Origin of the sequence: Kitasatospora sp. NPDC059973, assembly GCF_042737525.1 — a bacterium.
Taxonomy (GTDB): domain Bacteria; phylum Actinomycetota; class Actinomycetes; order Streptomycetales; family Streptomycetaceae; genus Kitasatospora.
Genome location: NZ_JBHWUI010000005.1, coordinates 57,672 through 106,872 on the forward strand (window position 1 = coordinate 57,672; position 49,201 = coordinate 106,872).

Below are 49,201 nucleotides of genomic sequence, written 5' to 3' on the forward strand. Positions count from 1 at the left end.
GGAGTTCGCGGAGGGCTGCCGGCAGCAGGCCGGCGACCGGCTCGGCCACCTCGGCACCGTCGAGGCGGCCCGCGACATGGACGTCCTGCGGGCGCTGCTCGGCGACGAACGGCTCAACTACGTGGGCAAGTCCTACGGCACCTTCCTCGGCGCCACCTACGCCGGTCTCTTCCCCGGCCGGACCGGCCGGATCGTGCTGGACGGCGCGATGGACCCGTCGCTCGACTCGATCAGCGGCAACCGCACCCAGGCCGGCGGCTTCGAAACCGCCTGGGCGGCCTTCGCCAAGGACTGCGTCAAGCGCGAGGACTGCCCGCTCGGCCGCACCGAGCAGCAGGCGGGCGAGCAGCTCAGCGCCCTGTTCGCGGCCATCGACGCCAAGCCGCTGACCACCGTCGACGGCGCCCGCCGGCTCACCGAGTCCCAGGCGACGACCGGCGTCATCCAGGCCATGTACGCCGACTTCCTCTGGCCCAAGCTGCGCACCTCGCTCGCCGACGCCAAGGCCGGTGACGGCACCGGCCTGCTCAAGCTGTCGGACTCGTACTACGAACGCGGTCCGGACGGCTCGTACCCCAACCTCATGTTCGCCAACATGGCGGTGAACTGCCTGGACCTGCCCGCGCCGTTCACCGGCCCGGCCGACGTCCAGCGGGCCGTGCCGGACTTCGAGCGGACCTCGCCCCGGTTCGGCCGCGACATGGCCTGGATGGCGCTGACCTGCAGCTACTGGCCGGTCCGGGCCACCGGCGCCGCGCACACCGTCCGGGCCGCCGGCGCCGCTCCGATCGTGGTCATCGGCACCACCCGCGATCCGGCCACCCCGTACGCCTGGGCGCGGTCCCTCGCCGGGCAGCTGGAGTCCGGGCGGCTGCTGACCTTCGACGGCGACGGCCACACCGCGTACGGACGGCACGACGAGTGCGTCGACGGGGCGGTCAACGGGTACCTGCTGGGCGGTCCGGCGCCGGAGCAGGGCAAGCGCTGCGGCGCGTAGAGGGGGAGGGGCTCGGCGGGTAATTTCGGCTTCAACCGCCGACCGGTGCGACGTTACGATGAGCGCCCCGCAGCCCCTGCCACCCCCACCGGAGCCCACCGTGCTCGGAGTCAACGACCTGGCGACGTACATCCTCGGCGCCCTCGTGATCATCCTCCTCCCCGGCCCCAACTCCCTGTACGTGCTGTCCGTCGCCGCCCGCAAGGGCGTCCGGACCGGCTACACCGCCGCCGCCGGCGTCTTCGTCGGTGACTTCACCCTGATCAGCCTCACCTCGCTGGGCGCCGCCTCGCTGCTGGAGGCCAACCCCGCGGTCTTCGCCGTGGTGAAGTTCGGCGGCGCCGCCTACCTGCTCTGGATCGGCGTCGGCATGCTCCGCGCCGCCCGCCAGCTCTGGCGCGAGCACCGCGCCGCCGCGGCCGCCCCCGACACCGCCGCGGCCGCCGTCCCGGACTCCACCGAGCGCCCGTTCCGCCGCGCCCTGGTGATCAGCCTGCTGAACCCGAAGGCGATCCTCTTCCTGCTCTCCTTCTTCACCCAGTTCGTGGACCCGTCCTACGGACAGCCGGCCCTCTCCTTCGCCCTGCTCGGCGGCATCCTGCAGACCTTCAGCCTGCTCTACCTCTCCATGCTGATCTTCGCGGGCACCACCCTCGCCACCGCCTTCCGCCGCCGCAAGCGCCTCTCCGCCGGCCTCACCAGCGGCGTCGCCGTCCTCTTCGCCGGCTTCGCCGCCAAACTGGCCGTCTCCTCCGCCTGATCCACCGCCGCGGAACCCCGTTACGGATCACCCGCGAACCTGTGTAGACTGGCCCGCGTTGCCACCACGTGCGGCAACGGTGCCGCCTTAGCTCAGTTGGCCAGAGCAACGCACTCGTAATGCGTAGGTCATGGGTTCGAATCCCATAGGCGGCTCACTCAGGCCCAGGTCAGATACTCTCTGACCTGGGCTTTTTCATGTCCCCCGTCAATTCAGTGGTCTAGTCCATAGCGCGTACATGCCATGAAATTGCCCGAAACTTGCCCGGAGCCTCCGAGCGCTGTCGAGGCCGGTTCAGCGGGGCCTCGGCCGCCGCGCTTCGCGGCATCCATCGCACCCCGCTGCTCGGTGACGGAGCGTGAAATTTTCCACCGATGCAGCCTCCTGAAACGACAGCGCCCGCCAGGAAGAATCTCCTGGCGGGCGCTGTCGGTGGAGGGTCAGGCGACGACGATGCCGGGCCGAGGGTAGACCGCCTTGCGGCGGGGGACGAGCTTCACGACGGCCTCGGCCGCCTCGCGCGCGATTTCGTCCAGGACGGTCTGGTAGATGTCGCGGGTGATGGCCGTGTCGCTGTGGCCGAGCATCTCGGAGACGACCTTGGGGTCGATACCCGCCAGCAGGGCGAGCGTGGCGGCCAGGTGCCGGAGGTCGTGGAGTCGGACGGGCGGCAGGCCGGCCTCCTCCACCAGGCGGCCGAAGAGGTCGCTGACCTTGCCCGGGTGGAGCCAGGTGCCGTCCTCCTCCACGAACATGCGGCCCGTGTCGGCCCACCCGGGGCCGAAGCGGAACCGCTCCGCCTTCTGCCGCTTCTCGTGGTGGACCAGGACGCTGGTGGTGTCCAGGTCCAGAGCGACGATGCGAACACCGCTGGCGGTCTTCGGCTCGCCCTCCAGGACGCTCCAGCCCAGCTGCACGAGCTGGGTCTCCACCGACAGGGACCGGTTGTCCCTGTCGAAGTCAACCCAGCGGGCGCCAACGCCCTCGCCGCGGCGCGGGCCGCGGAAGCAGAACAGGTGCCACAGCGCGTAGAGCCGGTGGTCGGAGACGTGATCGAGGAAGACGCCGGCCTGGTCGGGGGTCCAGACCATGACCGGGGACGGCTTCTTGCCGGTCCGCTTCCACTCGGCGATGCGGGCGGCCGTCCACACCAGGGCCTTGGGCTTCGGCGCGGTCGTCAGCTCGACGTGGTGCGCCGGGTTGAAGACGATCAACTGCCGGGCGATGGCGGCGTTCAGCGCACCCCGCAGGGTCGCCTTGATGTGGTGCTGCGAGGACAGCCCCGTCACCCGCCGGAAGGGCGGCATCGCGGCGATGGCCTCGCGGGCGGTCCGGCGCGCCGCCCGGCCCTCGATCAGCTTGAGGTCCGCGACGGCCTGGTGCCGCTGAGCGTTCTGCTCCACGATCTCCACATTGGTCGCGTCGATCCCCTCGAACATCTCATCGAGGTGCTCAATGCTCAGCTGGTCGAGCCGCCGCTCACCAATGCGCGGCTTGAGGTGGCAGCGGACGTCCACCTCGTAGCGCGTCCACCCCGTAGGCCGGAGCTTCTTCTTGCCCTTGAGCCAGAAGTCCAGCCAATCGCCCACCGTGATGCGGCTGGTCAGCTTGAACCCCGCCCGCAGCAGCCGGGCGGTGTTCTCGGGGGCCGGGAGCGGCGAGCGCTCCTTCTGGCAGAGCATGATCAGATCACTGACGCGGGCCAGCGCATCGGGATCGTCCTCGTCCGCGAGGGCGAGGAGAGCCCGGACCCGGTCCAGCTCCTTCTGCGCCTCCTTCGACGTGTCGAAGCCGGTGCGGCGGAACTGGCGGCGCTTGCCGTCGGCGTCCGGGGCGACCTCCTGACGCACGGACCACTTGCCGTGCGTGGGGGCCCGGAGCTTGGGGCAGGGGTTTGACGCGGCGTAGAGGGCGCCGGTCTTCGAGTCCCGGCAGTAGCACGTGCGGGTTATGGAGCCCTTCAGTTGGGCACCTCCTCTTCCTGGGCGACAAATGCGAGGTGCTCCGGCAGCGGTGCCGGGTGCAGGCCAAGATCACGCATTCGTTGGCGGGTATCCAGCAGGCGTCGACAGTCCTCGCGGGCGATCCGCTCCATCTCGGCTGCCTGTCGGGTCAGCTGGTCGTATCTGTCCGAGCCGACCGAGGACCTGCCTGCCTGCGCCCGCCAGTCTCGGGCAGCGCGCGTGGAGATCGTCGCCGTCTGCACGTCCACCTCGTGCTCCCGGAACATCACCAGCGTGGAGCGCGGGCTACCCTCCGGCTCGTTGTCGGTGACGCCCTCGCCGGTGATCAGCTGAACGGCCGCCCAGCTGGAAAGGCGCAGGTTCGGCAACAGGTCGATGCTGGCCTCCGTCCCGAGCGGCACCAGAAGGGAGGCGACAGGCAGGTTCAGCGCGGCGGCGAGCGCGAGGACCTCCTCGACCTTCAGGCTGCCGCGCCCGGCCTTCTCGATCTTGTTGATCGCGGTGGGCGGGATCGGCACGCCGAAGTCGGCGCAGCGCCTGGCGACCTCGGGGGCGGACAGCCCCTGGCGGATGCGCTCCCCGCGGATGGCTTCGCCCACGCGGAGGGTGAGAGCGGTCGGTACCGGCTTCGTTGTCATGGGAAGCAGCATAGCTTGGCTTTTCGCTGCTCCGCGAGCAAGTGTGGTAGAAGTTTCTCCGACAGAGAACATCCCGCACGGGGGAGTGCTGCTTTGAACGACATGACAGCGAGGGCGCGGGCCAAGCGCTTCTCCCGCGAGGCCCTGGCGCAGCTTCCCCCCGCGCTGCTCGTGGCGGACGCCAACAGGCTGCTGGACCTCTCCCGCAGCACCGGGTACCGCATGATCCATGAGGGCACCTACCCCTGCGCCGTCCTCAAGGTCGGCGACCAGCACCGCGTCGTCACCGCGGACCTCCTGCGAGTGCTGGAGCTTTCCGACCTGCCGATCCGCAGGCGGATGGCCAGCCTGCCGCCGGCCATCCGACTGCCCGACGCGAACGAGCTGCTCAGCCTGAGCCGCACCACCGGCTACAGGCTCGCCCGAACCGGCCAGTACCCGTGCAGCGTGCTGCGGGTCGGATCCGAGTACCGGGTCCGCAAGTACGAACTGCAACGCATCCTGCAGGTGCGTGACCTGCCTACCGAAGTGGCAGCCTGAGCGCCGGCAGGCGGCTTGCCCGCCAACAGGACGCGAGCGGGCCGGAGTGAAGAAGACAGGACGATGCCTTCCCCGCCCAGCCACGGCTGGCTGAGCCGACACAAGGAACCCGCCACCCAGCAGCGGCTTTTCTCACCAGAGCCCTTGCTGTTCATCCACCGGTCCCGGGCGCAGCGCAGGTGGGACGGCGATGGCCGTTAGGTCAGCCCAGGTATCCAGGCGTTCGGCAAGGGCGAGGAGGAGCAGGGCGGTGGCGTGAGCGTCGTAGGCCGCACGGTGCCGCAGCCCCGTCACTCCGGCCAGCGGCACGGCGATCGAGGCGAGCAACATGTCGAGGGTGTGGCGGTCCAAGTCGGGGCGGAGGGCCCTGGCCAGGCGCAGGGTGCAGATCACCCCGGCCGGTTCCCACCCGGGCAGTAGCCGGGAGAGGAGCCGGTAATCGACAGAGGCGTTGTGCGCGACGATCCACGCACCACTCAGGTCTGCGCGTACCTGGTCTGCGATTGTCTCCCAGGTGGGCGCGCTCGCGAGGACTTGGTTGGTGAGGCCGTTCAGGGCGGCGGCTCTCTGCGTGACCGGGTTGGGTGGTCGCACCAGGCTCTGGCGGATTGCGTCGGCGCGCACGGTGCCGGCGGTGATCGGGACGGCAGCCAACTCGACCAAGTCGGGCGGGCTCGCACCGGAGCCCTCGGTGTCTACCACCAGCACCTTCGGCGGCCAGGTGTGGAAGTCCATGCGCTGTTCCTCGTGGTGGGACGGGGCGGGCGCCCGCCCCGTCGGTGGGTGCTGCTACTCGGCGGTGGTTCGCTGGGCGGGGACGGTCCGGTCCTGCTGCAGGTCGAGTAGCTCCCGGAATAGGCCGCCTGGCTGGTCGGCGAGCTGGTCCCAGGTGCCCATCTGCACGATCCGGCCCTGCTCCATGACAACGACTCGGTCCGCGAGACGGGCGTTGGCCAGGTTGTGGGTGACGAGCAAGGTGATTCGGCCGTCCGCGAGGCCGCGAAGGGCGTGAAGGATCTTGTGCTCGGCGCGCGGGTCGAGGTCGGAGGTCGGCTCGTCGAGGATCAGCAGGCCGGGTCGGCGGCTGGTGCGGTAGAAGGCGCGTGCGACCGCCGCGCGCTGCCAGCCTCCCCCGGACAGCTCGGCACCGCCCATCCAGCCCTGGGCGAGCAGGGTCCGCCAGCCCGAGCGGAGCCGGGACACGATCTCGTCGAAGCCGGTTAGCGCGGCAGCCGCCTCGACATTGGGGTCGGGGGCTCCGTCGTGGTGGCCGAGGTGGATGTTCTCCGAGGCGGGGAGCGGCCAGCGGGCGAACTCCTGCGGGACGCGAGAGACCTGCCGCCACATTCCCTCGGCATCCAGGTCGCTGATCGGCACGCCGTCCCAGGTGATCCGGCCGCCACCCAGTTGCGGCAGGTACAGGCCGGACAGGAGCTTGAGGAAGGTGGACTTGCCGGAGCCGTTTTGGCCGATCACGGCGACGACCTCGCCCTGGGTCAGGGTCAGGTCGATGCCGCGCAGTGCCGGTTCCTGCTGCTCGCCCGGGTAGGAGTAAGTGAGGCTGGCGACCTCGATCACCTTCGGCGGGCCGGGCACCGTGCTGCCCCTGGCGATGCGGTGACCGCCAGCCTCGTCCAGGAAGGTGAAGTAGTCGTCCAGGTACAGGCCCATCCGGTAGAGGCGGGCACCATTGCCGACCATGCCCTGCACGCCGTTGCCCGCGGTGCGCAGCGCGAACGTCGCCGAGCCGGCAGCCGCGAGGCCGATGCGGCCGGTGGACACCAGGTACAGCAGCGCGCCCCAGATCAGCGCCGCCCCGGCGCCGGTGCCGAGTGCGGCGAGCAGCGATACCTTGGCGGCGGCCCGACCGGCGTCGTCGGTGGCCGCGACGATCCGAGCTTCGGTCTGCCGGTACTTGGCCAGCATGAACGGGGTGACCTGGTCGGAGCGGACCTGGTCGGCCCTGCCCTTGTCGATCAGGTACCAGCGGTAGATCCGCAGTGCCTGCCGCTCCTCCCCCGTCATCACCGAGGCGAGGTAGTGGATGCGGGCGGTGCGCACGGCTGCGATGCCGGTGGGCACGGAGCCCAGCAGCAGGAACGGGACGAGCCACAGGTTCAGGGTGGCCAGCACCCCGGCCGCGGCGACCAGCGAGACGGTGGAAGCGATCACGTCCTGCGCCGCCGATAGCAGGTCCGGTGTGGTGGCCGCGCCCCGGTCGGCCGCCTCCCAGCGTTCCCCGTAGGAGGGTTCGTCGTAGGCGGCCAGTTCGGCCGAGCAGCCGGCCTCGATCAACGCCATGTCCGCCTCGCGGTTGATCCGGGGTGCGACCTGACCCGACAGAGTAGCCACGGCGATGGCCAGGACGGCCCGCAGCCCGGCGGACAGCGTGAGGACCGACAGCGATGGCGCGGCGGCCCGCAGGTGGGCGGTGACCGGTCCGGAACGAAGTAGGGCGGCCAGGGTGCCGGTGGTCGCGTAGAGGGCGAGCGCGCCGAAGATCCCGGAGGCGGCCTGGCAGAGCAGGAGCAGCAGGGTGGCTCGCCGGTCCGCGGCCCAGGCAAGGGCCAGGGCGCGACGGACCAGTTGGGGCAGGCGGCGCACCATGGCGCCGGTGGAGATCGACTCGCCGGCCTCCCGACGCTTGTCGCCATAGAAGTGGGTGCGGAACTCCTCCGCGGGCTCCTCGTCCTCGGGCGGGGCTTCGGCTGCTCGGCTGGGGGTCGCGCTGGTCTCGGTCACATTGCTCCCTGGTTCGGCGGGCTGGGCGGTAGGTGTGCGGGCAGGCCGGATCACCGGGCCCGCCGGGCGCGGCTGGGCGCGGTCAGCGGGTCCGACCGTGGGCATGCTCGGGTCGCAGCGGTGCCGTGCGGCAGGCTGCGGAGAGTGGGGCTGCTGGCGCGGACCCTGATCCTGGCAGGGCGCTCTCGGGCCGCCTGGCGTGTCTGAGCCGGACTCACTCAATCCGGGTAACTCGGTGTCGCCTTCGGCGCGTTGGTGGATGTCGATCAAAAAAATCCTGCCGACCGGATTCCCATGGCGGGCCCGATCGGCGTTCTGGGGCACAACTGGTTGTTGTCGGGTGCAGGGGAAGGACGGACCCTGGCTGCAGGCCGCCAACCTCGCTGTGCCGAGGGACCTCTGTGCAGGTGCTGGTCAGACCGGGCGGTCGGTGATGCGGAACAGCGCCGGGGGGTGGCGGCGGCCGTTGACCTGGAGGGCGAGGTGGTAGCTGCCAGGTGCGAGGGCGGCGGTTCCGGTGGGCTTCAGAGCATGGCTCTTGTCCACGCGCAGTGGCAAGCCGGCCCTGAGCACAGCCCGGCCGAGGTGGGCGACCTTCTCCCTGGTCCGGGCGCCGGGGTCGGTGCGGGTCAGGACGTACATGACGTGCACCGGAGTGTCTGTGGGGGCGGTGAGGTCGGCTTCGAAGACGAGGGTGTCGCCGAGCCGGTGCTCCGTGCGGGGCAGGCGGAGGGGGCTGACGCTGACGGCGGCCTGCGGGTCGTAGCCGAGGATCGTGTAAGCGGCTGCCCATCCGTCTTTGAGACGGGCCTTGAGCGCCTCGCGGGTGATGAAGGCGAGTTCGGTGGCCGTGGCGCGCCCTTCCGTGTGCCACCTGGTCAGGGTTTCGAGGACGAGCTCGGGTTGTGTGCGGGCGATATCGCGCAGGTGGTTGGCGACCGACCGGGTCACGAAGCGGCTGCTGTCGGCGTACAGCACGTCGAGCAGCGGCAGGGAGGTGTCGACGGGCAGGCCGGTGCCGACGGACCAGGGCAGGTGGGGGCGCAGGGCCTCGCTGGCCAGGCGCCGCACCCGGTGGTCGGCGGCGGTGGCCCACGTGGCGGCGGCCGCCAGTGTCCGTTCGGGATAGGTGGTGAGGAAGGCGCGGACGGCGTCCTCGGCGGAGAAGTACGGGGTGATCGTGGCGAGCGCGTCGAATGCTTGGTCGAGGTGCTCCGGGTGGAGGTGGTGGGCGGCGACGTAGGCGGAGTGCGGTGCGTAGATGTACAGGCCGAAGTCGGATTCCGCGCCGGCGGCCTCCGGGGTGGCTGGCAGGGAGCGCAGCAGGGTGTTGAGGGCGGCCGGCCCGGTGGCGGGCAGGTGTTGGTGCAGGCCCTCGGCAGTGCGGGCGATGCGGGCCTTGAGTTCCAGGCGGGGCAGGTCGGCTGTGACCTGGGCGGTGAACGAGGCGGCGTCGAAGCCGGGGCAGGCGGCCTGCATCTCGCGCCCGATCCGGGCGATCCGATCCGGGCTCAATGCCCGCTCTTTCATGGGCACTTGGGAACTCATTGGACCACCCTAGTGCCGGGTCGATCCGGACGCGGGCGCCTCGGTCGGGATTCCCCCGTCGGAGGGACCGGGGCGGCGTGTCGGCTGGCGGACGGCGGCGCGCACCAGCAGCCGCGGGTGGCGTGAGCTGTCGCAGGGGGAGGCGGTGTGCAGGACTGCGAGGTTGTCCCAGACGACCAGGTCGCCCTGCTCCCAGCGGTGGGTGTAGAGGTAGCCGGGACTGATGGTGTGGGTGAGGAGGTCGGCCAGCAGCAGCCGGCCTTCGGTCTCGGGCAGCCCATCGACGCGGGGGATGACCATGGAGCCGAGCAGGAGCGCTCGGGTGCCGGTGGCGGGGTGGACGGGGGCGAGCGGGTGAGTGACCTCGGGCAGTTGCGCGAGGGCGCCGGCCTGGGTGGAGGAGCGGCCGTCGGCGGCGTTGGCCTGCTGCGTGGCGAGGTGCTGGACGGAGTGGACGGCGCTCAGAGCGTCGATCCGGGCCCGGAGGTCGGCGGGAAGGTCGGCGTAGGCGCGGGTGGCGTCGGCGAAGCGGGTCTCGCCGCCCTTGCCGGGGGTGATGACCGAGTACAGCAGGGTGGCGGCGGTCAGCTGCGGCTTGAAGGAGTTGTCGGCGTGCCACTCCTCCTCCTGGTCGCCGTCGTAGATGCCGATCGGCGTGCCGTCCTGGTGGATGTTGGAGACGACGGTGAGGCCGGGGAAGCCGGGGACGGTGTAGCGGCGGTCGGTGGCGGTGTCGACGGCGCCGAACAGCGCGGCTGCGGCGAGCAGGTCGGCGTGGTTGAGGTGCTGGCCGGGCAGGACGAGCACGCGGTGGCGGTGCAGCGCGTCGGTGAGCGCGCGCGCCGCGGCGGGGCCGGTCGTGCGGGCGATGTCGGTCTCGACGCGGGCGCCGAAGCCGCCGGTCAGTGGGGTGATCGCGAGGTCCATCGTGCCTCCGGGGCGGGCGCCGGGTGTCAGAACTGGGGGGACTGGAGGAAGGGGGTGATGTTGCGCAGCCCAGCGGAGGCGGCGCACAGGCGCTCGATTCCGATGCCGAGGCCGGCGGTGTCCGCGGGTACGGCTCCGGCCTCGACGGCGTCCAGGGCGAGCTGCTGCTCGTCGTCGTAGAGGCCGACGGCCTTGGCGCGTTGGGTGAAGGCCGTGGGGTCGGTCTCGTCGGTGTAGCCGTGGACGAGCTCTACACCGTCGACGATCAGCTCGAACCGCTCCAGGACGGCGGTGGTGCCGGCAGCCAGGCGGGCGCAGGGCTCGTCGCCGCCGGTCGGGTAGTCGGTCAGGAACACCGCGCGGCCCGCAGTGCCGGCCTCAAGTTCGAGAGTGATGTAGCGGCCGAGGACGTCGCGGAACGGCTCGCCCGGGTCGGCGCCGATCCGGGCGGCCATGCGCTGGTGCAGGTCGCCGATGGGCTCGGTGCGCAGGTCGATGCCGAATTCGTCGCGGACGTGGTCGGCGATCGAGAGGCGGTCGGGGGCGTAGGCGGGCAGGTGCGGGCCGACCAGGCGCCAGGCGAGGCCGATCAGGCCCTCGAAGCCGAGGTGCGCGGCGTACAGGTCGAGCATCGTGAACTCGGCGGCGTGGAGGGCGTCGGGGGCCTCGGGGCGGAAGCAGGGCCCGATCTCGTACACCCTCGGCCGGGTGGTGCTCACGTTGACGCGCAGCGCCGGGCCGATCATCGCGCGCAGGTACCGGCCCTCGTGGAGGCCGGCGGACGCGCGGCGGCCGGGCCCGAGGTCGGCGCGGCGGGCGACGGGGGTGACCACCTCGGTGAAGTCCTCGTCGTGCAGCACGGCCCGTAGGCCGTGCAGCACGTTGGCCTTGGTGCGGATGGGATCGGACAGCGCGGACATGCGTCTTCCCTCTCAACTCGACAATAGGAAAAGGCAGTTGCCGAATCCGGGCGCCGCTTGGGCGGTGCGCCCTTCTCGGAGCGCCTCAAGGTAGCCGCCCGCCGTCGAAGCGCAGAAGACCGCGCGCACCGCCGAGGGGCCCGGTGCTCGGCCGGTGGTCGAGATTCCAGCGGTGCGCGGGAGTGTTTCCCCAGGTCATCGGCAGGGTGGACGCAACGGGTACGCAACGCCCCGGCGCACTTGGCGCAACGTCACGACCCGTTGCCGCTGCCCTTGGTGCGGCCCTAGCGTGATGGCACGGCCACTCGGCGCGACGGCTTCACCAGCGCCCTCGGCGCAGCGCCCGGCCGGCTCCTTCGAGTTGCGCTCATCTGCGGCTCGACCATCCGATTCACCACGCGTGGCTGCGGCGTGTCCGCAGTCCGAGAGGAGAACCCATGGACAACACCCTGAAGCTCGGCATGCGCCCGGGCGACGGCACCGTCAAGCTCGGCATGCGCCCCGGCGCCGCCGTGAAGCTCGGCATGCGCCCGGGCATCAAGCTCGGCATGCGCCCCGGCACCGCCGCCTGACCCCGATCGTCCTGATCAGCTGACGTGCTGCTGCCGGTGGGCGGGGCGCCCCGCCCACCGGCAGCGGTTCACGGAAGGCCAACATTCAGTCCCCAGCGATGTCCGGAGGAGAGCAGATGGGCAGGCCCAGCTGGCGGTCGGTACGCCGGCGCGAGAAGACACCGAGGCGCACCCGGCACTCGACCGGCGCGTCCGGTCCCGTCCGGCAGGCGCTGGGGCCGGAGCTGATCGGCGAGCTGGAGGATCTGTGCGGTGCTCCGAGCGTCGGCCTGCGGGACGTCGCGGTGGACGTCGGCGCGATCGTCGCGGCGGCAATCGTCGGATCCCTGGTGGGGCACGTCGTCGGGCCGCTGCTCGCGGTGCTGTACATCGGGGTGCGCCAGCGGCACATCTCGAACCTGGCGCACGAGTGCGTCCATGCGAAGCTGCTGGTCACCGCGCGCGGCAACCGCCTGGTGGGGTACCTGCTGACCGGGATGCTCGGCGAGGGGCTGCGGCCCTACCGGGCCACCCACGGCGTGCACCACGCGCAGCTCGGCACCGGAGCCGACCCGATGTTCCAGTCCTACCGGGCCGGGCGCCTTCACACCGTCCATGCTCCGATGACCATGACTGCCTTTGTGCTGCGGGTGATCGTCAAGGCCGCGCTGTGGCGGCTGCCATCGTCGGCGCTGCGCACGCTGGCCACCCGCGGCCCGCGGGAGAGCCGGTGGGCGCCGGCCGCCCGCGCGGTGCTGTGGGCCGGAGTCGCCACCGCGTGCTGGACCTTCGGCGTCCTCGGCGACCTGCTGCTGTACTGGCTGGTCCCGCTGGTGTTCGTACGGCCGGTGGTCACCTGGATCACCGACCTCGGCAACCACGCCGGCCTGATCGAGAACCGGGACGACGTGCTGCTGCAGACCCGCGGCTGGTCCTCGCACTGGCTCACCCGGCACCTGCTCGGCGGCCACCTCGACGACATGCACCACCCGGTGCACCACTGGTGCCCCAAGATCCCCTGGCGGCGCCTGCCCGAGGCCACCGCCCTCCTGGCCGAGCGCCTGGAGCGCTTCGACGAGGTGCCGTGGTGCTCCGGCTACTTCGCCCGCCGCCGCTCCACGCCCGAGGTGCCGTGCGTGATCGAGGATGTCATCGCCCGCCTCACCGCCCAGCCCGCACCCCAGCAGGCCATGGCCGCCGAGCGCGCGGCCGCCTGACCGATCCCCTCCAACCTGTCCACGACCGGCCCGCCGCAGTGCCGCCCGGGCGGCACCCCCTGCCCGCCCGGGCCGTGCCGGCACCCGCCGCCGAGGAGGCGGCCACCCCATGACCGAACCCCAGTCCCAGCTCGACCCGCCCACCCAGGGTGCGCACAGCTTCGACGACTTCACCCGGCTGCGCGAGGTCGTCGTCGGCCGCGCCGACCACTACACCGCCCACGACGCCGACAGCAGCTGGCGGCTGTTCTACTACGAGAACGTCGCCCCCCACCTGCCCGACGGAAACCGCCAGTTGACGATCCCGCAGCAGATCGTCGACGAGCTGATCGAGGACGTCACCGGCTTCGCGGACGCCCTGGCCGGCTGCGGGGTGCGCGTGCTGCGACCCTCCGCCCCCGGCAAGGACGTCCAGGTCTCCTCCCCGTGGTGGAGCAGCGGCGCGACGCCGCCGCTGAACGTCCGCGACAACGCGGTCATCCTCGGGACGACGATCGTGGAGACCGCGCCGCACATCCGCGGCAGGGTCTTCGAGAACGACCACCTCAAGCCCCACTTCAACCGCTACTTCGAGCAGGGCTCGAACTGGCTGGCCATGCCGCGGCCCGCGCTCGCCGCCCACTCCCTCGACACCGCCTACTTCGACCGGCACGGCATCGACGTCACCGCGGCGATGGCCGGTGAGGACGCCCTGCCCATCGACGGCCTGGGCCTGGAGATGGTCTTCGACGGCGCGCAGTGCATCCGCCTGGGCCGCGACGTGCTCGTCAACGTCTCCAACCACAACCACGAGCTCGCCTACCGGTGGCTGACCCGCAATTTCCCCGAGCTGCGCCTGCACCGGCTGCCCGGGATCGCCGACAACCACGTCGACTCCATCGTCGTCCCCCTGCGCCCGGGCCTGATGCTGCTGCGCGACCCGAAGTACCTCGGGCTCCTGCCGGAGGCGATGCGCGGCTGGGAGGCGATCTACCCGCCGCCGAGTGCCGTGCCCGAGCAGGACTACGACGAGTTCGGGTTCGTCATCCCTACCGCGTCCCGGTATATCGACATCAACGTGCTGTCGGTCGACGAGAACACGGTGGTCGTCAACTCCCTCTATCCGGAGCTGATCGAGGTGCTGGAGCAGCGCCGCTTCACCGTCGTCCCCGTCCGCCACCGCCACCGGCGCCTGTTCGGCGGCGGTCACCACTGCTTCACCCTCGACACCGTCCGCGACGGCGGTCCCGAGGACTACCTCACGGCCTGACCCGCCGGCCCGCACCGTACATGTCCACCCGGCCGCACCCGCGCGGCCTGAGCCCGAAGGAGTACCCCGGCGATGAGCAGCAGCACCGGAGCGTGGCCCCCGCCCCGCGAATTCTGGACCGACACCCTGCCCGAGAAGACCGGCGGCATGACCCGGCCGCACCTGTTCAAGGGCATCGTTCCCGCCTCGGCGGCGAACGCGGCCGCCGTCCTGGACGGCTTCGCCGCCATCCGCCGCACCCACGTCGCCGGACTGGAGATCACCGCGAACGCCCGGGTGTACGTGGGCGAGGAGCACCGCCCCGACCTGGTCGACAAGGTGCTGGCCGCCGACGGCTGGCCGGAGGACGACTTCACCGCGTGGATGCAGGAGCAGGTCGGCGCCGAGCGGTTCAGCCTGGTCCTCAACACCCTGGAGAGCGTCAGTCCGGCGCTGGCCGCGGGCCTGGGCGAGTTCGTCGGCGCGCTGATCGACGGCTGGGGCGTCCCGGCCGGCGGCGCCGAGATGGTCGCCTTCGTCGGAAACTACTCCGGCACCGCGTTCGGCGTCCACGAGGGCTACGAGAACGCCTTCCTCACCCACTACGGACCCGGCACCAAGGACTTCTACTGCTGGCCGGCCGAGGAGTACCGCAAGCTCACCGGCGGCAGCGACCCGCTCTACGGCGACTACACGTGGCTGCTGGAGCACGGCGAGCACTTCGCCCTGGAGCCCGGCGACGCGCTGTTCCTGCCCGAGCGCGTCTTCCACGTCGGCCGGCAGACCGAGTTCTCCGTCTCCGTCGCCATCCCCCTCTACACCTTCCCCGACGCCGCCATCGCCCGGGGCTGGATCGCGCCCGACATGCTGGAGTCCCTCCTCGCCAGCGCACCTGACACCGACGCCGGCCAGCCGTCCCCGATGCAGCCGCTGGCCGCCGGCCCCGACGAGCTCGCCCGCCGCCTGGGCACGGTGACCGCCGCCGCGTTCACCGCCGCCGCCGAGCGGGCACCGGCCGTCGCCGCCCAGCACGCCCACCAGCGCTGGCACACCGTCCTCAGCAACGGCGGCTGGCAGCAGACCGAGAACGACCTCGCCCGCAACGAGGCCGCCGACGCGTTCGCCGCCGCCGCGCTCGCACCCGGCACGAGCGTCGCCGTCCGCGCCCCCTACCGGCTGATGGTCACCGGCGAGCAGGCGTTCCTGCGCGGCTGCGAGGCGCCGGCCGACCCCGCCGTCCTCACCACCGACCTGGTCGAGCGCCTCAACAACGGCCCCACCATCCTGCCCGACGACCCGCAGGTGATCTCGGCGATCCGCACGCTCGGCGCCACCGGCGGCCTGACCCTCACCACCACGCCCGAGGAGACCCAGTGACCACCACCACCCCCGCGCCCACGCTCGAGGACCTGCGCGGCACCAGCCTCGTCGAGGCGTACCTGCAGGCGAACCCGGAGACCCGCGGCTACATCCACGCCACCATCCAGGGCAACCGCAACAGCGGCGACGACCTGGTCGACAAGCACCTCAAGCCGATGATCGACACGATCTACCGGCAGATCCGCGCCCTGGTCGACCCCGGCACCCTCACCGTGGCGCAGGCCCGCATGTACATCGCCGAGCTGGCGGTCTTCGCCCGGCACAACGCCCAGTTCCTGCGCCTGGCCGCCGCCCAGGTCTACGGCTCCTGCCCGGCCCTGGGGCACGAGTTCGACCGCAACTTCCTGGAGGAGGGCGGTGAGCCCGGCAAGGTCCCCGCCCACTACATCCTCTACACCCGCGCGCTGCTCAGCGACCTCGGCCTGCTCGTCAACGGCCACGTCCCCGCCGCGGAGACCGGCCTGCTGGTCCTCCAGCACCAGGTCCTGGTGAACTCCCACATGACCGGTCTCATCGCCGGCGGCTACTACGCCACCGAGGGCGTCGCCGTCGCCGAGACCGAGATCCTGCGCGACATCACCGACCGGTACGGCGAGCTGACCACCGGCGCCAGCGGCGCGCAGCTGACGAACCTGGACTACTACTACCGGCTCCACCTCGACGAGGGCCACGAGGCAGCGCAGGTCGGCGGCATGAGCGTGGAGGAGGCCCACATCGAGGGCCTGGCCCGCTTCATCCGTCAGAGTGACCTCTTCCACCTCGACCTGCCGCAGGCCCTGGAGGGCTTCCTGCAGATCTTCAACGCGATGGCACACTGGTGGACCCAACTGGCCCACCGTGCAAAGGAACTGAACTAGTGTCCGAAACAGTCGCCGCCGCCATCACCACCGCCGCTGCCGCCACCGGCTCCGGCATCGAGGTCCGCACCGGCAACTGCCTGTGCGGGAAGATCCGCTTCACCGTCACCGGCCCGGTGGACGACCCCCACGTCTGCAACTGCGCGCACTGCGCCAAGCGCTCCGGCTCGCCGTTCCAGTGGTGGGTCGGATTCCCGGCGGACGGGCTGAAGTGGACCGGCGAGGGCGGCGAGCCGACCTGGTACGACACCTACCCCGGCAAGACCACCCGCGGCTTCTGCGACAGGTGCGGCACCCACATCGCCGCCCGCGACTACGGCGACGACACGATGATCGGCATCCTCGCCACCGCCCTCGACCACTACGGCACCGACCCGGCCCTGGTCCCCACCAACCTCAACCGGGTCGCCGAGGCCGCCGACTGGCTCGCCCAGTGCGACCCCCGGCCCGTCGCGGCCGGCTGACCCCCCGGACCCTGCGGGGGCGGGCGCACCTGACAGCACCCGCCCCCGCAGACCCACCGCCACCGGGCCGTGCCGGGACCGCCTCCACCCCGCACACCACCGCGCCCGCACCACAACCCAGGAGGACCCGTGCACCCCGGCATCCATGTCGCCACCGAGTACGGAACCCTCAAGCGCGTGGCCATGCGCCACGCCGGCGACTTCACCCGCCCCCTGGACGGCCCCGACGTCCACCCGGTCCTAGCCCGCCAACAGGCCACCAGCACCTGGGCCACCTACGACCCCGCCACCGTCCGCGCCCAGCAGGACCAACTGATCGGCCTGCTTCGCGACCGCGGCACCGACGTGGTCCTGCTCCCCACCGCGCCGGGCTGCTCCACCCAGCACTACCCCCGCGACATCGCCTTCGCCGTCGACCACGTCCTGTTCCGGGCCCGCCTCAACTCCGAGCACCGCCTGGCCGAGGCCGACGCCCTCACCGACCCCGCCGTCGGCGGGCAGCCGCTCGACCTCACCCGCGGCACGATCGAGGGCGGCGACGTCCTGCTCCCCGACACCGCCCGGGTCCTCGTCGGCCTGAGCGAGGAGACCAGCCCCGACGGCGCGACCGCCCTCCAGGAAGCCCTCGCCCGGCACGGCATCGACCGCGAAGTCGTCCCCGTGCCCTTCGCGGTCAAGGGGATCGTCCACCTCGACGACCACCTCGCCGTCATCGCGCCCGGCACCGCCCTCATCCACCGCGAGGTGTTCACCGCCGACCAGAACCGCTGGTTCGACGCCCACTTCGACCACCTCGTCCCGGTCACCGACGCCGAGGCCCGCGCCGTCCAGGTCAACGTCCTGGCCATCGCCCCCACCACGGTCGTCGTCGCCGCGGGCAGCGACCGCATCGCCGCCGCCCTGACCGCCCTCGGACTCGAGATCCTGACCGTCGACTACTCCGAGGTCACCCGCATCCCCGGCTCCCTGCGCTGCACCACCCTGCCCCTGCTGCGCACCTGACGCCGCTGCCGCGAACCGCCCGACCCCGGCAGCCGGACCGATCCTCCGCGCCCAAGCGGTGGCCCGCCACCGATTCCGCGCGCCGGTCGCCGGAGCGGCGGTGGCGGCAGCCGAGCCCGCGAGGGCAGGCCCCGCACCGTACGACACACCCGCGAAAGGCGGACCATGCACGAGACCCGAGAGCTCAAGGCGCACGGACACACCGTGCGGGTGAACGTGGACCCGGAGCCCGAGAGGGAAGGACGACCCGCTCTGTGGCCGACGGTCGGCGAGTACCCCATCTACGACCGGTTCCTCTACTCGACCATGACCAACGACCACGAGCGCAACCAGCGCTTCCTCGCCGCGCTGGCCAAGCTGGCGCCGGGCCGGCGCGTCCTGGACATCGGCACCGGAGAAGACATCCTCTGGGCGCGAGAGAGCGTGCGGGCCGGAGCCCGGCACGCCCTGGCCGTCGAGGTCATCGAGGACGCGTTCCACACGGCCGCCGGCAACCTGGCGGCCCTCGACGAGCGCGACCTGATCACGCTCCTGCGCGGCGAGTCGACCGCCCTCCAGTTCGCGCCCAAGGCCGATGTCTGCGTGGCGGAGATCATCGGCTCCCTGGCCGGCGCCGAAGGCGCGGCAGCCGTCCTGACCGACGCGCGCAACCGCCACCTGGTGCCCGGGGGCCTGGTGGTGCCGCACCGCGCAGTAACCCTGGCCGCGGCCGTCCGTCTCTCCGACCTGCTCCCCGGCCAGCCCGTCGCGTTCGCCGAGGCATCCCTGCCGTACCTGCAGAGCATCTTCGACTGGCACGGCCGGCCCTTCGACATCCGGCTGCGCATCGAGAACCCGCACACCGACGCCCTGCTCTCCGACGGCCAGCCGGTCGAGGTGCTCGACTTCAACGGCGAACTGCGAACGGAGCAGCGCACGACCACCCGCCTGGCCATCACCCGGGACGGCCACGTGGACGGCGTGCTCACCTGGCTCAACCTCTGGTGCCTGCCGGACGAAGAGCCGCTCGACGCGCTCCACATGGAGACCAACTGGGCCAGCATCTACTTCCCGCTCTTCGACCACCCCGTGCCCGTCGCACCCGGAGACGTCCTGGAACTCACCGTCGAGACGGCCCTCAGCGACGACGGCATCCACCCGGACTACCACCTCGCCGCCACGCTCCACACCACCGGCGGACAGGAGCACCACGGCTCCCTGGCGTCCCCGCACCACGGCGGCCCGTTCAGGGCCCACCCGGTCTACCAGGCCCTGTTCCCCACGACCTGACCGGACATCCGGCACGGGGCGGCCCGAGCCGTCGCGTGCCACGGCACTGCTGCTGGGCCGCCGGCATCGGTGCCACCGCCGTCGAGCACCGGGCCGCCCCGATCCCGATCCCGATCCCCTCGCCGCGGCCCGGCGCGCCCGCAGCAGCGGGCCGCCGAGCCTCCCACGCATGCCCGCACCCACGCCGACCATCGCCCGGAGACCGCCGTTGTCCAGTCCGCTCTCGCTCGTCCTCGTCGCCGTCCCGACCGTGGTGCTGGCCTGCCAGGCCGGCGGCTGGGCCGCCCGCCGGATCGGGCAGCCGCCCGTCATCGGCGAGATGGCCGTCGGCATCCTCCTCGGCCCCTCCCTTCTCGGCTGGCTCGCACCCAGCGTCCAGCACACCCTGCTGCCGCCCACCGTCCTGCCCTACACCTCGGTGCTCGGCAACGTCGCCCTGCTCGCGTTCCTCTTCCTCGTCGGCCTCGAACTCGACTTCCACTCCCTGCGGACCACCCGCCGCGCCGTGGCCTCCGTCGCCGCCGGCAGCATCCTGCTGCCCCTCGGCCTCGGCGCCGGCCTCGCCGTCATGATGTACCCGGCCCTCGCACCGCCCGGCGTGCAGCGGCTGCCGTTCGTCCTGTTCGTCGCCACCGCGCTGTCCATCACCGCGTTCCCCGTCCTTGCCCGGATCCTCACCGACCGGGGCCTGGCCACCACCCGCCTGGGCGCCTTCGCGCTCGCGTGCGCCGCCACCGACGACGCCCTCGCCTGGTGCCTGCTCATCGCCGTCACCGCCCTGGCCACCGCCGGATCCCCGCTGGACGCCCTCACCGCCCTCGCCCTGACCGCCGCCCTCACCGCCGCATTGGCCGCGGCCCGCCCCCTCGTGAAGCAGGCGCTGGAGCGCGCCGCCCGCACCTCGGAGGACCTGGTGACGGTGCTGCTGGCCGCCGGGCTGCTCCTGGCGGCGTGCGCCACCGACCGGATCGGCGTCCACCCCGCCTTCGGGGCGTTCCTGTTCGGCGCGACGGTGCCGCGCGGCCTTCCGGCCGTCGAGCGCAGCGCCGCCCGCCTCCAGGCTGTCTTCGTCCCGGTGCTGCTCCCGCTGTTCTTCGTCGACACCGGCCTGCACACCGACCTCGCCCACCTCCCGGCCGGCCAGTGGGGCTGGGCCGCGCTCGTCCTGGCCGTCGCCGTGACCGGCAAGTGGGTCGGCGCCGCCGGGGCAGCCCGGCTCGCCGGCTGCGACTGGCGGTGGTCGGCGCTGATGGGCACCCTGATGAACTGCCGCGGGATCACCGAGATCGTGGTCCTCGGCATCGGCCTCCAACTCGGCGTCATCACCCCGAACCTGTTCACGATCATGGTCCTCATGGCCGTCGTGACCACCGCCGCCACCGCGCCCCTGCTCGACCGCCTCACCCGAGGCGCCCCTGACCTCACTACCCCGGCCTCCGTCGCCGAGCCGGTCACCGCACAGACCGGCACCCCGGGAGCAACCCGATGACCACCGCCCCCGACACCCGGCCCGCCGCGGGCCACGCCGAGACGGCGATCCGCACCCGGCGCAGCACCATCCGCCTCACCGGGCCCGCCCCGGGCCCGGACGAACTCCTTGACCTGCTGGCGGCCGCAGCCACCGCGCCCGACCACGGGCAGCTGCGCCCGTGGCGCGTGATCGCGATCTGCGGCGACGCCCGCGTCCGGCTCGGCGAAGCCGCCGCCGAGGCCGCGCCCACCGCCGACCTGGCGGAGCGGATCGCCGCCAAGCACCTGCGAGCGCCACTGATGCTCGGCCTCGTCTTCCAGCCCCGCGACCACCCGACCATCCCGCGCTGGGAGCAACTGGCCGCGACGTCCGCGATGGCCACCACCCTGCTGCTGCTCCTGGACGCGCGCGGCTGGGGCGGGGTCTGGTTCGGCGGCCCGTACCCGGACGCGCCGCAGGTCCGCAAGCACCTCGGCATCAGCGGCGACGAGCAGCTGCTCGGCTACCTGTACGTCGGCACCCCCGTCCCCGGGGAGGCGCCCCCGCCCCGCGCAACGGCCGACATCGGCGCCAAGCTCAGCTGGCTCGGCGGCACCACGGCCTGACCGGCTTCCTGGTCACCGAACTGCCCGACCCGGCCGGGCTGTCAGAAGTCGTGGAGCGGGCCGCCCGTAGCGGCGTCGGCCAGGCGCCGCGCCAGGCGCCGGCTCTTGAGGTGCTGCGCCGTCGTCTTCGCTTTCGCCAGCAACTCCTCCCGCTCCGCTCGGTCGCCGCGCAGCCGGGCCAGCTCGGCACCGGTGATCAGCAGCTCCACGCTGTCCCGTGTGCGCTCCGGCGACAGACCCATCGCCACTTTCAGCGCCTGCCCGCCCTCCTCGGCCAGCCCGGCCATCGCCAGCGCCCACGCGGCCTGCCCCTCCAGCTCCGGGCGGTCCAGCCACGCCAGCCACCTCGGGTCCGCCCCGCGCCCGGCCCGGTCGAACGCGGCACGCGCTCGCTCCACCGCCGCCCGGCACTGCGCGCCGTCACCGTTGTAGGCCCAGGCCCTCGCCTCCGTCACCGAGACGTAGGCCCGCACGAGCGCGGGCGCGCCGGTGGCCGCGACCACCGCGCTGCGGGCGTGGGTCAGTACCTCCCGGCCGTCGCCCCGCACCGCCGCCAGCCGCGCCTGGTGGATGCAGCCACGGGCAAGCCGGCCGCGATCCCCGATCGCCTGCGCCAGCCGCATCGCCTGCAAGTCGTAGCGCTGTGCCAGACCCGGCAGTTGGTCGTCGTAGGCCATGCTCGCCAGTGCGAGGACTGCGTCGGCGACGCTGCCGTACAGCAGTCGGCCGCGCCCGGTGTTGAACCGGCCTTCGAGTAGTGGAACGGCGTGGGCGGCGAGGAAGGCGGCGAACACGGAACGGAACTGCCCGCCTCCGTGCCGGGCGTCCGTCCTGCCGTACAGGTCAGTGTGCGCATCCAGTAACTCGATGTCCGCCGCGGTCACCCGCCGCTGCCCGAGCCCGGCGATCTCCGCGTCGGGCAACATCACCAGCGCCTCAACCGCAGAGGGGGCTGCGGCGAACGGCATCCCATGCACTGCCGCGCTCCTGGGCATGGCGTCCATCTGCCATAGGCGTCCCAGCATCTGCACCGCGTGGCTAAGGTCCCCGTACTGGAGCGCCTGCTCAGCAACGTCCGTGTCCTCGGACGGCCATCCCAGACTCTCGGGGCTCACCTGGCGTTTGCACGCCTGAGTTAGCACGTAGCACGCTGCGGCGGCCAGTTCCGGCCCTGGGTGCGCGCCAGCGCACCATCGCGACACGGTGCTCGTGCTCACGGACCGGGGATGGCCGGTGGCCGCGCAGCGCTCGCGGATCCTCTGAGCGAACCCCGACATCGACCACTTGAGCTCGTCCAGCACGATCCGTTCAAGGTCCAGGTTTCTCTTCGAGGCGCCGCGCGTCGACGCCGTCCCGCTCATGCGGCTACCTCCGGGGTCTCCAGTAAGTGGTTCAGGTGCCGGCCGAGGACGAGGTCGAGCAGCCGGCTCTGGACTCGGGGCGCGTTCACTGGGCCTCCAGGTATGCCGGGAGCGGCGCGAGGAGCAGCACGATGTCGCCGGCGGTGGCGAGGTCGGCCAGGACGGCGGGCAGTGCCGGTTCGCACGGGCCGTGGCGCAGGACGGTGACGCTCTCGCGGGTCAGGCCGGCATCGAGGACCGCAGCGATGGTCCGCGCATCGTCGTGCCTGTCGTCGGGGGCGGCCAGCAGGACGACGTGGCTGGCCTCGGCGAGCGCGCGGGCGAGGGCTTCGGCCTGGTCCGGGCGGTAGGCGCTCAGGTCGCCGAGGAGCACGACCTTGCCGTCGGTGAGCTCGTGGGCGGCGTCGAGGTCGTCGGCGATCTCCTCGGGGCACCGGGCCAGGGAGGTCAGCACCGTGATGGCCTGCGGCATCTCGTGCATTGTGCTGGAGGTGAGGAATCCGGGTACGCCGGGGAATGCGGTGAAGCCGGAGGCGACGTCCTGGGGCTGCGCTCCGATCTCCAGGCTAGCGGCGAACGCCGCGGCTGCGGCCAGCGCGCTGTGCCGACCCGGTGTGGCCAGGGTGAACTGGTGGACCTCGCCGCCGGTGCTGACCGCCACGCGGGAGACCCCGATCCACAGGGCCTGCACGACCCGGACTCCGCAAGAGCTGTTGCTGCCCACTGTGACGACTCGCCGGTGCCCGGCCGCAGTCAGCCGCTCGGCGAGCAGCCGCGCGCCGAGGTCCGCGTGCTCGACGACGACGGCCTTTGAACGGAGCGCGAGCGGCATCAACCCGGTGAGGGCCTGGTTCATCTCGGCGCTGTCCGCGCCGGTCCGGGCCACCCCGGTGACCAGGAGCACCGTCGGAGCGCACTGCGCCGCGTCCGCGGACGGTGACGGCAGGACGGCGACCAGCAAGTCCCCGCCGCTGGAGTGCCCCGCCGCCCGGCCGGCGGGCGGCTGCTCCACTACCCACGCCGGGTTGAGGTGGGCAAGGGCGCTGACGGTCAGAGCGGCGGGGAGCGCGGTGCCGTAGGTGCCAGCCACCACGATGCTGCGGGCGGTCGCGTCCACCAACAGCGCCACCGCTTCGCTGCTGGTCAGCGCGGGCAGGTCCAACGAGGTTGCCGATGCTGCCCGCAGCTGGTCGCGGGCTGCCGGGGGACCGATCACGCAGGTGCGGTCGACGGCGGGCTGCTCGGTGGTCCGGACCGCGCTGCGCGGCAGGCCCAGCGCCTCGATGGTGCCGGACGGCGCGGTCAGTCGGCTCCCGGCCTGGGTCAGGTACTGGGCCAGGCCGGACAGCCCCGGCTCGACGGTGTCTAGGTGCGGACGCTCAAGCAGCCCGGGAAGGTGTCCGCGATGGAAGCCGGAAGGTGGTGGGGACATCGTGGTCATGGACGGTCCAAGGTCGAAGGCGGGAGTGGAACGGCAGCGGGGCCGGCGGGAAGTCCGGCGTGCGGGCCCTGGGGCAGGGGGAGGCCCCGAGGCCCGGACGGTCAGTGCCTAACGGGGACGATCTGCCGGTCCACCACCTTCCAGAGCTGGGCCAGTGACCAGCGGGTGACCTGGGGGAGGTGGTCGGAGATGTCGTCGATCCCGGGGCCGGTGAGGATCTTGGCGCCGAGCAGGGCCGGGGCGAGCTCCGCCGAGACGTACGTCCGGTCGATCGGCCCGGCGCCCCCCTGGGGAAGATCGCCGGGCGGGACGACCTGGGCCGCCTTGTTCGGCCCGTGGCCGGTGGTGGCCCGGTCCGCGCCCGGCTGCCGGAGTTCGGTGGCCGCGTACCGGCCCGCGTCGACCAGTCCGTTGTACGTCAGCAGCCGGTCGGCGTTGTCGTCCGGGCGGAAGGCGCCGTCGCCGGTCAGCACGGATCGGTTCTGGGCGTACGCACGGTCGGTGACGCGGTCAAGGGTGATCGGGCAGGCCCACGTCGGCCAGGCGTTCCAGTCGCCCTGCACGATCAGGAGACGCTCGTGCTTGGCCAGCTCGCTGAAGAAGCGTGCCTGGCCCTCCCTCAAGATGGGGTCGCTGTAGCTGGCGTGGCAGCTGGCGGCGAACATCGACCGGAAGCTGGTCTTCTTGGTGTCAGGGTGGATCATCCGCAGCAGCGCGACGCCGGGGTTGTGCCGGATGCCGCTCGGATACTGCGTCCAGCTCGGGTCCGGTGTGAAGAGATCGGGGTCGTAGAAGAGCACGTTCCCCGAGCCGGGGCGGACGTTGGGCGGCGCGGCGACCTGGACCAGGCCGAGCCGCTCGGCGACCTGGTCGCCCTGCTCCGGGCGCAGCTCCTGCAGCGTCAGCAGGGCGGGCCGCCGGGCGTTGGCTTGGGCCCGCTGTTCGAGCAGGTCCAGCGCGGGTCCGAGGTTCAGGCCGTGCTGGATGTTCCAGCCCACATGCTCCAGGACGGCATCGCCGCCGACGGGCGGTTGGAGGGTGGCCGAGCCGGACGTCATCGTAAAGCTCCTTCGGAAGTGGACCAGGGCGGTGCAGGCCGAGGTGCAACGGGACTGGCGTGTGGTCGGACCCGTTACACCTCGGGGGCGAGGGCGAGTTCGTGGGGCTGCTGCTGGCCGGTGAGAGCCGGGGCGCGGACTGTGCAGTTGGCGTGTTGGTCCGAGGCCGGGTTCAGGTGCCAGGCCAGAGAAGAGGGCAGTGCGCTGGGCCGCGCCTCATCGCCGGAGTTGTCGCGCGGGGCGAGCGGCGGCAGTGCGTCCAGGACGATGGGGTCGCGCAGCTCGGCGACCAGCTGCTGGCCGACCATGAACTCGAGATCGGGGTGGTCGAGGTCGAGCTCTTCCCAGCACGGATCGGCACCCGGACGGTGCACGGTGCCGCGGACCGCGACGATCTCGACCTCCGGCACCAGCAGCACCAGGCACCCGACAGCGAGGCGGCGGCAGTGCCGTTGTGCCTGGTGGGCGTGGCGGAGGCAGAGCGCCGGGTTCACGGTCCGGATGGCCTTGCTGGCCGTGGTGCGCGGGTCCGGGCCGGTGGGATCGGCTGGCAGGAGCCAGAGCAGTCCGTCGCGCGTCCGGTGGGCGGGGCCTCCTCCGACCAGGCAGCGGGTCCGGGAGTCCATCAGGTCCAGTTGCCGTGAGGGGTGGTGCACCGTCCACAGCGGCGCGCCCTGCGACGTGCCGGTCCACGACTCCCACCGGACGCCGTCGATCGAGCGGACGTCCGTATCGCGGGGCGGGGTTGGTGCGGGCGGTGCCTCCCCTGTCCAGGCCAGGATCAGCGGGACTGGCTTGCCCTGGAACCGCACCGGGTCAGGACACTGCAGCAGCAGGCCGTCTGCGGGTGCATCCGGGTCGAGCAGGGACGGAGTGCTCACTGGGGCCCCCAGCCCGTCGGCACCGAGGTGACTGGGACACCCTTGCGGGCAGTCGCTCCGTACGAGGAAGCACCGTGCGGGGTGGCCCGTCCGACCTCCGCGTGCGAGAGGAGGTCGAGCTCGGTGATTCCGGTTCTCTGGAGCTGCCAGTCACTCAGCAGCGACGCGAGGCTCGCGCCGGTCCGGGGGTAGTAGGCGATTCCGGCGCTGCGGTAGGTGAGCTCCAGTTCCCGGCCGATCGGGACGTTGGCGCGGTCGAGCGTCTGGTGGCTGACCGTCAGGACGCTGCCTACGCTGACGAGGCCGTGCAGCAGCGCGACGGCCTGGTGCGCCTGCTCGTCGGTGAGTTGCTGCAGCACGTCCGCAAGGATCAGCGCGACCGGCCGGTCCAGGTCCAGGACGGACAGACTCCGCAGCGAGGATGCGAGAGAGTCCGGCACGGTCAGGTCGACGTGCAGGTAGCGGATGGCGGCGGGCGCCGGAGCGGTGAGCAGCGCCCGGGCGTGGGCCATCACGCTCACGTCGGCGTCGGAGTACACGATCCGGGCCGCTGGCTGGTGGGCGAGGACGACGTCGTGGACCGGGGTGGAGGCTGGCATGGGGTAGCCGCATCCCAGGACCAGGTACTGGTCGATTCCCTGCCGGGCGAAGTCGGCGGCGCTCGCGGCGGCGAACGCCCGGCTCGACCGCGCCATGGCAACGGTGAGCGGGTCGACGGCCATGAGTTGCTCGGCCAGAGCCCGGTCCGGCGCGAGGTGGTCGCCGCCGCCCAGCAGGCTGCTCTGCAGTCGGGCCCACCTGGCCCGGTCGTGTCCGAGTCCGGCGCACGGATCATCCTCGTCGGCGGCTGCCTGGTCGCGGCCGGCCAGGCTCCAGGGCAGCGGCGGCCCGTCGTGCGTCGCCACGGGGGTGCCGCTCGGGCGGTACGCGGTGGTCCGGCCGGTGCCGCGGCGCGCCAGGCCGGCCCTCATGCCGTCACCGGGCTGCTCAGGTGCTGCGGGGCGATGCTGCTGCCGTCGGGCAGCAGGGCGCCGGTGTCCTCGAAAAGCACCACGCCGTTACACAACAGGCTCCAGCCCTGGTCGGGATGGGGGGCGACCACGACGGCGGCCTGACAGGCCGGGTCGTCCGCCGCCGGGCAGTCGGGGTTGTGCTGACACATGGAGGGTCTCGATTCTGACGTCGGTCTACGGCTTCGAGCGCCGCTTCGTGGGCGATGCAAGCGGCCGGTGGGGCTGCGACTGTCGCCCGGCCAGGGCCTCGCGCAGGTCGCCGGGGTCGGTGGTGCCGCGCCCGGGCGGGACGGCCCAGTGCACGTCCCGGCCGCTGAGCACGTGCCACTGCGGGACCGCGATGACGGTGCCGTGTCGCAGCAGCCGCGCGGTGCGGGTCGCCGCCCACGCTTCACCGCGGTGCTCCGTCGGCGGCTGCCAGCACCAGCGGCTCGGCGGGCGCGGGGGTGGATGCGGGGGCGGCCCAGGCCCCGCGGGCCGCGAGTTTGCCGGCGAACCGCTCGGACCAATCGGGGTAGCGTCCCGGGTGAAGGAGCCCCTCGGCCAGGCGATGCGCCTGCACGTCCCCGGTCCCGGCCGGCGGTTCGACGCACCAGCTGTCCCGCATCAGCCGCGCCATCGCGCTGCCGGAGTAGAGCGCGTCGGCCGCGTGGATCTCCATCCCCTGGCGCACGGAGTCCAGCAGCAGCGCCACGCCCTCGTGCTTGGAGGCGATCAGCGCGCTGTCGCAGGGCTGCCCGCGGTCCAACATCGAGGCCGCCTGGTAGACCAGCGCGCTCGCCGCCGCCAGCCGGGCCTGCATCTTGCCGATCTTGTGCTGGACGACGGGTAGGTCGCCCAGCGGTCTGCTGTAGCGCACCCGGTTCTGGGCCTCGCTCACCACCCGCTCCACAACCGCGCGGTGCAACCCCAACGCAACCGCCGCCAGGTTCACGCGCCCGTACAGGATGCTGGAGGAGTACGCGACGGCGAGCCCGCCGCCGACCTCGCCGACGACCGCCGAGGCTGGCACCTTGACGTTGTCGAACCTGATGCTGCCGAAGCTGAAGCCGTGCAGGCCCAGTCGCGGCTCGTGCGGTTCCAGCGCCACCCCGGGCCGATCCGCTTCTACCAGGAACGCGGTCAGGCCCCGGGAGCCCGGACCGGTGCGGACCACGACGCCGTGGAGCCCGCCCACGTGGGAGTTGCCGACGAAGCACTTCTTCCCGTTCAGCACGTAGGAGCCGCCGCTGCGCCGGGCGGTGGACCGCATGCCCAGGACGTGGCCGCCGGACCCTGTCTCGGTGACCGCGATCGTGGGCAGCACGCTCCCGTCGGCGATCGTTGGCAGCCAGATCCGCTGCTGCTCCTCGCTGCCGAACAGGGCGATCTTGGCGACGCCGAGCTGAGAAGCCTGGGCGACCGCGCCTGCGGCGGCGCTGACCCGGGACAGCTCCTCCACGATGATCGTCTTGGCTTCGTGGCCTGCGCCCATGCCGCCCCACCGGGGGTCGATGGTGACGCCGATCCAGCCCTGGTTGGCGATCAGCGAGGCGAGTCCACGGTCCACGGCCTGGTCGCGCTCCATCGCCGCGACCCGGGGGGCCACCTCCTGGGTGGCGAAGTCCCGTACCGCGCGGCGCAGTTGCTCGTGAAGTTCGGTGGTCACCTGCGTGCTCCTTCGGTGTGCCGGGGTCAGTAGCTGCGGGCGCGGACGGTGATCAGCTCGGTGACCTCCGCCTGAAAGGTCTTGATCACGGCCAGGGAGTGGCGGCCGGTGGACAGGGGGAGGGCCTGGGTGCCGACAGCACAGACGGTGCCGAGGACGATGCCCGTGTCGGGGTCGGGCAGCGGAGCGCCGACGTACGTCCGGATTCCGACCTGGTCGACCACGGGGTTGCTGGAGAATCGGGCCCACGCCTGCACATCAGGCAGCACGAGCGCGGCATCGCGGTCGAGCAGCGCCGGGCAGTAGCCGTGGTCTACGCGCATCGTGCGGCCGACCGGCGGCATGCCGGGCGCGCTGTAGAGGCCGACGAACGCCTGGACGTTGGTGATCACGTTGACCATGGCGTACGGCTGGTCGAGCGCGGCGGCGATCCGCCCGGCGACGTCGTCCAGGCCCTGCATCTGCAGCAGGTCCAGGGCGTTGATCCGGCGGATGCGCGCGCTCTGCTCCCTGGTTAGTGCCGGCTCGACCGGCAGCTCGGAGAAAGTCACAGCGGCGCTCCTCTGGAGGCAAGGCGGGATCGGGCGGCGTCCAGCGCGGTGGCGATCAGCGTGATCAGGACGTGGGCGGAGGAGGTGGCGTCGCGTGCGTCGAAGAGGACGACGGGCACGGCGTCCGGCAGTTCCATCGCCTGCCGCACTTCCTCGGCGGTGTAGGTGTGGAGGGAGTCGGCGAAGCGGTTCACGCCCACGACGAAGGGGATCTGCCGGCGCTCGAAGTAGTCCAGCGCAGGGAAGGCATCGGCCAGCTTCCTCGTGTCGGCGAGCACCACGGCGCCGGCGGCGCCGAGGACCAGGTCGTCCCAGCTGAACCAGAACCGCTCCTGACCCGGCGTCCCGAACAGGTACAGCTCGAACCGGGCTCCGCCGTCGTCGAAGCAAACCTTGCCGAAGTCCATGCCGACAGTCGTGGTCGTCTTGCCTTCCACGCCCGCCAGGCTGTCGATCTCCGAGCTGGCGTAGGTCAGCGGCACCTCGGTGGTCAGCGGCTCGATCTCGCTGACCGAGCCGACCATGGTGGTCTTGCCCACGCCGAACCCGCCGGTGACCACGATCTTCAGGACCGTGACCGTGGCCTCAGCCGGCCTGGGGGAACTTGCGTCGTAGCCCGGCAAGGGTGGCCTCCAACATCTGTACTCCGGGGCGCGCAGCGTCCAGCGAGGCGACGACCGACAGGCCGCCGGAGTCGATGAGGTCCGAGATGAGCACCTGCGCTACCAGGACCGGCAGCCGCAGCCTGCCCACGACCTCGACCACCGGCAGCGGTGTGGAGCTGCACAGTTCCAGGAGCTGGCGCTCGGCGGGCGCGCAGTGGGCCAGTTGGTCGTCGGGGGCGGGCCCCCGGCCGATGAGGGTCTCCAGGCGCATCCGGTGCCGCGGGGCGGTCCGGCCGCCGGTGAGGGCATACGCGGGGATGACGCCTTCGTCGTCCCGCCGCCACGGCTCGGTGCTGCTGGCGACCATGTCAGCCCGTCACCCGCGCGGGAACGACCAGGTGCGGGGCGATGCTGTTCACGAACTGCCGCGCGGCGTAGGCCACGACCCCGGGGTCGGCGCCGCTGCCCGTCGCCACGCCCAGGACGCAGCCGGTCACGTTGGCGGTCTCGGCGGAGACCTTCCAGGGCGGCAGCCCCTCCCCGGCAGACATGATCATCACCAGGCTGCCGTCGCCCAGCTCGGCGACGCACTGCCGTCCGGGTGCGGCGATCCCACGAAGGTCCCCGAGCCGACTCGTGGTGTGGAAGGCGCTGGTCGTCAGCGCCGCCCAGCGCGCGCGGTCCGCTTCGTCGGTCAACGTGCAGGCCAGCGACAGCCCGTCCAGGCTGGCGAAGACGGCGTCCTCGACGCCGGCGGTCGTGCCGACGAAGTTGACCAGCAGCCAGCCCAGGGTCTCGGGGGTGAACTCGGTCTCGGTCATAGGTTTCTCCATCAACTCTGAGAAGGCTCGGTGGTGGTGGTCAGCAGATCCGCCTGCCGGGTGCCGGCGAGCCAGCTGGCCGCCAGCGCCGTCGAAGCCGAGGGCGGCTGGGTCTCCTGGGCGGCCGGGACGCGTTCCGGCCTCGCCGTCGCCAGCGGCACGCTCGGCCGCACACGCCGCGGCAGGGGCGGTGCCCCGGAACTGGTGCGGCCCGGCGCCGGTTGCACCGCGCTGGCCACGTACGGCTGGACCTGCGGTCCCACCGCGGCAGTGGGCAGATAATCAGCATCAGGCAGTGCCGGCGGCGCCTCCGTGGTCAGGTACCGGCCGGGGACGAAGACCGAGGCCCGCACGCCCGGCGCAGCGGCCTCCAGCGAGATGGTGAGCCCGTGGCTGCGCGCCAGCCGCGCGCTGACCAGCAGACCGAGCTGTCCTGAGCGCAGCTGCTGGATCGCCGACGGACCCTCCGGCCAGGCCAGGACTCCGTTCAACCACTCCAGGTGCGCACCCGGCAGGGACAGACCGCGGTCCTGAACGGTCACCAGCACGCCCTCGGGCACCATCGCGGCATTGACCACGGCCCGTGACCCGGGCGGCGAGAAGCGGGTCGCGTTGTCCGACAGCTCCGCCACGATCCGCGTCAGCGCCCAGGCGACATGGCCGGGCAAGTACAGCTCCTGGCTCGGCGGCACGTGCTGGACCTGCCGGAACGCATGGATCTCCGCAGATCCGGTGCGCAGCACGGTGGCTAGTGCGGTGCTGCGCGCCAGTCCGCGCGGGACCTGCCCGGCGAGCAGCGCCGCGTTCTCGATCAGGCGACGCAGCAGCACCGCGCGGTGGTCGACGCCGAACAGCAGATCCAGCAGCTCGGGATCCTCCACCCCCCGCTCCGCCTCGCTCAGACCCACCACCGCCTGGTCCACCAGCGGATGCGCCCGCCTGGCCAGCAGCAGCAGTGCCTCCGTCCACGCGGGCAGCTGGTCGGCGACCGCCTGGCTGCGCTGAGCCTCTTCGAGCTCCCTGAGCTGGCGCGTCGCGGAAGCCGCCCGGTCGTACCACCCTGCGGCTTTCTGCTGCTCTTCAGCACGCCCCCGAGCCAGTGCCCGGGCGCTGGCGACGATTGCGTCCAGCGCAGCCGCGAAGGCAGTGCCGACCAGCACGTCATCCGGCGTCGGATCGAACGGTTCGCTCCACCCGCGCACCAGCGCCGGCAGCCACCCTTCAGCGAGTCGCTGCGCCGCGGCCTCACGGGTGTGCATTGACTCGGCCTGCGCGGCGGCCTGGGCGCGGGCGCGGCGATGCGCCGCGCGTTCACGCCGCCACAGGATTGCGGCGCCGATGGCAGCGGCGGACGGCGCAGCGGCTGCGATCCCGGTGATCAGCATCGGCCGGCCCACCAGACCGGCGTCGGCGTGGAGCGGACGGCGGTGCGCGATGCCGCGGCCACGGCGGCCAGCGCGCCGAGAACTTCGTCTATCAGCATCGTGGGCAGTCCCAGTGATTGAAGGAACTCGGTCATGGATCCGCTGCCGCCGAGGGTCGGGGGACGCCCTGGGCGGCAGCGGTGTCACAACCGTTGCCGTGAATCGGCGGCACCACTAGGCCGCGGAGTGGCCACCTGGTGGCCACCTCGCCAGCGGGCACCCCGACGGCGCCCTGTTGGATGCGTCATTCATGACGGTTTGTCACCCCTGGGCGCGCACCTGCCGAAGTGCGAGGTGGCCACCAGGTGGCCACCTCGCGGCCTAGTGGTGCCGCCCCGCGGTGCGCCACCGTGGGCTTGGGCCGCAACAAGGCCCGTGCCGCAGGGAGCACCACAGCGCGAGGAGGCGACGATGCCCCCCACCAAAGACGTCCCCGGCCTGGTCAATGAGCACAAGCTCGGGGACCTGCTTGACTCCCGCGAGATCCGCTTCGCGGACGCGGATCGGCCACCCGCGGTGGCACGCAAGGCCGTGCGGTCGGCCCTCGGCCGGCGGATGCCCGAGCTCGTCGACGACGTCGTGCTGGTCACGGACGAGCTCGTCACCAACGCCGACACCCACGGCGGCGGGTCGGTGGGGCTCATCCTCAGGCTCTACGAGCGGGGAGCTGCCGTGGTGGTCGAAGACCTGTGCGGCAGCATCGAAAAGATCACGGACAACCTGTCGGCCGAGTCCGACGCGGAGGAGCAGCGCGTGGATGCGCTACAGCTGGCGGAAGGTGGCCGCGGCCTCTTCCTGGTCGACGCCTACGCCGCAGGATGGGGCGTAGAGACGGCATCCTCGCCGGGCTCCTGCGGCGCAACCGTGGTGGCCGTCTTCTCGCTGGGAGCCGCATCCTGATGAGCCTGCAGGTGACGCCCCGGCTGCTCGCCTCCCATTTGACGGTCCATCCGCTGGGGGTCGGCTGCCGGGCCATCGGCGAGGAGCCCTGCGGCCGTGAGGGGACCACCGACAAGCAGTGGATGGACGGCATGCGCAGAGCGGTCGAGCGAGGAGCGACGCTCTTCGACACTGCTGACACCTACGGCGACGGCCACGCCGAACGCCTTCTCGGCAAAGTCCTGCAAGAGTCCCGCCGCCAGGGCCTGAATCTGCAGGTCAGCAGCAAGATCGGGCATCGTGGCTCAGCGCCGCACCCCTACGCCGGCCCGCATCTGAAGCACCAACTCGAGCAGAGCATGGACAATCTCGGCGTCGACCACATCGACCTCTACGTACTGCCGACCTTCGACTTCGGCGACAACGACCGGTACCTGGGCCCCGCGATCGAACAGATGCGAACCCTTCACCAGCTCGGCTACATCGGGGCCATCGGCCTACGCGGGCCCCGCGCCGAGCTGGCCGGTGACCAGATCCTGGAGAACATAGGCCGGTTCCTGCAGCTCTTCCGGCTGATCAAACCGGACGTGGTCCTCGCCGACTTCAACGCGCTCACTCCGCTGATCGACCTCGACGAGGACGAGGACCTGTTCGCCTTCGCAGCACGTCATGACGTCGGCGTTCTGATCACCGCCCCCTTAGCAGGCGGCTTCCTTACCGGCCGACCCGACCGGGCATCGTCGACGGTGCCCGGACGGAAGCGAGGCGAGGTCCTCCACCGGCTGATGGACCCGCTGCGCCAGCGCCTGGGGGACCGGCCGGGCCTGCTGGCCATGGCCGCGCTGCGCTACTGCCTGAGCCGGGGCCAGCACACCGCGGTCCTGGCGGGCTTCGGCACCCCCGACCACGTCGCCACGAATTTCGACAGCCTCGACCTGGCCTTGAGCGCGGAGGACCTTGACCTCATAGCGGGCATCTACGCACGTCTGCGCTCCGAACTGCCGGCTGAGACGCAGAAAGCTGCCGTGGGCACGCCCGTGTGACTTCAAGCGGCGGGGCAGCTCGTCGGCTACACCAGCGGCACCCGGCGGCGGACGGTCCACCGGTAGGCAGACTGGTCGCGGCGCAGCTCCACCAGGTCGACCGCCCGGGCGGTGACGGCCACCGGGGCGAGGAACCGGAGCGAGCCGACCGCTTCGACGACGGGCCAGGCGTCGCGTTCCACGGGGTTGTAGGCGATGCCGAGATGGGGCCTGAACCGGGCGGTGCTGCTGCCGCCCGGCACTCCGAGCTTCCGGCCGGCCTGGGCGAGTGCGGCGTGGAGGGCGACCAGGCCCGTCCACGGAGTCACCGAGAAGCGGACGGCACCCCGTGAGCCAGCCAGGGGATGGGCCAGGAGCGGCAGGCGGGGGAGGGCGAGCCCGGCGACCTTCTCGGCCAGGGCGTCGACGGTCGCGGGGGCCACCGCGGAGGCGTCGCCGATCCGCAGGACGGTCACGTGCAGCCCATCGGGCGGGACCTGGTCGAGGCCGAGGTCCGCGAGCGCGTGCTGGCACTGGGCCGCGCGGTCGGTTAGCGCCCGTTCCCCGTCGAAGGTCAGCATCCAGTAGAGCCGCCGGGTGCGGTCCGACCAGCCCGGCCGGGCCCAGTGGTCGCCCATGCGCCCGACCGCGTCGAACGCATACTGGTCAGCGCGGACGATAGCCGCGGCGTCGTCGAGATCGCCGGGCGGGTCCGGGGGGAAGGACCGGCTGTCGGCCGCCAGCAGAGACAACGCGTGCTCACCCATCCGTTCACGACTCGTCCGGCGGACTCCCGGCAGCGGCGAGCGGCAGCGCCGCCGGCCGAGCCCGCCACGCCCGCAGTTCCTCGGCATAGTCCCCTACCGCAGGCTCGGCGCGCCACCGGTCGGCCTCCCGGTACAGCTCCACCCCGCGCTGCAGGACCGAGGTGATCGGCGGTGCCGTCCCGGACCGCAGGGCGGTGCGCCCCAGGTGCATGGCGTGCTCGACCTCGGGGCGCTCCTGCCGCAGCAGTGCCGTGGCGACGTCCAGTCCCACCAGTGCCCGGCTCCACCCGGAGTCGGACTCCTCGATCAGCGGGTCGATCTCCTCGGCGTAGCGCAGCACCTGCGGCGCGGCCCCGAGAGAGAGGTACGCGGTGACGACGTTGGCCACGGTCCGGGCGGGCGAGTACGCCTCGAAGGAGATGCACGCCGTCAGCCCTCCGGGGACCGGCTGGGCCTCCGTCAGGGCCAGGGCCTGCCCGATCGCACGCTCGGTCTCCGAGCGGCGTTGCATCCGGGCCAAGGCCCGGGCGCGCCCGTTGGCCAGCAACCGGATCGCCTGTGGGTGGTCCGGGGCCAGGGCGACCCCGGCCGCAGCCGCCTCGTCCGCCTCGCGGTACCGCCCCTGGTAGTACAGGCCCAGCGACTGGGTTCCCCGGGCCCACATCTGCAGCTCGACGTCGCCGATCGCCTCCGCGAGAAGCAGCGCTTCCTCGCAGTAGGCGTGTGCCGCGTCCGGACGCGCGGCGTTGACGGCCATGTAGCCCAGCAGGCCCGCCGTCTGGCTGGTGAGCCGGAACAGCTCGGCGCGCCGAGCCGGGGGCTGCTGGCCGTCGAGCAGGGTGTGGAGCATCGTGCGCAGCAACTTCGCCTCGCCTGCGAGCTGCTGCGGCCCCAGCGCCTCGTACCGCTCCACGATGCTGAGGATCGTGGTCCTCGCCATGTACACGAGTGAGGTGTCCACATTGGAGGTGGTCAGGCGCCGGGCCCGCTCCAGGACGGCCAGAGGGTCGTCCAGATCGAGCACGGGAGGGAGCACCGTCGCGGCGGCCGGCGCAATCGCGGAAAGCGGGCCGCTGAGGGTATCAGGGTCGACGAACTCGAAGAGCCGGTCGACGGACATCCTGAACATGTAGGACAGGACGATCCCCGGCCGAGTGGTGGGCGTGCCCTTCAGGCCGACGGTCATCCACCGGGTGTAGCTGCGCCGGCTGACGAGCACGCTCGCCAGCCTCCGTTCACCCGTTTGCTCCGCCGCGACGCGCGCGAAGTGGGCGAACTGCAGATTGAACTGCTCGAAGGTATCCCAACCCATCTCCTGGGCCAGGACCTTCAGTCGGGGAACGAGTTCTCCCACCGCTGCCCACCACCCCTTCTTCAGTCGTTGCCCGGCTCGCTGCGGACGGGACCGGACGCGCCGTCACCCTGCAACACCTGGAGCGTCTCGGCGAAGCTGGCGGTCAGAGCCTCGAGCACCGCCTTGCCTTTCTCCGGCGTGCCGAGCGAGGGACGCCCGACGACGCCCGTGGGCGTATACGCCCCAAGGCCGCGGACCAGCAGATGGGGCCGCTCGGCCACGTGGTCGGCCTGCTGGTAGCCATCGCGGACGACCTCGGGCCACAGGTACAGCAGGACGGAGGTCTCGATCTCGCCGGCGTGCATGTCCTCGTGCCCGGTACTGGCCAGCTCGGCGACGGCCCGGGCGTGCTCCCAGTCCTCCCGCCGGGGGAAGAGCGCCATGCGCGGCGCGGGCCCGGTGTTCGCTTCCTGGACGACGTTGGCCAACACGTAGTTGCCACCGTGGCCGTTGACCACCACCAACTGCTCGACGCCGGACTCCTGGAGCGAGGCGGCGATGTCGGAGATCACCAGGTTGAGCGTCTGGGAGCGGATGCTGACGGTTCCTGGCCACCCGGCGTGCTCGTGGGAGCAGGCGATGGTGATCGGAGGGAGCAACAGCAGGTCGTACGCGCGCGCCAGGGCCTCGCTGATGCCGGAGGCCATGAGCGTGTCGGTGGACAGCGGGAGGTGGCTGCCGTGCTGCTCGAAGCTGCCGACGGGGAGCACCGCGACCTTGGCCGCGCGGCTCCGCTCATCGGTGGTGGTGGACGTAGGGAGAGGGAAGTTCATGGTCACATTCTGGGAGGGATGAGAGCGAGTGAGGACCGGAACGTCCGCAGTTCCGGCTGCTGCTGATCGGCCCGCCCGGCCAGCAGGGCGAGCTGGCGCAGGCCGCGGTGGACGCGGCTGGAGCCGACCGCGGCGTTGGCGGACAGCACCTCGCTCCCCAGCGACCCGGCCTCGGCCAGCCGACCGGTCTTGAAGTAGCTGACGGCCAACCAGACCTGGGAGAGGAGCTCGTCCTGCCGAAAGGCCGCCGGCCAGGCGCCCAGTACCTGCTCCAGGGCCGACGCGGCCAGCGCGTACTCGCCCAGCAGCATCTGGCAACTGGCCTCGTGCGCCTGGACGTAGGCCGAGACGCAGTGCCGGCCGATGGTCGACGGATCGTCCAGGCCCTCGGTCATGTCGGCGAGGTCGACCAGCTTCGTCGCCTCAGCGATTGCCGAACGGCTTCCCCGTCCGTCGCCTGCGAGGGCGTGGGCCTGCGCCTGACGGACCGCACACAGTGCGCGGTCGCGGGGGTTGTCGCCGGCGGACTGCCACGCCTGGCCAGCGAGGGAGAGCGCGTCCGCGACCTCGTGCCGTTCGACGGCGCGCTGCGCCTGCCGCATCCTGACGTAGGAGACCAGCTGGGTGTCCTCCGCATCCTGGGCCAGCTGCAGCGAGCGGTCGAGCCAGAACCCGGCGTCCGGGCCGTTCGGCGTGTTCTCGGCTGTCCAGCTCGCGAACTCGGACCAGCGCGACTCCACCGCGAGGAGGGCTACGGCGAGTCGGCCGCTGGTCTGCTTCCGGAACTGGCGGATCACCGACATCTCGCGGACCGCGGACTGGTGGAGCTGGCTGGGGCCGAGGGCGTTGTGAGTCGTTGCCAGGATCTGCAGCATCCCCGTCCAATGCGGAACAAGGGCCGGATCAACGAACCGAGCCTCCGCAGGGTCCGGGGTCTCCGCTGCCATCTCGGCCGACGGGGCGGGGGGAGCGAACGCGAGAGGTTGCGGGCTGACCCGGAAGAGATCCTCCGCCGGGAGTTCGAGAAGGTGCTCCAGCACCAGGCACGTCTCGGGGTTCGGAAGCCCCTTCATGTCACCGGCCATCCAGCGCGTGAAAGTGCGGTGCGAGACGGACACGGCGGCGATTCGGTGATCCTGCTTCAGCTCGGCTGTCTCGACGGCCGCGCGGCCGAAATGTAAGGCGAATGCCTCGTAGGTCCAGCGCTTCGCCTTTACGCGGCGACGGAACTCGTTCACCCGTTCACCTCCGGCGCCATCGAACGGAAGTGCACCGAGTGCTGGCCGGGTGACGATGCTGGCCAGCTGCTCCCGGCGACCGCGTAGGCAACCGCAAGGACCCCGGACAGCCCTGCCGAAGCTTTCGTACCCCTAAGAAGAGGATGCTCACCGAGGTCCCTTCGGCTGGTCGCGGTCCGGCGCCTCGACCGCGGGCCTCAACCTCACCGTCAGGTTGCCGCGACAGTACGCATGGTGACTTGGCCAGAATGCCGCCTGTCCGCGTGTACCTGCAAGCAGTTCGAGCACACCGGGCCAATGGTCAAACGGATTAGGGCGAACTGCTCATCTCACACGACTCGGTGTTCCGCCGCGCCGCTGTCGGCTTGAGGTCCAACGAGTGATGTGATCAAGGTCGCTCGGTGTGGGCTTCACTTGCAGCGGCTTCCTGGCTATGGTCCGTCGTCCCTCGGCTGGGATTGGCCCGGCCGCGGTGTCGAGGAGGCTCTCCCTGCGCATCCACCGCAGCGCTCACCCGTCCAGTTTCGTGATCATCCCGAACGCCTTGGCGCAGAACCGTGCCATGAGCTACACCGCCCGCGGGCTGCTGGTGGACCTCCTGTCCCGACCCGACGACTGGCGCGAGACGTGCCGGCAGATGGCGGACTCCAGCCCGCAGGGCCGCAAAACCCTGGCGGCGGCGCTGGACGAGCTGCGGGCCTGGGGGTACTACCGGGTGGAGGTGGTCCGCCTGCCGAACGGCCGGATGCGCTCGGAGGCGCACGTCTTCGACCGCCCGCAGACCGGGATGCTGCCGGGTGCCACTGCGCCGGGCTCCGGTGAACCGGACTGCGGTGATCGTGGCGTCCTTCCAAAGGACCTGGTCAAAGTACCCTCCCCCCCTAGCGACGAGGAGACGGAGCCGCTCGCCGAGGCGGCCCCGGCCGACGAGGAGGGAGGGCGGGAGGAGCCTGCTCCCGAACTGATACCTCGGCCCCGCCGGGCGGCGCCTGCGGTGCACCCGGAGGACCTGGACGAGGAGACGCTCGCGGCGGTGAACGCGCTGCTGAGAGCTGTTCGTCCGGAACGGAGGCTGCCGCTGGGCGTGGCGGAGGCGGCGGCGCTCGCCCCGCTGGTCCGGCAGTGGATGGAGCGCGGGGCCTCGCAGGACGAGCTACGGCAGGCGCTGCTGACCGGGCTTCCCGAGGTGGTGCACTCCCCGGTGGCGGTACTGCGGTCGCGGCTGGAGCGGAAGAAGCCCGCCGAGCGGACGGTCGCGCCGCAGCGGCGGCTGGCGGAGTGCGAGCAGTGCCGCGACCCGCTGCCTGAGCCGGGCCTGTGCGGGGCCTGCCGAGGAGCGGGGCGTGCGGACGGCGCGGCGGATCGCGGAGTCGAGGCGACCGCGCGCGGCATCGCGAAGGTGCGTGCGGCGATGGCGAGTTCACGGCGGTGAGGCCCGCTGTGAGCCGGTGACCAGCGGGGTGGCCCTGGTGGACCGGATGGCCGCGTGCGGGCGGCTGCCGGCCCGGTGTGGGCCGCCATGGAGCACGGACGGGGCCTGCCGGTGGGTGGTGCTGCCCGGTTCTGCAGGCAGCACCACCGTCGGCTACAGCTGAACGGGCAGCGCCTCCAGCCCGCGGACCAGCCGGGAGTGCCGCCAGAGCAACTGCTCAGCAGGCTCTGCCAGTTGCAGGCCGGGGAAGCGCTCCAGCAGCAGGAGCAGGACGGTCTCGACCTCGACCTGGGCCAGGGGAGCGCCGAGGCACCGGTGGATGCCATGGCCGAAGGCCAGGTGCGACCGGGCGTCGGGCCGGTCGAGGTCGAGGCGGTCCGGGTCGGTGAAGCGGGCCGGGTCGCGGTTGGCGGCGCCGGGGCTGACGAAGACCGGGCTGCCCGCCGGCACCTCCGTCTCGCCGAGCCGGGTGGCCTTCGGCGCCCACCGCCAGGTCGCGATGCTCACCGGGGAGTCGTAGCGCAGCAGCTCGTCGACCGCGCCGGGGACTCGGCCGTGGTCGGCGCGCAGCAGCGCGAGCTGCTCGGGGTGCTGCAGCAGGGCCAGGACGCTGTTGCCGATCGCCGCGGTGGTCGTCTCGTGCCCGGCGACCAGGAGCAGCACCGCGAGGGAGACCAGCTCAAGCTCGCTGAGCCGGTCGCCATCCTCGTCGCGGACGGCGACCAGGGCAGACAGCAGAGCCTCGTCGGGCTTCTCGCGCTTGGCCGCGGCCAAGGCGGACATGTAGTCGGCAAGGGCATGGGAGGCGGAGTCGATCCGCTCGTGGTCGCCGGTGGCGAGCAGGTCCGAGGACCAGCGGTGGACGCTTGCGCGGTCGGCGTCGGGGACACCGAGGAGCTGGCAGATCACGGTGACCGGCAGCGGCACGGCCAGCCCCTCCATCAGGTCCACCCGGTCGCCGGGGGACCAGCCGTCGACCAGCTCCTCGGCCAGGGCGCGCACCGCTGGCCGCAGCTGCTGGACGCGGGCCGGGGTGAACGCCCGGGTGACCAGGCGGCGCAGCCGCGTGTGGTCGGGCGGGTCGCTGTTGAGCATGGTGCTGGCCAGCGCGGGGTGCAGCGCGCGTCCGGAGGGCCGGTCGGCGAAGAACGCGACGGTGTCCTTCGACAGTGCCGGGTCGGCGAGCGCGGCTCTGGCCTGGTCGTAGCCGGTGACCACGGCGGTGGTCCCGGAGCTGCCGCCCATGGACACCTGCGCGACGGGGCACCGCTGCCTCAGCGCGGCGTAGACGGGGTAGCGGTCGCGGTAGAAGGCGGGGTCGGAGAAGGGGTTGGCCATGGTGCTCGCTCCTATGCCGCGTGAGCGGGGGGCTGGTGCGCTGCGGCGATGCGGTGGACGATCTCGCTTCCGGTGTACTGCTCGGCCACCAACCGTAGCCAGACAGCCTCCTTCTCCAGATCCGCCTCGCGGGCGGAGCCGTTGTCGGCCAGAGGCGCCGGGTCGCGCTGGGCGCGGGCGCTCCAGCGGGCTGCCTGGATGGCACCCGCGACGATGGTCGCTTCGACCACGGCCTCCGCCTCGATGCCGGTGAGGCCGGCGGCGGACACCGCTTCCCCGGCGGCCTCTTGCACCGCGCGGGAGCGGTGCCCCTCAAGGCTGAGGATGCCGTCGGCGATCTCGACGGTGCGGCGGTGCAGGACGAGGTCGGGCTCCGCGCCGCCGCCGAGCGTGTTCAGCACGACGTCGGGGTCCACTGAGGTGATGTCCTGCCACAGGGGAGCCATGATCTGGGCGGTCTGCCGCTGCCAGGCGGTGAGCCTGCGCTTGGCCAGCGGCCACAGCATCGCGGGCACGGTGAGTCCGGCGGTGATCAGCAGGACGCCGCTGAGCGGGGCGGTGAAGGAGAAGGCGCAGCGGTACGGGGTCACCAGGGAGGTACACCGCGGACCGCCGGGGAACAGCTCGACGTGCGCGAGGCTGGCGGCGGCGTTGACGACCTTGTAGAGCAGGTAGAGCAGGACGAAGAAGCACCCGCCGGTGACGGCCTTGAGCCCGATCTTGTGGACTCGCCAGTCGGTCTCGGTGCTGCGCCGCCAGGTCTGGGTGAGGGCGTCGTAGGTGGCGTGGCCCATGAAGGCGACGTAGGCGATGGTGTAGAGCGTGAGCGTGGCCGGTGCCTGGCCCCAGTGGGTGTTGGTGAAGGGGCTGCTCCAGCGCCGGTCGGCGGGGGTGGCGAAGAACGCGACGCCCATCGCCGTGACGGCCAGGGCGAGCAGCCGCAGACGGGGCCGCAGTTTGGCGCGAGCGGGCTCGGGATCGTAGTTGAGGGCGAAGAGGAAGCCGACGACGGCGAGGCTGGCGCCGAGCATGAGCACGTTGCTGACGAGCTTGGCCAGGTCCCGGGTGAGCAGGTCGGCGGCGTCCTGGACCGCGGGGTTGAACCCGGTGATCGCGACGGCCCAGGCGACGAGCAGTACAGCGGTCGAGGCGGCGTTGGAGGGTCTGGGCGTGTCCGCGGGGCGGGGACGCATCCAATAGGCAGCAGCCGCGAGGAGCAGGGCGGGCAGGCCGAAGGTGACGATGGTGATCACGGTGGCGCTGTTCTCTCGTCTTAGGTGTACATGGCCGCCCACCGCTCGGAGGCGGCGGTGGGTCGGGGTGAGGGCGTCCTGCGCTCGCGGAGCATCCGCGAGACGAGCAGCGAGCCGAGGTGTTCGGCCTCCTGCTCCTCGGGGGTGTCGTAGGAGGTCCGCGCCGAGATGCCGAGCGAGCCCGTCCAGTCGATCTCGGCCGCGAGTTCTTCGTCCGTCTTGAAGTTGGCCCGGTTCACTGTGCCGGCGTGGTCGCACAGGATGTGGCCCAGCTCGTGGGCGATGATCTGCAGGCGCAGCAGCAGCGACGCGTTCTGCTCGTAGAAGATGACCTCGCGGTCGTCGTAGCGCTGGCGCAGCCCGCAGCCGTCGCTCTCCTGCATCGCCTTGGGCTCGCACTCGATGCGCCGGCCGACGTGGGCGGAGACTGCCTCGATCAGCTCGGTTTCGGTGAAGCGGTGCGGCAGCTCCAATTTGCGCAAGCGATCCTCGCAGGCGGTGCGCAGTGATTTGGCATGCACGATCCCCTCCCAAGAAATGATCATGGATTTTGGTGCCTTGGGATGCGCGTCGAATATCGCGACCCGGCGTCACGGCGGTAGGAGGATGTTAAGCACAGGAGATAAAGATCAACTAAGCCTTATTGGTCCCCGATGTCCGGATACTGGGCGGTACGGGTCCGGATCGTCACGCAGCGTCGCAGCCTGACGTACCTGACCTGCGAAGACTCCCGCAGCTCATAGGGGGCTCACAGGTGGCATCCAGTTGGTTCACTACCGAAAGTAATAACTGCGGGAACATGTCAAAGATAAGGTGACATGCGTCACTCTTTCTCGTCTTTGGCGGATTCCCCCGCGATTCCCCCAAGGGGTGGGATGCATTTCGTCAAGCCGGGGGGTGGCGTCCCCCCGAATGGGGGGAATGCATTCCTGACTGGCAATCAGGAATGCATTCCGTAGAATCTTCGCGCGTAGATTTTCGGCATGCGTGAGCCTGCCGCGAACGCGGGGTTTCAGGGTGCCGGTTCGTCCGACGCGTCGGCGGGGGGCAGGCCCTGGGAGCTGCGCGCCATGTCGATCGACTCCTTGACGAAGCGCAAGCCCTTGGCGTCGAGGCCCTTGCTGCGCAGAGCGATCGACTGGACGCCGGCGTCCTCCATGGCCCGCTGGAGGTCGCGACCGGCGACCTCCTTGTCCGGGTCGTCAGAGACCCAGTAGGTCGGGGGCACATCGAAGAAGGCCGCGATCTTCACCAGGGTGTCGATCGTGGGGTTGGTCTTGCCGCCCTTGCGCATGCCCCGGAGCAGGGTGTCGCTGATCCCGGTGCCGGTGGAGACCTCGGCGACGGTGTACGGGCCGCGGCCCTCGGGGTGGCGCTCCTCGAAGAGACGGTCGAGGCGTGCGGCGATCTGCGCAAGGCCCTTGTCCTTGTCAGCTTGTCCCGGCATCGCCCTGTCCTCCGTGTCAGATCGTCCCACGGGCGCACTTTAGTACCCAACAGTGCCCCGATGCACGCCGAGGCTCGAACTTTAGTGTCCCATTCTGGCGAACTCTGGTGTACGTTGATCCAGCCGAAGGGAAACTAGAGTGCAGAATCCCTGGTGGGGGGCTATATCGCGCCCGCTCATCCGGGGGCTGCCTTCGCTGGCGCGCCGGTCCGACCGGCGGGGCAGCGGCTTCGGCCGCCCTCGGCGGAGAGTCCGGAAGTTGGCGCTTCCGGACCCCTCCGCACGCGAGGACGTCGAACACGTCCGACGCCCGGCCCCCGCATCTCACAACGCGGCCGGACATCAGCCCAGGAGTATGGCATGTCCTCCTCGATCCCCACAATCGGCACCGGTGACGGCCGCTTGGTCGCCACCACCTCCGTGGCCTTCGCCGAGATCCTCGCCCGCCTCGCCCCCGGCAGCGCCTCGGTGCGCCTGAACAGCGCCGCCGAAGGCGGCCTGCCCCGCACCGCCGAGGCGTACGACGCCCAGGGCCGAAACGTCCCGCAGCCGCTGGCGATCCGCCAGGCCATGGCCCGTTGGATCAGCACCGCATTCCCGCTCGACCGCGGATGCGCCCACCACCTCGACCTGGCCACCGGGGAGCTGACCGCCCTGGCCGCTGCCGGCGGCGAGGACCTCCCGCTGGCGGCCTGAGCACCACCCTCTCCACGTCCGCCGAGCGGCAGAACCCGCCGCACCGCGGACGACCGCGCAGCGCACAGGCACACCCGCGCCGGGACCGACCGTCCCAGCGCCGGACGCAGCCGCGCCCCTGACGCGCCTCCTCCCGCCTTCACCCGTTCCGCGCTGACGGCACCGCCTGCCCTGGCGACCGGTGCCGCGCGCTCCAGGCGAAACCTCTCACCTCCATGCCTAGCACCCTCCTGCCCTCGCGCACGTCCGCCGACAGGGCACCGGGCAACCCCGGCCTGCCCGTTCCCGACCCCGAGCAGTGGATCTCCACCACCAGCTCCCGCATCGCCCCCGACCCGTACACCTGGCTGCAGGCCGTGCACTGGGCCCACGACACCGGCACCCGCACACCGGTCCGCAGCCACGGCCCGCGGTTCGGCACGACCACCGTGCTGCTGGCCCAGCAGCTCGCCCAGCTCAACCCGTGCCGGCCGGGCGTCGACTTCCTCGCCCGGGTCCTCAAGGTCTCCGTGCGCACTGTGAAGTACCACCTGGCGCTGCTGCGCGAGGCGGGCCTGCTGGCTTACCGGGTCAAGGGCACCCGCGTCCGCCAGGAGCGTGCCCGGGCAAGCGAGTTCGCCCGCACCATACCCGTCTCCTTCGACCAGGCCCTGGGGTTGCGCACCGCGCCCTCGGACACCTTCATCCGCGCTGTCGTCGGCATCTCCGAGCAGGGCCGCACCCAGCTGGCGCGACTCGGCAAGAAGGCCGCCCGCACCGTGCGCCGCAAGGTCCGCAAGACCAAAAGACCCTCTTTTTCTGGGAGTTCGGATTGCACCCCAATGGAGGGTGGTTCCTGCACTGCCTCTCCTGCGGCACTTACCTCTTCTCCCTCTGAGGGCGAGCCTCGCAACGGGAAGCCCAGCAGCGCACCGACGGAGAGAAGAACCCGCAAGACGCTGAACGCGGTTGGGCGGCGCTACCAGCTCGGCCTGGAGCTGGTCCGGCAGGTCCCGTGGCTGGCCGGCACGCCGGTAGCCCGCGTGGCCTGGGCCGTGCGGCACCTCGCCGACGCGGGCTGGACCGCCCACGAGGTGATCGCCGTACTCGCGTTGCGTGCACCCTCGGACCGGATCCACCGGCCCAGTGGCTTCCTGACCGCCCGCCTGGTCGGGACGGAGCTGCTGTTCGACACCCCGGCCAAGCGCGCCAACCTGGTCGCCTGGTGGCGCGACAGCCGCCATGCCGCCCGGGAGCGCCACGCCGAGTGGAGCAGCTCGTGGTCCGCGCCGCGCAGCAACGCGGTCGCCCGCCTGGTCCGCGATGCCTTCACCGCCGCCAAGCGTCAGCGGCAGCTCGTCGAGCTGCCGCCCGAGCCCACCGACTCCGAGCACGCCGAGATCCGCACGCTCGCCTGGCGCCAGTACCTCGCCGGACAGCCCGAGCTGGTCGCCTCCGCCGTCGTCCTCGCCGGCCGGGACAAGGCCGCGCAGATCTACGGGGCCGACCTTGTCGAGCGCGTCGTCCGCCTGACCGCCACCACCAGCCACCTCACCGCCGGAGCCACCCGATGACCCCGCCCGACGAGCCCCGCGGCGCCGACCTCGCCCGCCTGACCCTGCGCCGCGCCCAGGCCGACGCCGCCAAGCGCCCCGCAGGAGCCACCAAGGTCCGCGGACCCCGCCGCGCCGCTGTCCGCTCGTCCGACCGCGATCCGGTCGGGCTCGCCGCCGCACTCGGCGGCCTCGTCGAGCAGCACGCCTGGAACGCCCCGCTCTCCGGTGGCGCCGTCACCGACCTGTGGCCCCGAGCCGCCGGTGAACTCGCCCCCCACACCCGGGCCGTCGCCTTCGACCACACCACCGGCCGCCTCGATGTCCAGGCCGACTCGCCCGCCTACGCCACCCACCTGCGCCACTTCGCCGCCCACCTCGTCGCCGAGATCAACCGCCTGCACCAGCAACCGGTTGTGCGCACCATCCGCGTCCTGGCCGAGCGCGGCAGCAGAACAACCGCCGGCCCCGTGCCGAGCGGCGCCACCGCACCCGGGCGCCGCCCGCCCGGACCGGTCAGAACCCGGGAGAACGCCTCACCCGGCTACCAGCGCGCCCTCGCCCAGCTGCAAGCCGCCCGTGCTCGCGTCCCTGCCGACCCGCTCGCCGGACCGGCCATCGAGCACAAGGTCCGCGCCCTCGCCAGAGCGACCCCAGCGCCCGCCACCAGCAGCTGAGCGCCCCGGCCGCCGCCCCGGCGAGCCCGCTCGACACCGACCCCAGCCGCCTGCCGCAGCAGGCCCACCTCGGAGAACCCGCACCCGTGCCCGACACCCAGTCCAATCTGATCCAGCTCGCCGGTCGCCGCCGCGACAACAGCTGGGCGACCAAAGCCGCCTGCGCCACCACTGCGCACCCCGACCAGTTCCACCCGCTGCCTGACGAGAGCGAGGAGACCGCCGCCGCGAAGTCGGTCTGCGTGTCCTGCCCCGTCAGTCGGCAGTGCCTGGAAGAGGCCCTCGACCTGAACGACCGCTGGGGCATCCGCGGCGGCCTCGGCGAGACCGAACGCCTCGTGCTCCACCGCCGCGCCAGTGTCCACCGCTGGGACGAGCAGCGCATCCGCGAAGCCCTCGCCGGGCGCTCGGTGCACCTGTCCAGGCCGGAGCGCACCTCCGTGGTCACCGTTGCCGCGATCCTCGACCTGGACGTGAACACCTGGGCCCCCGTGCTCGGCATCAGCCGCAAGTACGGCCTGGAACTGCTGCGCGAAGCCCGTTCCAACATCGCCACGCAGCCGTTGACGGTCCGGCGTGAGCAGCGCATCGCCACCTCCATGGCCACCGGCCGGGCGGTCGCGGCATGAGCGAGGACAAGCGACCCGCGCCGGGCATGTCCTGGTGGGACAAAGCGGCGATCGGTGCCATGGGTGGCGTCGGCGGGGCCCTGTCGTACGACGCCCTGCAGCAGATGGCCGTCGCCATGCACATCCGCCCGGAGTTGACCTACCTGTTCCCCGTCGCCATCGATGGGTTCATCGCCTACGGCACCAGGGCGCTGGTCGTGCTGAAGGACGCGCCGCTGCGGGCCCGCGCCTACACCTGGTCGGTGTTCGGCAGCGCCACGGCCACGAGCGTCTGGGCCAACTGGACTCACGCCGTGCGCCTCAACGACATCAGCGCGCCCGGCGAGGGCCTCCACCTGCCGGACTGGTCCGTCGGTGTGCTGAGCACCATCGCTCCGCTGGTGCTGGGCGGCGCCACCCACCTCTACATCGTCATGTCCCGGCACGCCTCCGGTGCCGATGCAGAGCCCCAGGCCGACGCGGACACCCAGGGGTTGGGCGACGCCGACCAAACGAGTCTGCAGAGTGCGCCCGACCAGGACGCCGGGGCGAAGCCCGCTGTCCGGACCCGGTGGTGGAACCGCAAGCGCGCCGCAGCCCCCGAGGTCGACAACGCTGCCTCCGCTACGGCGGACCAGCACCACGAACTGTCCGCCGTCTCCACACCGTCCCCGGTGTCACTGACCAAGGCTCCCGAGGGGCCGGCCGCTCTCCCGGCGGGACCGGCCGCCGCCTCGGGGCCGCAACCTCAAGCCGTCCCCGTCCCCGTCCCCGTTCCCGGCACCGAGGCCGCCGCTGGCAGGACCGTCCCCGGTCCCCAGACCTCCGTCCCCGGCAGCGGGACCGCCGCAGGGGACGGCACGGTCCCCACCCCACGGACCGTCCCCGCCTCCGGTGCGGTCCCCACTCCCGGGACCGCCCTGACCCCCGGTCCCTCTGGGACCGTCCCCGCGCCGCCCGAGCCGAAGCCGGGGACCGTCCCCGGCACCCCGGCGTCCCGGGCACCGGAGAGCAGCCCGGCCGGGACCGTCCCCACAGTTCCTGCCGCACCCGCCCCGAGGGTGCACGCCGCGCCCCCCGCCGTCCCCGCGGCGGCGCTCCCGGCAACCGAACCCGGTTCCGGGGACGGGGCCGGACCGGTCCCCAACCTCACCGCAGCGTCCCGGCCGGGCGATGCCGCCGCAGCCGGCCGGGTGAGCGCGGCCACGGCGACCGCCCCCCACCGCGTCCCGACGCCCGCCCCGTCCCCGGTCCCGCCGGTCCCCGCCCCGGCGCAAGCCGAGGCGGCCCGTCCCCGCGACCCCGGGACCGCCACTGTGGCAACCGTCCTGCGGGCGGTCCCGGCACCGGGGACCGAGAGCGCGGGGACCGGTCCCGCGACCCGACCGGGACCGGTCCCCGCGTGGCAGGCCGGTCCCCGATCCGGGACCGAGCCGACCCCCGTCCCGGCCGCCCCCGCCGGGGACCGGCCGGGACGGGGGACCGTCCCCACGATCAACACCGCCTCCGGAACCGTCCCCGTCTCGCGGTCCCCGGTCCCCGGCACTGACCCGGGACCGGACCGCGAAGTCCGGAAGCGGCAGCTGAGCGACGACGAGCTGGAAGCGCTGCTGCCGATCGGGCGCACCGTGGCCGCCACCGCGGAGGGGCGGCTGACCCGTGAGGCCCTGCGCGCCGGCCTGAGGGCCCAGAACGTCCCGATCAACAACATCGCGCTCGGCCAGCTCCTGCGGGAGCTGAAGGACATCGAGGGCAAACCCCCGCCCTCCCGCCGCTGACCTCCCGGAATCCGCCGTCCGACCAGGCCACCATCCCACCCTAGGAACCGACTTGACCGCCAAGAGCCACACCGACGAACACCTCGCCACCGGTCTGATGGGCCTGCTGCGCGAGCAGGGCCACCTCCACAGCGCCGACGGGGCGAGCGACGGCAGCTGGATCGTCCGCCGAACCCGCAGCGGTCCGCAGTTCGTGCTGGAGTCGCCGCTGGAGGCGATCGAGTATGCCGTCGAGCTGCTCGTCGACCACCAGCTGGAGGCCGCGTCGGGTCGGTGAAGTCGGTTGTCGTGCAAGCGACTTGGCCGCCCGCAATCGGGGCGGGGACCGGCACCCACGGCGCAGCAAGCTATCGCCTGGGGCAGCCCTACGGGCCGCCCCAGGCACTTGCCCTCGCCCCAACGGGGGGCGAGGGACCTGGGTGGAGTCGGGCGGGGGGGCGCGACGCCACCCAGGAACCCAGTCTCTTATAAACATCTGTCGCTGCCGCCGGATATGGGAGTGTTGATGGGGGGGGGGGCCGGGT

50 protein-coding genes and 1 tRNA gene (1 of these 51 running past the window's edge) are annotated in these 49,201 nt (G+C 72.1%); 23 read left to right on the plus strand and 28 right to left on the minus strand.

Features of this window, described 5'->3' with window-relative positions; translation table 11 throughout:
• From ACFWA9_RS02645 to ACFWA9_RS02655, 3 genes are all read left to right on the plus strand, one after another.
• Positions 1-997 carry the 3' portion of an alpha/beta hydrolase gene (locus ACFWA9_RS02645; protein WP_380382489.1) on the plus strand. The gene continues 668 nt to the left of window position 1, outside the view, so 997 of the gene's 1,665 nt are visible here — the last part of the coding sequence; its start codon lies off the left edge, out of view; the stop codon is at positions 995-997.
• Between the two features lie 100 nt (positions 998-1,097).
• Positions 1,098-1,757: a leucine efflux protein LeuE gene (leuE, locus tag ACFWA9_RS02650; RefSeq protein WP_329488488.1), complete on the plus strand. Its 660-nt coding sequence runs from the start codon at positions 1,098-1,100 to the stop codon at positions 1,755-1,757.
• 81 nt (positions 1,758-1,838) lie between these two features.
• Positions 1,839-1,912: transfer RNA gene (locus ACFWA9_RS02655), tRNA-Thr, on the plus strand.
• A 285-nt stretch (positions 1,913-2,197) separates the two neighbouring features.
• On the opposite strand, the gene ACFWA9_RS02660 is transcribed toward ACFWA9_RS02655, so the two are convergent.
• Together ACFWA9_RS02660 and ACFWA9_RS02665 are read right to left on the minus strand one after the other, a co-directional pair.
• Positions 2,198-3,607, minus strand: coding sequence for a tyrosine-type recombinase/integrase (locus tag ACFWA9_RS02660; protein WP_380382491.1), 1,410 nt, complete (start codon positions 3,605-3,607; stop codon positions 2,198-2,200).
• A gap of 110 nt (positions 3,608-3,717) precedes the next feature.
• Positions 3,718-4,359 (minus strand): hypothetical protein, encoded by a 642-nt coding sequence (locus ACFWA9_RS02665; RefSeq protein WP_380382492.1) that lies wholly within the window; start codon positions 4,357-4,359, stop codon positions 3,718-3,720.
• A 93-nt stretch (positions 4,360-4,452) separates the two neighbouring features.
• On the opposite strand from ACFWA9_RS02665, the gene ACFWA9_RS02670 reads away from it, so the two are divergent.
• Entirely contained in the window at positions 4,453-4,899 is a 447-nt protein-coding gene (locus ACFWA9_RS02670) for a hypothetical protein (protein ID WP_380382494.1), read from the plus strand.
• A 132-nt stretch (positions 4,900-5,031) separates the two neighbouring features.
• Here the strand turns inward: ACFWA9_RS02670 and ACFWA9_RS02675 are convergent, their stop codons facing one another.
• From ACFWA9_RS02675 to ACFWA9_RS02695, 5 genes are all read right to left on the minus strand, one after another.
• Complete coding sequence (locus tag ACFWA9_RS02675; RefSeq protein WP_380382496.1) at positions 5,032-5,634, minus strand: exonuclease domain-containing protein; 603 nt, start codon at positions 5,632-5,634, stop codon at positions 5,032-5,034.
• A gap of 54 nt (positions 5,635-5,688) precedes the next feature.
• Entirely contained in the window at positions 5,689-7,641 is a 1,953-nt protein-coding gene (locus tag ACFWA9_RS02680; RefSeq protein WP_380382498.1) for an ATP-binding cassette domain-containing protein, read from the minus strand.
• A 414-nt stretch (positions 7,642-8,055) separates the two neighbouring features.
• Positions 8,056-9,156, minus strand: a complete 1,101-nt coding sequence (locus ACFWA9_RS02685; RefSeq protein WP_380382500.1) for a hypothetical protein — start codon at positions 9,154-9,156, stop codon at positions 8,056-8,058.
• 42 nt (positions 9,157-9,198) lie between these two features.
• The gene (locus ACFWA9_RS02690; protein ID WP_380382502.1) at positions 9,199-10,116 is read right to left on the minus strand and encodes a TauD/TfdA dioxygenase family protein; all 918 of its coding nucleotides are present in this window, start codon (positions 10,114-10,116) and stop codon (positions 9,199-9,201) included.
• Between the two features lie 26 nt (positions 10,117-10,142).
• Positions 10,143-11,036, minus strand: a complete 894-nt coding sequence (locus ACFWA9_RS02695; protein ID WP_380382504.1) for an amino acid--tRNA ligase-related protein — start codon at positions 11,034-11,036, stop codon at positions 10,143-10,145.
• A gap of 437 nt (positions 11,037-11,473) precedes the next feature.
• On the opposite strand from ACFWA9_RS02695, the gene ACFWA9_RS02700 reads away from it, so the two are divergent.
• From ACFWA9_RS02700 to ACFWA9_RS02745, 10 genes are all read left to right on the plus strand, one after another.
• A complete protein-coding gene (locus ACFWA9_RS02700) occupies positions 11,474-11,608 on the plus strand; it encodes a hypothetical protein (protein WP_380382506.1) in 135 nt (44 codons plus the stop codon).
• 116 nt (positions 11,609-11,724) lie between these two features.
• Complete coding sequence (locus tag ACFWA9_RS02705; protein ID WP_380382508.1) at positions 11,725-12,804, plus strand: fatty acid desaturase family protein; 1,080 nt, start codon at positions 11,725-11,727, stop codon at positions 12,802-12,804.
• Between the two features lie 109 nt (positions 12,805-12,913).
• The gene (locus ACFWA9_RS02710) at positions 12,914-14,053 is read left to right on the plus strand and encodes an inosamine-phosphate amidinotransferase 1 (RefSeq protein ID WP_380382510.1); all 1,140 of its coding nucleotides are present in this window, start codon (positions 12,914-12,916) and stop codon (positions 14,051-14,053) included.
• 72 nt (positions 14,054-14,125) lie between these two features.
• Positions 14,126-15,409, plus strand: a complete 1,284-nt coding sequence (locus tag ACFWA9_RS02715) for a hypothetical protein (protein WP_380382512.1) — start codon at positions 14,126-14,128, stop codon at positions 15,407-15,409.
• Positions 15,406-16,269, plus strand: coding sequence for a DUF3865 domain-containing protein (locus ACFWA9_RS02720; protein WP_380382514.1), 864 nt, complete (start codon positions 15,406-15,408; stop codon positions 16,267-16,269). The genes ACFWA9_RS02715 and ACFWA9_RS02720 overlap by 4 nt, the downstream gene beginning before the upstream one ends.
• Positions 16,269-16,733, plus strand: coding sequence for a GFA family protein (locus tag ACFWA9_RS02725; RefSeq protein WP_380382516.1), 465 nt, complete (start codon positions 16,269-16,271; stop codon positions 16,731-16,733). Before ACFWA9_RS02720 ends, ACFWA9_RS02725 begins: the two co-directional genes overlap by 1 nt.
• A gap of 129 nt (positions 16,734-16,862) precedes the next feature.
• Positions 16,863-17,735: a dimethylarginine dimethylaminohydrolase family protein gene (locus ACFWA9_RS02730; protein ID WP_380382518.1), complete on the plus strand. Its 873-nt coding sequence runs from the start codon at positions 16,863-16,865 to the stop codon at positions 17,733-17,735.
• A gap of 165 nt (positions 17,736-17,900) precedes the next feature.
• A complete protein-coding gene (locus ACFWA9_RS02735) occupies positions 17,901-19,004 on the plus strand; it encodes a class I SAM-dependent methyltransferase (RefSeq protein WP_380382519.1) in 1,104 nt (367 codons plus the stop codon).
• Between the two features lie 169 nt (positions 19,005-19,173).
• Complete coding sequence (locus tag ACFWA9_RS02740) at positions 19,174-20,493, plus strand: cation:proton antiporter (RefSeq protein WP_380382521.1); 1,320 nt, start codon at positions 19,174-19,176, stop codon at positions 20,491-20,493.
• Positions 20,490-21,080, plus strand: a complete 591-nt coding sequence (locus ACFWA9_RS02745; RefSeq protein WP_380382523.1) for a nitroreductase family protein — start codon at positions 20,490-20,492, stop codon at positions 21,078-21,080. Before ACFWA9_RS02740 ends, ACFWA9_RS02745 begins: the two co-directional genes overlap by 4 nt.
• A gap of 41 nt (positions 21,081-21,121) precedes the next feature.
• On the opposite strand, the gene ACFWA9_RS02750 is transcribed toward ACFWA9_RS02745, so the two are convergent.
• The 13 genes from ACFWA9_RS02750 to ACFWA9_RS02810 all read right to left on the minus strand — a co-directional run bounded on the left by ACFWA9_RS02750 (position 21,122) and on the right by ACFWA9_RS02810 (position 31,978).
• Positions 21,122-22,441 carry a transcriptional regulator gene (locus ACFWA9_RS02750; RefSeq protein ID WP_380382525.1) on the minus strand — a complete coding sequence of 440 codons (1,320 nt, stop codon included), beginning with the start codon at positions 22,439-22,441 and terminating at the stop codon, positions 21,122-21,124.
• 85 nt (positions 22,442-22,526) lie between these two features.
• Positions 22,527-23,882: a glutamate ligase domain-containing protein gene (locus ACFWA9_RS02755; protein WP_380382527.1), complete on the minus strand. Its 1,356-nt coding sequence runs from the start codon at positions 23,880-23,882 to the stop codon at positions 22,527-22,529.
• Positions 23,883-23,983: 101 nt separating this feature from the next.
• Positions 23,984-24,940: a hypothetical protein gene (locus tag ACFWA9_RS02760; RefSeq protein WP_380382529.1), complete on the minus strand. Its 957-nt coding sequence runs from the start codon at positions 24,938-24,940 to the stop codon at positions 23,984-23,986.
• Between the two features lie 74 nt (positions 24,941-25,014).
• On the minus strand, positions 25,015-25,821 hold the full coding sequence (locus ACFWA9_RS02765) for a hypothetical protein (RefSeq protein WP_380382531.1): 807 nt from the start codon (positions 25,819-25,821) through the stop codon (positions 25,015-25,017).
• Positions 25,818-26,792 (minus strand): SAM-dependent methyltransferase, encoded by a 975-nt coding sequence (locus tag ACFWA9_RS02770; protein WP_380382533.1) that lies wholly within the window; start codon positions 26,790-26,792, stop codon positions 25,818-25,820. Before ACFWA9_RS02770 ends, ACFWA9_RS02765 begins: the two co-directional genes overlap by 4 nt.
• Positions 26,789-26,983: a DUF5999 family protein gene (locus ACFWA9_RS02775; RefSeq protein WP_380382535.1), complete on the minus strand. Its 195-nt coding sequence runs from the start codon at positions 26,981-26,983 to the stop codon at positions 26,789-26,791. Before ACFWA9_RS02775 ends, ACFWA9_RS02770 begins: the two co-directional genes overlap by 4 nt.
• A 242-nt stretch (positions 26,984-27,225) precedes the next feature.
• The gene (locus ACFWA9_RS02780; RefSeq protein ID WP_380382537.1) at positions 27,226-28,482 is read right to left on the minus strand and encodes an acyl-CoA dehydrogenase family protein; all 1,257 of its coding nucleotides are present in this window, start codon (positions 28,480-28,482) and stop codon (positions 27,226-27,228) included.
• A gap of 26 nt (positions 28,483-28,508) precedes the next feature.
• Positions 28,509-29,033: a GAF domain-containing protein gene (locus ACFWA9_RS02785; protein WP_380382539.1), complete on the minus strand. Its 525-nt coding sequence runs from the start codon at positions 29,031-29,033 to the stop codon at positions 28,509-28,511.
• Positions 29,030-29,593 carry an ATP/GTP-binding protein gene (locus tag ACFWA9_RS02790; protein WP_380382541.1) on the minus strand — a complete coding sequence of 188 codons (564 nt, stop codon included), beginning with the start codon at positions 29,591-29,593 and terminating at the stop codon, positions 29,030-29,032. The genes ACFWA9_RS02785 and ACFWA9_RS02790 overlap by 4 nt, the downstream gene beginning before the upstream one ends.
• Positions 29,594-29,618: 25 nt before the next feature.
• A complete protein-coding gene (locus tag ACFWA9_RS02795; RefSeq protein WP_380382543.1) occupies positions 29,619-30,005 on the minus strand; it encodes a DUF742 domain-containing protein in 387 nt (128 codons plus the stop codon).
• A gap of 1 nt (position 30,006) precedes the next feature.
• Positions 30,007-30,459 (minus strand): roadblock/LC7 domain-containing protein, encoded by a 453-nt coding sequence (locus ACFWA9_RS02800; protein ID WP_380382545.1) that lies wholly within the window; start codon positions 30,457-30,459, stop codon positions 30,007-30,009.
• An 11-nt stretch (positions 30,460-30,470) separates the two neighbouring features.
• Positions 30,471-31,844 (minus strand): ATP-binding protein, encoded by a 1,374-nt coding sequence (locus tag ACFWA9_RS02805; protein ID WP_380382547.1) that lies wholly within the window; start codon positions 31,842-31,844, stop codon positions 30,471-30,473.
• Positions 31,838-31,978 (minus strand): hypothetical protein, encoded by a 141-nt coding sequence (locus tag ACFWA9_RS02810; RefSeq protein WP_380382548.1) that lies wholly within the window; start codon positions 31,976-31,978, stop codon positions 31,838-31,840. The genes ACFWA9_RS02805 and ACFWA9_RS02810 overlap by 7 nt, the downstream gene beginning before the upstream one ends.
• A gap of 316 nt (positions 31,979-32,294) precedes the next feature.
• Between ACFWA9_RS02810 and ACFWA9_RS02815 the strand changes: the two genes are divergently transcribed.
• Together ACFWA9_RS02815 and ACFWA9_RS02820 are read left to right on the plus strand one after the other, a co-directional pair.
• Positions 32,295-32,783 (plus strand): ATP-binding protein, encoded by a 489-nt coding sequence (locus ACFWA9_RS02815; protein WP_380382550.1) that lies wholly within the window; start codon positions 32,295-32,297, stop codon positions 32,781-32,783.
• Positions 32,783-33,805: an aldo/keto reductase gene (locus ACFWA9_RS02820; protein ID WP_380382552.1), complete on the plus strand. Its 1,023-nt coding sequence runs from the start codon at positions 32,783-32,785 to the stop codon at positions 33,803-33,805. Before ACFWA9_RS02815 ends, ACFWA9_RS02820 begins: the two co-directional genes overlap by 1 nt.
• 26 nt (positions 33,806-33,831) lie before the next feature.
• On the opposite strand, the gene ACFWA9_RS02825 is transcribed toward ACFWA9_RS02820, so the two are convergent.
• Genes ACFWA9_RS02825 through ACFWA9_RS02840 form a run of 4 tightly spaced genes read right to left on the minus strand, consistent with a single transcriptional unit; the run spans position 33,832 to position 37,916 of the window.
• Positions 33,832-34,551, minus strand: coding sequence for a 2'-5' RNA ligase family protein (locus tag ACFWA9_RS02825; RefSeq protein WP_380382554.1), 720 nt, complete (start codon positions 34,549-34,551; stop codon positions 33,832-33,834).
• A 4-nt stretch (positions 34,552-34,555) separates the two neighbouring features.
• On the minus strand, positions 34,556-35,905 hold the full coding sequence (locus ACFWA9_RS02830; protein ID WP_380382556.1) for a hypothetical protein: 1,350 nt from the start codon (positions 35,903-35,905) through the stop codon (positions 34,556-34,558).
• Between the two features lie 20 nt (positions 35,906-35,925).
• Entirely contained in the window at positions 35,926-36,678 is a 753-nt protein-coding gene (locus tag ACFWA9_RS02835) for a creatininase family protein (protein WP_380382558.1), read from the minus strand.
• A 2-nt stretch (positions 36,679-36,680) separates the two neighbouring features.
• Entirely contained in the window at positions 36,681-37,916 is a 1,236-nt protein-coding gene (locus ACFWA9_RS02840) for a hypothetical protein (RefSeq protein WP_380382560.1), read from the minus strand.
• Positions 37,917-38,478: 562 nt separating this feature from the next.
• Here ACFWA9_RS02840 and ACFWA9_RS02845 point away from each other — a divergent pair.
• The gene (locus tag ACFWA9_RS02845; RefSeq protein ID WP_380382562.1) at positions 38,479-39,348 is read left to right on the plus strand and encodes a hypothetical protein; all 870 of its coding nucleotides are present in this window, start codon (positions 38,479-38,481) and stop codon (positions 39,346-39,348) included.
• Between the two features lie 153 nt (positions 39,349-39,501).
• On the opposite strand, the gene ACFWA9_RS02850 is transcribed toward ACFWA9_RS02845, so the two are convergent.
• The 4 genes from ACFWA9_RS02850 to ACFWA9_RS02865 all read right to left on the minus strand — a co-directional run bounded on the left by ACFWA9_RS02850 (position 39,502) and on the right by ACFWA9_RS02865 (position 43,386).
• Positions 39,502-40,686 (minus strand): cytochrome P450, encoded by a 1,185-nt coding sequence (locus ACFWA9_RS02850; protein WP_380382563.1) that lies wholly within the window; start codon positions 40,684-40,686, stop codon positions 39,502-39,504.
• 11 nt (positions 40,687-40,697) lie between these two features.
• Positions 40,698-41,939: an MAB_1171c family putative transporter gene (locus ACFWA9_RS02855; RefSeq protein WP_380382565.1), complete on the minus strand. Its 1,242-nt coding sequence runs from the start codon at positions 41,937-41,939 to the stop codon at positions 40,698-40,700.
• 20 nt (positions 41,940-41,959) lie between these two features.
• Complete coding sequence (locus ACFWA9_RS02860; RefSeq protein ID WP_380382567.1) at positions 41,960-42,421, minus strand: ImmA/IrrE family metallo-endopeptidase; 462 nt, start codon at positions 42,419-42,421, stop codon at positions 41,960-41,962.
• 530 nt (positions 42,422-42,951) lie between these two features.
• On the minus strand, positions 42,952-43,386 hold the full coding sequence (locus ACFWA9_RS02865) for a helix-turn-helix domain-containing protein (RefSeq protein ID WP_380382569.1): 435 nt from the start codon (positions 43,384-43,386) through the stop codon (positions 42,952-42,954).
• A 360-nt stretch (positions 43,387-43,746) separates the two neighbouring features.
• On the opposite strand from ACFWA9_RS02865, the gene ACFWA9_RS02870 reads away from it, so the two are divergent.
• From ACFWA9_RS02870 to ACFWA9_RS02895, 6 genes are all read left to right on the plus strand, one after another.
• Positions 43,747-44,082: a hypothetical protein gene (locus ACFWA9_RS02870; RefSeq protein ID WP_380382571.1), complete on the plus strand. Its 336-nt coding sequence runs from the start codon at positions 43,747-43,749 to the stop codon at positions 44,080-44,082.
• 215 nt (positions 44,083-44,297) lie between these two features.
• A complete protein-coding gene (locus tag ACFWA9_RS02875) occupies positions 44,298-45,635 on the plus strand; it encodes a transcriptional regulator (RefSeq protein ID WP_380382573.1) in 1,338 nt (445 codons plus the stop codon).
• A complete protein-coding gene (locus ACFWA9_RS02880) occupies positions 45,632-46,291 on the plus strand; it encodes a DciA family protein (RefSeq protein ID WP_380382575.1) in 660 nt (219 codons plus the stop codon). The genes ACFWA9_RS02875 and ACFWA9_RS02880 overlap by 4 nt, the downstream gene beginning before the upstream one ends.
• Before the next feature lie 86 nt (positions 46,292-46,377).
• On the plus strand, positions 46,378-46,920 hold the full coding sequence (locus tag ACFWA9_RS02885; RefSeq protein WP_380382577.1) for a WhiB family transcriptional regulator: 543 nt from the start codon (positions 46,378-46,380) through the stop codon (positions 46,918-46,920).
• Entirely contained in the window at positions 46,917-48,677 is a 1,761-nt protein-coding gene (locus tag ACFWA9_RS02890; protein ID WP_380382579.1) for a DUF2637 domain-containing protein, read from the plus strand. The genes ACFWA9_RS02885 and ACFWA9_RS02890 overlap by 4 nt, the downstream gene beginning before the upstream one ends.
• A gap of 52 nt (positions 48,678-48,729) precedes the next feature.
• A complete protein-coding gene (locus ACFWA9_RS02895) occupies positions 48,730-48,954 on the plus strand; it encodes a hypothetical protein (RefSeq protein ID WP_380382581.1) in 225 nt (74 codons plus the stop codon).
• Positions 48,955-49,201 lie beyond the last annotated feature (247 nt).

Coding starts and splice junctions, on each gene's coding strand:
- ACFWA9_RS02665 (WP_380382492.1), bottom strand. CDS start 4,359: ATGACAACGAAGCCGGTACCGACCGCTCTCACCCTCCGCGTGGGCGAA.
- ACFWA9_RS02675 (WP_380382496.1), bottom strand. CDS start 5,634: ATGGACTTCCACACCTGGCCGCCGAAGGTGCTGGTGGTAGACACCGAG.
- ACFWA9_RS02690 (WP_380382502.1), bottom strand. CDS start 10,116: ATGGACCTCGCGATCACCCCACTGACCGGCGGCTTCGGCGCCCGCGTC.
- ACFWA9_RS02695 (WP_380382504.1), bottom strand. CDS start 11,036: ATGTCCGCGCTGTCCGATCCCATCCGCACCAAGGCCAACGTGCTGCAC.
- ACFWA9_RS02700 (WP_380382506.1), top strand. CDS start 11,474: ATGGACAACACCCTGAAGCTCGGCATGCGCCCGGGCGACGGCACCGTC.
- ACFWA9_RS02705 (WP_380382508.1), top strand. CDS start 11,725: ATGGGCAGGCCCAGCTGGCGGTCGGTACGCCGGCGCGAGAAGACACCG.
- ACFWA9_RS02710 (WP_380382510.1), top strand. CDS start 12,914: ATGACCGAACCCCAGTCCCAGCTCGACCCGCCCACCCAGGGTGCGCAC.
- ACFWA9_RS02715 (WP_380382512.1), top strand. CDS start 14,126: ATGAGCAGCAGCACCGGAGCGTGGCCCCCGCCCCGCGAATTCTGGACC.
- ACFWA9_RS02735 (WP_380382519.1), top strand. CDS start 17,901: ATGCACGAGACCCGAGAGCTCAAGGCGCACGGACACACCGTGCGGGTG.
- ACFWA9_RS02740 (WP_380382521.1), top strand. CDS start 19,174: ATGCCCGCACCCACGCCGACCATCGCCCGGAGACCGCCGTTGTCCAGT.
- ACFWA9_RS02745 (WP_380382523.1), top strand. CDS start 20,490: ATGACCACCGCCCCCGACACCCGGCCCGCCGCGGGCCACGCCGAGACG.
- ACFWA9_RS02750 (WP_380382525.1), bottom strand. CDS start 22,441: ATGAGCGGGACGGCGTCGACGCGCGGCGCCTCGAAGAGAAACCTGGAC.
- ACFWA9_RS02755 (WP_380382527.1), bottom strand. CDS start 23,882: ATGACCACGATGTCCCCACCACCTTCCGGCTTCCATCGCGGACACCTT.
- ACFWA9_RS02760 (WP_380382529.1), bottom strand. CDS start 24,940: ATGACGTCCGGCTCGGCCACCCTCCAACCGCCCGTCGGCGGCGATGCC.
- ACFWA9_RS02770 (WP_380382533.1), bottom strand. CDS start 26,792: ATGAGGGCCGGCCTGGCGCGCCGCGGCACCGGCCGGACCACCGCGTAC.
- ACFWA9_RS02775 (WP_380382535.1), bottom strand. CDS start 26,983: ATGTGTCAGCACAACCCCGACTGCCCGGCGGCGGACGACCCGGCCTGT.
- ACFWA9_RS02795 (WP_380382543.1), bottom strand. CDS start 30,005: ATGGTCGCCAGCAGCACCGAGCCGTGGCGGCGGGACGACGAAGGCGTC.
- ACFWA9_RS02800 (WP_380382545.1), bottom strand. CDS start 30,459: ATGACCGAGACCGAGTTCACCCCCGAGACCCTGGGCTGGCTGCTGGTC.
- ACFWA9_RS02805 (WP_380382547.1), bottom strand. CDS start 31,844: ATGCTGATCACCGGGATCGCAGCCGCTGCGCCGTCCGCCGCTGCCATC.
- ACFWA9_RS02810 (WP_380382548.1), bottom strand. CDS start 31,978: ATGACCGAGTTCCTTCAATCACTGGGACTGCCCACGATGCTGATAGAC.
- ACFWA9_RS02815 (WP_380382550.1), top strand. CDS start 32,295: ATGCCCCCCACCAAAGACGTCCCCGGCCTGGTCAATGAGCACAAGCTC.
- ACFWA9_RS02820 (WP_380382552.1), top strand. CDS start 32,783: ATGAGCCTGCAGGTGACGCCCCGGCTGCTCGCCTCCCATTTGACGGTC.
- ACFWA9_RS02825 (WP_380382554.1), bottom strand. CDS start 34,551: ATGGGTGAGCACGCGTTGTCTCTGCTGGCGGCCGACAGCCGGTCCTTC.
- ACFWA9_RS02835 (WP_380382558.1), bottom strand. CDS start 36,678: ATGAACTTCCCTCTCCCTACGTCCACCACCACCGATGAGCGGAGCCGC.
- ACFWA9_RS02845 (WP_380382562.1), top strand. CDS start 38,479: ATGAGCTACACCGCCCGCGGGCTGCTGGTGGACCTCCTGTCCCGACCC.
- ACFWA9_RS02850 (WP_380382563.1), bottom strand. CDS start 40,686: ATGGCCAACCCCTTCTCCGACCCCGCCTTCTACCGCGACCGCTACCCC.
- ACFWA9_RS02865 (WP_380382569.1), bottom strand. CDS start 43,386: ATGCCGGGACAAGCTGACAAGGACAAGGGCCTTGCGCAGATCGCCGCA.
- ACFWA9_RS02870 (WP_380382571.1), top strand. CDS start 43,747: ATGTCCTCCTCGATCCCCACAATCGGCACCGGTGACGGCCGCTTGGTC.
- ACFWA9_RS02875 (WP_380382573.1), top strand. CDS start 44,298: ATGCCTAGCACCCTCCTGCCCTCGCGCACGTCCGCCGACAGGGCACCG.
- ACFWA9_RS02880 (WP_380382575.1), top strand. CDS start 45,632: ATGACCCCGCCCGACGAGCCCCGCGGCGCCGACCTCGCCCGCCTGACC.
- ACFWA9_RS02890 (WP_380382579.1), top strand. CDS start 46,917: ATGAGCGAGGACAAGCGACCCGCGCCGGGCATGTCCTGGTGGGACAAA.